The 55,751-nt window shown below is 59.6% G+C and carries 54 protein-coding genes (2 of these 54 running past the window's edge); 27 read left to right on the top strand and 27 right to left on the bottom strand.

All coding sequences use genetic code 11. From position 1 onward, the window contains the following. The 4 genes from odhB to F6X24_RS04345 form a co-directional block, all read right to left on the bottom strand. On the bottom strand, positions 1-555 hold the start of the coding sequence (odhB, locus tag F6X24_RS04360; protein WP_151086797.1) for a 2-oxoglutarate dehydrogenase complex dihydrolipoyllysine-residue succinyltransferase. It extends 1,104 nt beyond the left edge of the window; only the first 555 of its 1,659 coding nucleotides appear in the window; the start codon lies at positions 553-555; the stop codon falls past the left edge of the window. 37 nt (positions 556-592) lie between these two features. Continuing rightward, positions 593-1,000 carry a HEPN domain-containing protein gene (locus F6X24_RS04355; RefSeq protein WP_151086796.1) on the bottom strand — a complete coding sequence of 136 codons (408 nt, stop codon included), beginning with the start codon at positions 998-1,000 and terminating at the stop codon, positions 593-595. Then, positions 987-1,310, bottom strand: a complete 324-nt coding sequence (locus F6X24_RS04350; protein WP_151086795.1) for a nucleotidyltransferase domain-containing protein — start codon at positions 1,308-1,310, stop codon at positions 987-989. Before F6X24_RS04350 ends, F6X24_RS04355 begins: the two co-directional genes overlap by 14 nt. Before the next feature lie 71 nt (positions 1,311-1,381). Continuing rightward, positions 1,382-4,318 (bottom strand): 2-oxoglutarate dehydrogenase E1 component, encoded by a 2,937-nt coding sequence (locus F6X24_RS04345; RefSeq protein WP_151086794.1) that lies wholly within the window; start codon positions 4,316-4,318, stop codon positions 1,382-1,384. Positions 4,319-4,769: 451 nt separating this feature from the next. Between F6X24_RS04345 and F6X24_RS04340 the strand changes: the two genes are divergently transcribed. After that, positions 4,770-5,447, top strand: a complete 678-nt coding sequence (locus tag F6X24_RS04340; protein ID WP_151086793.1) for an RlpA-like double-psi beta-barrel domain-containing protein — start codon at positions 4,770-4,772, stop codon at positions 5,445-5,447. Here F6X24_RS04340 and F6X24_RS04335 read toward each other — a convergent pair. The 3 genes from F6X24_RS04335 to F6X24_RS04325 all read right to left on the bottom strand — a co-directional run bounded on the left by F6X24_RS04335 (position 5,423) and on the right by F6X24_RS04325 (position 8,278). Next, positions 5,423-6,613: an L-dopachrome tautomerase-related protein gene (locus tag F6X24_RS04335; RefSeq protein WP_191906456.1), complete on the bottom strand. Its 1,191-nt coding sequence runs from the start codon at positions 6,611-6,613 to the stop codon at positions 5,423-5,425. The genes F6X24_RS04340 and F6X24_RS04335 overlap by 25 nt on opposite strands. A 122-nt stretch (positions 6,614-6,735) precedes the next feature. Then, entirely contained in the window at positions 6,736-7,752 is a 1,017-nt protein-coding gene (locus tag F6X24_RS04330; RefSeq protein ID WP_151086791.1) for a hypothetical protein, read from the bottom strand. A gap of 124 nt (positions 7,753-7,876) precedes the next feature. Beyond that, the gene (locus tag F6X24_RS04325) at positions 7,877-8,278 is read right to left on the bottom strand and encodes a hypothetical protein (RefSeq protein WP_151086790.1); all 402 of its coding nucleotides are present in this window, start codon (positions 8,276-8,278) and stop codon (positions 7,877-7,879) included. 150 nt (positions 8,279-8,428) lie between these two features. Here F6X24_RS04325 and F6X24_RS04320 point away from each other — a divergent pair, with 150 nt between their 5' ends. The 3 genes from F6X24_RS04320 (at position 8,429) to F6X24_RS04310 (ending at position 10,666) form a co-directional block, all read left to right on the top strand. Further along, positions 8,429-8,788: a hypothetical protein gene (locus tag F6X24_RS04320; RefSeq protein ID WP_151086789.1), complete on the top strand. Its 360-nt coding sequence runs from the start codon at positions 8,429-8,431 to the stop codon at positions 8,786-8,788. Between the two features lie 107 nt (positions 8,789-8,895). Beyond that, positions 8,896-9,525 carry an RNA polymerase sigma factor gene (locus tag F6X24_RS04315; protein ID WP_191906455.1) on the top strand — a complete coding sequence of 210 codons (630 nt, stop codon included), beginning with the start codon at positions 8,896-8,898 and terminating at the stop codon, positions 9,523-9,525. Positions 9,526-9,589: 64 nt separating this feature from the next. Beyond that, a complete protein-coding gene (locus F6X24_RS04310; protein ID WP_151086787.1) occupies positions 9,590-10,666 on the top strand; it encodes an energy transducer TonB in 1,077 nt (358 codons plus the stop codon). Positions 10,667-10,753: 87 nt separating this feature from the next. Here F6X24_RS04310 and F6X24_RS04305 read toward each other — a convergent pair whose 3' ends face one another. After that, positions 10,754-11,821: a proline iminopeptidase-family hydrolase gene (locus tag F6X24_RS04305; protein ID WP_151089513.1), complete on the bottom strand. Its 1,068-nt coding sequence runs from the start codon at positions 11,819-11,821 to the stop codon at positions 10,754-10,756. Positions 11,822-12,093: 272 nt separating this feature from the next. On the opposite strand from F6X24_RS04305, the gene F6X24_RS04300 reads away from it, so the two are divergent. Continuing rightward, positions 12,094-13,551, top strand: coding sequence for an aldehyde dehydrogenase family protein (locus tag F6X24_RS04300; RefSeq protein ID WP_151086786.1), 1,458 nt, complete (start codon positions 12,094-12,096; stop codon positions 13,549-13,551). 53 nt (positions 13,552-13,604) lie between these two features. Here the strand turns inward: F6X24_RS04300 and F6X24_RS18865 are convergent, their stop codons facing one another. Then, positions 13,605-13,781 carry a hypothetical protein gene (locus F6X24_RS18865; protein WP_191906454.1) on the bottom strand — a complete coding sequence of 59 codons (177 nt, stop codon included), beginning with the start codon at positions 13,779-13,781 and terminating at the stop codon, positions 13,605-13,607. A 168-nt stretch (positions 13,782-13,949) separates the two neighbouring features. On the opposite strand from F6X24_RS18865, the gene fumC reads away from it, so the two are divergent. The 7 genes from fumC (at position 13,950) to F6X24_RS04265 (ending at position 19,003) form a co-directional block, all read left to right on the top strand. Then, positions 13,950-15,359, top strand: a complete 1,410-nt coding sequence (gene fumC, locus F6X24_RS04295) for a class II fumarate hydratase (protein ID WP_151086785.1) — start codon at positions 13,950-13,952, stop codon at positions 15,357-15,359. 141 nt (positions 15,360-15,500) lie between these two features. Beyond that, on the top strand, positions 15,501-16,112 hold the full coding sequence (locus tag F6X24_RS04290) for a hypothetical protein (RefSeq protein WP_151086784.1): 612 nt from the start codon (positions 15,501-15,503) through the stop codon (positions 16,110-16,112). Positions 16,113-16,186: 74 nt separating this feature from the next. After that, complete coding sequence (locus F6X24_RS04285) at positions 16,187-16,786, top strand: GNAT family N-acetyltransferase (protein ID WP_191906453.1); 600 nt, start codon at positions 16,187-16,189, stop codon at positions 16,784-16,786. Further along, on the top strand, positions 16,779-17,171 hold the full coding sequence (locus F6X24_RS04280; RefSeq protein WP_229725345.1) for a diacylglycerol kinase family protein: 393 nt from the start codon (positions 16,779-16,781) through the stop codon (positions 17,169-17,171). The genes F6X24_RS04285 and F6X24_RS04280 overlap by 8 nt, the downstream gene beginning before the upstream one ends. A gap of 62 nt (positions 17,172-17,233) precedes the next feature. Further along, complete coding sequence (locus F6X24_RS19070) at positions 17,234-17,695, top strand: DUF6970 domain-containing protein (protein WP_229725343.1); 462 nt, start codon at positions 17,234-17,236, stop codon at positions 17,693-17,695. Positions 17,696-17,740: 45 nt separating this feature from the next. Beyond that, positions 17,741-18,232, top strand: coding sequence for a DinB family protein (locus F6X24_RS04270; protein ID WP_151086782.1), 492 nt, complete (start codon positions 17,741-17,743; stop codon positions 18,230-18,232). Between the two features lie 159 nt (positions 18,233-18,391). Continuing rightward, complete coding sequence (locus F6X24_RS04265) at positions 18,392-19,003, top strand: thioredoxin family protein (RefSeq protein ID WP_151086781.1); 612 nt, start codon at positions 18,392-18,394, stop codon at positions 19,001-19,003. Between the two features lie 74 nt (positions 19,004-19,077). On the opposite strand, the gene F6X24_RS04260 is transcribed toward F6X24_RS04265, so the two are convergent. The 5 genes from F6X24_RS04260 to F6X24_RS04240 all read right to left on the bottom strand — a co-directional run bounded on the left by F6X24_RS04260 (position 19,078) and on the right by F6X24_RS04240 (position 27,104). Next, positions 19,078-22,104, bottom strand: coding sequence for an AsmA family protein (locus F6X24_RS04260; RefSeq protein WP_229725341.1), 3,027 nt, complete (start codon positions 22,102-22,104; stop codon positions 19,078-19,080). 203 nt (positions 22,105-22,307) lie between these two features. After that, complete coding sequence (locus F6X24_RS04255; RefSeq protein ID WP_151086780.1) at positions 22,308-23,948, bottom strand: carboxylesterase/lipase family protein; 1,641 nt, start codon at positions 23,946-23,948, stop codon at positions 22,308-22,310. A gap of 166 nt (positions 23,949-24,114) precedes the next feature. Continuing rightward, on the bottom strand, positions 24,115-25,944 hold the full coding sequence (gene htpG, locus F6X24_RS04250; RefSeq protein ID WP_151086779.1) for a molecular chaperone HtpG: 1,830 nt from the start codon (positions 25,942-25,944) through the stop codon (positions 24,115-24,117). A gap of 129 nt (positions 25,945-26,073) precedes the next feature. Next, positions 26,074-26,577: a hypothetical protein gene (locus tag F6X24_RS04245; protein ID WP_151086778.1), complete on the bottom strand. Its 504-nt coding sequence runs from the start codon at positions 26,575-26,577 to the stop codon at positions 26,074-26,076. A 125-nt stretch (positions 26,578-26,702) separates the two neighbouring features. Further along, positions 26,703-27,104 (bottom strand): hypothetical protein, encoded by a 402-nt coding sequence (locus F6X24_RS04240; RefSeq protein WP_151086777.1) that lies wholly within the window; start codon positions 27,102-27,104, stop codon positions 26,703-26,705. 360 nt (positions 27,105-27,464) lie between these two features. On the opposite strand from F6X24_RS04240, the gene F6X24_RS04235 reads away from it, so the two are divergent. The 7 genes from F6X24_RS04235 to F6X24_RS04205 all read left to right on the top strand — a co-directional run bounded on the left by F6X24_RS04235 (position 27,465) and on the right by F6X24_RS04205 (position 34,422). Beyond that, a complete protein-coding gene (locus F6X24_RS04235) occupies positions 27,465-27,803 on the top strand; it encodes a hypothetical protein (protein ID WP_151086776.1) in 339 nt (112 codons plus the stop codon). A gap of 230 nt (positions 27,804-28,033) precedes the next feature. Continuing rightward, positions 28,034-30,508, top strand: a complete 2,475-nt coding sequence (locus F6X24_RS04230) for a TonB-dependent receptor (RefSeq protein WP_151086775.1) — start codon at positions 28,034-28,036, stop codon at positions 30,506-30,508. 132 nt (positions 30,509-30,640) lie between these two features. Then, positions 30,641-31,609 carry a cation diffusion facilitator family transporter gene (locus F6X24_RS04225; RefSeq protein WP_151086774.1) on the top strand — a complete coding sequence of 323 codons (969 nt, stop codon included), beginning with the start codon at positions 30,641-30,643 and terminating at the stop codon, positions 31,607-31,609. A 79-nt stretch (positions 31,610-31,688) separates the two neighbouring features. Then, on the top strand, positions 31,689-32,990 hold the full coding sequence (locus F6X24_RS04220) for an MFS transporter (protein ID WP_151086773.1): 1,302 nt from the start codon (positions 31,689-31,691) through the stop codon (positions 32,988-32,990). Positions 32,991-33,095: 105 nt separating this feature from the next. Beyond that, entirely contained in the window at positions 33,096-33,464 is a 369-nt protein-coding gene (locus F6X24_RS04215; RefSeq protein WP_151086772.1) for a hypothetical protein, read from the top strand. 123 nt (positions 33,465-33,587) lie between these two features. Continuing rightward, on the top strand, positions 33,588-34,028 hold the full coding sequence (locus F6X24_RS04210; protein ID WP_151086771.1) for a DUF6526 family protein: 441 nt from the start codon (positions 33,588-33,590) through the stop codon (positions 34,026-34,028). Positions 34,029-34,119: 91 nt separating this feature from the next. Continuing rightward, complete coding sequence (locus F6X24_RS04205; RefSeq protein ID WP_151086770.1) at positions 34,120-34,422, top strand: DUF4286 family protein; 303 nt, start codon at positions 34,120-34,122, stop codon at positions 34,420-34,422. A gap of 117 nt (positions 34,423-34,539) precedes the next feature. Here the strand turns inward: F6X24_RS04205 and F6X24_RS04200 are convergent, their stop codons facing one another. The 3 genes from F6X24_RS04200 to F6X24_RS04190 all read right to left on the bottom strand — a co-directional run bounded on the left by F6X24_RS04200 (position 34,540) and on the right by F6X24_RS04190 (position 37,711). Beyond that, positions 34,540-36,588 (bottom strand): prolyl oligopeptidase family serine peptidase, encoded by a 2,049-nt coding sequence (locus F6X24_RS04200; RefSeq protein ID WP_229725339.1) that lies wholly within the window; start codon positions 36,586-36,588, stop codon positions 34,540-34,542. 79 nt (positions 36,589-36,667) lie between these two features. After that, positions 36,668-36,853: a hypothetical protein gene (locus F6X24_RS04195; RefSeq protein ID WP_151086768.1), complete on the bottom strand. Its 186-nt coding sequence runs from the start codon at positions 36,851-36,853 to the stop codon at positions 36,668-36,670. 42 nt (positions 36,854-36,895) lie between these two features. Then, a complete protein-coding gene (locus tag F6X24_RS04190) occupies positions 36,896-37,711 on the bottom strand; it encodes a hypothetical protein (RefSeq protein ID WP_151086767.1) in 816 nt (271 codons plus the stop codon). A 109-nt stretch (positions 37,712-37,820) separates the two neighbouring features. Between F6X24_RS04190 and panD the strand changes: the two genes are divergently transcribed. From panD to F6X24_RS04165, 5 genes are all read left to right on the top strand, one after another. Then, on the top strand, positions 37,821-38,168 hold the full coding sequence (gene panD / locus F6X24_RS04185) for an aspartate 1-decarboxylase (protein ID WP_151086766.1): 348 nt from the start codon (positions 37,821-37,823) through the stop codon (positions 38,166-38,168). Between the two features lie 64 nt (positions 38,169-38,232). Next, positions 38,233-39,279: a lysylphosphatidylglycerol synthase transmembrane domain-containing protein gene (locus F6X24_RS04180; protein WP_151086765.1), complete on the top strand. Its 1,047-nt coding sequence runs from the start codon at positions 38,233-38,235 to the stop codon at positions 39,277-39,279. A 104-nt stretch (positions 39,280-39,383) separates the two neighbouring features. After that, positions 39,384-39,869 carry a D-glycero-beta-D-manno-heptose 1-phosphate adenylyltransferase gene (gene rfaE2 / locus F6X24_RS04175; protein WP_151086764.1) on the top strand — a complete coding sequence of 162 codons (486 nt, stop codon included), beginning with the start codon at positions 39,384-39,386 and terminating at the stop codon, positions 39,867-39,869. A 106-nt stretch (positions 39,870-39,975) separates the two neighbouring features. Next, positions 39,976-41,139 (top strand): acyl-CoA dehydrogenase family protein, encoded by a 1,164-nt coding sequence (locus tag F6X24_RS04170; RefSeq protein WP_151086763.1) that lies wholly within the window; start codon positions 39,976-39,978, stop codon positions 41,137-41,139. Between the two features lie 166 nt (positions 41,140-41,305). Continuing rightward, entirely contained in the window at positions 41,306-42,232 is a 927-nt protein-coding gene (locus tag F6X24_RS04165; RefSeq protein ID WP_151086762.1) for an AraC family transcriptional regulator, read from the top strand. A 197-nt stretch (positions 42,233-42,429) separates the two neighbouring features. On the opposite strand, the gene F6X24_RS04160 is transcribed toward F6X24_RS04165, so the two are convergent. Genes F6X24_RS04160 through F6X24_RS04150 form a run of 3 tightly spaced genes read right to left on the bottom strand, consistent with a single transcriptional unit; the run spans position 42,430 to position 44,514 of the window. Further along, on the bottom strand, positions 42,430-43,170 hold the full coding sequence (locus tag F6X24_RS04160) for a geranylgeranylglyceryl/heptaprenylglyceryl phosphate synthase (RefSeq protein ID WP_229725337.1): 741 nt from the start codon (positions 43,168-43,170) through the stop codon (positions 42,430-42,432). Beyond that, entirely contained in the window at positions 43,163-44,098 is a 936-nt protein-coding gene (locus tag F6X24_RS04155) for a hypothetical protein (protein ID WP_151086760.1), read from the bottom strand. The genes F6X24_RS04160 and F6X24_RS04155 overlap by 8 nt, the downstream gene beginning before the upstream one ends. 44 nt (positions 44,099-44,142) lie before the next feature. Continuing rightward, complete coding sequence (locus F6X24_RS04150) at positions 44,143-44,514, bottom strand: phage holin family protein (RefSeq protein WP_151086759.1); 372 nt, start codon at positions 44,512-44,514, stop codon at positions 44,143-44,145. 140 nt (positions 44,515-44,654) lie between these two features. On the opposite strand from F6X24_RS04150, the gene F6X24_RS04145 reads away from it, so the two are divergent. Continuing rightward, on the top strand, positions 44,655-45,818 hold the full coding sequence (locus F6X24_RS04145; RefSeq protein WP_191906452.1) for a J domain-containing protein: 1,164 nt from the start codon (positions 44,655-44,657) through the stop codon (positions 45,816-45,818). 50 nt (positions 45,819-45,868) lie between these two features. Here F6X24_RS04145 and F6X24_RS04140 read toward each other — a convergent pair whose 3' ends face one another. Then, positions 45,869-46,867: a YpdA family putative bacillithiol disulfide reductase gene (locus F6X24_RS04140; RefSeq protein ID WP_151086757.1), complete on the bottom strand. Its 999-nt coding sequence runs from the start codon at positions 46,865-46,867 to the stop codon at positions 45,869-45,871. A 275-nt stretch (positions 46,868-47,142) separates the two neighbouring features. On the opposite strand from F6X24_RS04140, the gene F6X24_RS04135 reads away from it, so the two are divergent. After that, positions 47,143-48,057 (top strand): class I SAM-dependent methyltransferase, encoded by a 915-nt coding sequence (locus F6X24_RS04135; RefSeq protein WP_151086756.1) that lies wholly within the window; start codon positions 47,143-47,145, stop codon positions 48,055-48,057. A 73-nt stretch (positions 48,058-48,130) separates the two neighbouring features. On the opposite strand, the gene F6X24_RS04130 is transcribed toward F6X24_RS04135, so the two are convergent. Genes F6X24_RS04130 through F6X24_RS04120 form a run of 3 tightly spaced genes read right to left on the bottom strand, consistent with a single transcriptional unit; the run spans position 48,131 to position 50,159 of the window. Continuing rightward, complete coding sequence (locus F6X24_RS04130; RefSeq protein ID WP_151086755.1) at positions 48,131-48,577, bottom strand: DoxX family protein; 447 nt, start codon at positions 48,575-48,577, stop codon at positions 48,131-48,133. Between the two features lie 44 nt (positions 48,578-48,621). Further along, positions 48,622-49,074, bottom strand: a complete 453-nt coding sequence (locus F6X24_RS04125; protein WP_151086754.1) for a 3-oxoacyl-ACP synthase — start codon at positions 49,072-49,074, stop codon at positions 48,622-48,624. A 20-nt stretch (positions 49,075-49,094) separates the two neighbouring features. After that, positions 49,095-50,159 (bottom strand): serine hydrolase domain-containing protein, encoded by a 1,065-nt coding sequence (locus tag F6X24_RS04120; protein WP_151086753.1) that lies wholly within the window; start codon positions 50,157-50,159, stop codon positions 49,095-49,097. A gap of 203 nt (positions 50,160-50,362) precedes the next feature. Between F6X24_RS04120 and F6X24_RS04115 the strand changes: the two genes are divergently transcribed. Continuing rightward, positions 50,363-50,848 (top strand): DUF5004 domain-containing protein, encoded by a 486-nt coding sequence (locus tag F6X24_RS04115; RefSeq protein ID WP_151086752.1) that lies wholly within the window; start codon positions 50,363-50,365, stop codon positions 50,846-50,848. A gap of 6 nt (positions 50,849-50,854) precedes the next feature. On the opposite strand, the gene polA is transcribed toward F6X24_RS04115, so the two are convergent. From polA to F6X24_RS04100, 3 genes are all read right to left on the bottom strand, one after another. Next, positions 50,855-53,755, bottom strand: coding sequence for a DNA polymerase I (polA, locus tag F6X24_RS04110; RefSeq protein ID WP_151086751.1), 2,901 nt, complete (start codon positions 53,753-53,755; stop codon positions 50,855-50,857). Between the two features lie 110 nt (positions 53,756-53,865). After that, positions 53,866-54,732, bottom strand: a complete 867-nt coding sequence (locus tag F6X24_RS04105; protein ID WP_151086750.1) for an LOG family protein — start codon at positions 54,730-54,732, stop codon at positions 53,866-53,868. Positions 54,733-54,921: 189 nt separating this feature from the next. Then, positions 54,922-55,751, bottom strand: partial view of an ABC transporter permease gene (locus F6X24_RS04100; protein WP_151086749.1) — the 3' portion only. The gene runs 436 nt beyond the window's last position; only the last 830 of its 1,266 coding nucleotides appear in the window; the start codon falls outside the window, past its right edge; the stop codon is at positions 54,922-54,924.

Raw genomic sequence — 55,751 nt, 5'->3', positions numbered from 1 at the left:
GGTGGCTTTGTCCGATTCCAGCTCGGCAATTACCTCGTCGCGGCTAACCTGGGCGCCGTCGGGCTTCAGCCACTTAGCAACCGTTACTTCGGTGATGGACTCGCCCACGGCGGGGATTTTCATCTCTACCATACCGCCGCTGGGCGCGGGTGTGCCAGCTGGCGCACCGGGCGTAGCCGGGCTGCTGTCGGGGCGGTCGGCGGGGGTGCCGCCGTAGCCGGCCTGGTCGCTGGCCTGGGGGTTTTCCTCGCCTTTGTTCAGCGGGTCGGCCGCCGTAGCAGCGGGCGCGGCCGCAGTTGGAGGCGCCTGGCCATTGCCAGCCGCGCCGTCGAGCACGGCGATGACCGTGCCGATACCAATCGTTTCGCCTTCCGCCACGCGAATCTTCAGGGTGCCATCGGCCGCGGCGGGCAGCTCAAACGTGGCCTTGTCCGACTCCAGTTCGGCGATTACTTCGTCGCGCTTCACGGCCTCGCCGTCTTTCTTGAGCCACTTGGCAATGGTGACTTCGGTGATGGATTCGCCAACGGCGGGGATTTTGATTTCGGTGGGCATGGGCAACGGGTAGTAGATTGAGCGTCTGAAGTAATTCTTAAATTAAAAAGGCCTGGGCCAGCGGGCGCAGCTTCGTGCGAAAACGGTACATCATGGCTAGCAAGTCAGCCGTGGTAAAATCGGGTGTATCATCGTTTTCATAGCGCCACTTCACAGCGAAAGCATTGAGAATGGTAGCAGCCGAAACATCGTCGTGGTCAAACGCCACTTGCCCACCCAAATCAGTGGCTAAGCTCGTTAAATCATGAATGAACGGAGCCGGCAATCCGTGCAGGAGCAGTACGGCCTTCAAATATTTTTCTGCCGCCTGCTGGCAGCTGAATCCGATGCTTTCATAGAGGTGCGGCGCGTGCTGCGACAACGACTCAGCGACTGCTACGTCGCGGTCGGCCGCACGGAGCAGCGTATGCACGCGCTGCTGCGTAACTGTGTTAGGCTGCTGCATACAAAAGTCGGCCTTTGTGCACAGCTTCGGCTTCCACGGTAAAAACCCGCGCTACTGCCGCGCTCAATTCCTGCGGAGTGCGAACAAATATATCCATCGGTGGCATTGGCCCGCCCCATAGCAAGTGACGGATGGTCAAATCACGCTCAATGGAGCGTGTCTCCGCATCCTGCTTGATAATGAGCAAATCCAGGTCGCTGTCCTCCGTCGGCTCGCCGTAGGCATACGAGCCGAACAGAATTATCCTGTCCGGCGCGTAGCCTTCGACGATGCGGCGCACCACGGCCTGGATTTGCTCTTCGGTTATCATGACCGCAGATTTAACGGATTTAACGGATTTCGTGGATACGCCCGCGACGCGGGCTGACTATGCTGGCGGGGTTAGTCTTGCTTTTTAGCTACTGCGTTGGTTGCCTTGATTTGCTCGTCGGCCACCGCTTCCTTGGGCTTGTCGAAGGCGCGGGCCACGATTTCCTTCTGCTCTTTTACGTGCACCTTGTTGTAGCCGGTGGCGGGCGAAGCGGAGGGCTTGCGGGCCACCACGTCTTCCAGCTCGCGGCGCATAAAGCGCAGCAGGTAGTTCCAGTAGCCCATGTTCTCGGGCTCTTCCTGCGCCCAATATATCTTGGCTTTCGGATATTTGGCCAGCTCCGCGTCCAGCTGCTTTTTGGGGAAGGGGTGCAGCTGCTCCAGGCGCACGATGGCTACGTCCTTGCGGTCGGACTGCCGCTGCTCGTCGAGCAGGTCGTAGTAGACTTTGCCCGAGCACAGCAGCACTTTCTTCACCTTCTTGGCCTCGGCGAAGCTGTCGCCCAGCACTTCCTGGAAGCGACCACTGGTGAAATCATCCACCGGCGACACGCACAGCGGGTTGCGCAGCATCGACTTGGGCGACATCACCACCAGCGGCTTGCGGAAGCTCCACGTGAGCTGGCGGCGCAGGGCGTGGAAGAAGTTGGCCGGCGTGGTGATGTTGGCTACCACGATGTTGTTCTCGGCGGCCAGCTGCAGGAAGCGCTCGGGGCGGGCGTTGGAGTGCTCGGGGCCCTGGCCCTCGTAGCCGTGGGGCAGCTGCATCACAATGCCGTTCATGCGCTGCCACTTGCTTTCGCTGCTCACCACAAACTGGTCAATCATGGTTTGCGCGCCGTTGGCGAAGTCGCCGAACTGGGCTTCCCAAATCACGAGGGCCGTGGGGTTGGCCATAGCATAGCCAAACTCAAAGCCCAGCACCGCATACTCGCTCAGCAGCGAGTTGAAGATATTCAGCTGCTCGTGCTCACCACTCATATTATTGAGCGAGTTGTAAGGGGCCGACGTTTCGGCATCGTGCAGCACCGCGTGGCGGTGCGAGAACGTGCCGCGCTGCACGTCCTGGCCACTCACGCGTACCGTGTGGTTTTCGCTCATCAGTGAGCCATAGGCCAGCAGCTCGCCGGCCGCCCAGTTGAGCACGCGGGTTTCGTAGAACATCTTGCGGCGCTCCTTCAACAGGTTATCAATCTGCTTGATGGGCCGGAAATTCTCCGGAATCGTGGTCAGGGCCTGGGCTACGCGCTCCACGGTTTCGGCCGAAATCCCGGTTTCGGGCGACTGGTCAAAGTCTTCGTTCGTGGAGCGGCGCAGGGTGCGCCACTCGTTTTCGAGCGCCTGGTACTTATACGGCAGCGGCTGCTGCTTCACCTGGTCGAGGCGGGCTTGCAGGGTGTCGCGAAACTCGCGGTCCATCTGGTTGGCCAGTTCGGCATCCACGTCGCCGCGCTGCACGAGCGTGGCATTGTACACCTCGCGCGGGTTGGGATGCTTCGAGATGACGTTGTAGAGCGTGGGCTGGGTAAACTTGGGCTCGTCCGACTCGTTGTGACCGTGGCGGCGGTAGCACACCATGTCGATGAAGATATCGGCGTGAAACTGCTGGCGGTACTCGGTAGCCAGGCGCACCGCGAAAACTACCGCCTCGGGGTCGTCGCCGTTCACGTGAATCACCGGCGCGTCGATAATCTTGGCCAGGTCGGTACTGTAGATGGACGAACGGGCGTCCTCAAAATCAGTGGTAAAGCCGACCTGGTTGTTAATCACGAAGTGAATCGTGCCGCCCGTCTTGTAACCTTCGAGCTGCGACATCTGCGTCACTTCGTAGCCGATGCCCTGGCCGGCCAGCGCCGCGTCGCCGTGGATGAGAATGGGCAGAATCTGGTGGTAGTCGCCGCCGTACTGGTGCTCAATCTTGGCCCGCACGAAGCCTTCTACTACCGGGTTCACCGCCTCCAGGTGCGAGGGATTGGGTGCCAGCTTCAGATTCACTTTCTGGCCGTTCATGGCCTCCACTTCCGACGAGTAGCCCATGTGGTACTTCACGTCGCCGTCGCCCATCGTGAGGTCGGGCGTGGCGGTGCCCTCAAACTCCGAGAAAATCTGCTCATAGGTCTTGCCCATAATGTTGGCCAGCACGTTGAGGCGGCCGCGGTGGGCCATGCCAATCATCACTTCCTTCACGCCCAGCTCGGCGCCTCGGTTGATAATGGCATCAAGGGCCGGAATGGTCGTTTCACCACCCTCCAGCGAGAAGCGCTTCTGCCCCAGGAACTTGGTGTGCAGGAAGTTTTCGAAGACTACAGCTTCATTCAACTTCTTGAGAATGCGCTTCTTGTAGTCTACATCGGGGTTGAAGGCCAGCGCGCCGTGCTCGGCTTTCTGCTGAAACCAGTCGAGCACCTGCGGGTCGCGAATGTAGGTATACTCGAAGCCTACCGTGCCGGCGTAGATGCTCGTGAGCGCCGCCACAATCTCGCGCAGCGTGGCCTGAGTGCCCAGGCCCAGCTCCTCACCCTGGTGAAACTTGCTGTCCAGGTCGCTGTCGCTCAGCCCGAAGTCGGCCAGGTTGAGGCGGGCCTGGCGGTCTTTGCGCTCGCGCACCGGGTTGGTTTTGGCCCGCAGGTGGCCCCGGCTGCGGAAGGCGTGGATGAGGTTGCGCACCGCCGTTTCCTTGTCGCCGGCTGCTGCGCCCTGGGCCAGGCCCGGAGCATTATTGGTGGAGGCGCTGGTATTGAGCACGCCATAGTCGTCGGGCTGCGGCACGGGGCCGGGCGCGGGCGAAGCGGCGGTTTTGGGCGCGCTGCCGTTCGTCGCCGGCGCCGCGCCGTTGGTAGCCGCGCCGGGTATTACGGGCGCACCTTCCGGAAACTGCTGCGAGAAGTCGAACCCTTCAAAGAACTTCCGCCAGCCAAAATCGACGGACTCGGGGTTGTTTCGGTACGCCTGATAGAGCGTTTCGATGGCCGCCGCGTCAGCGTTGGCAATATAAGAGTAGGTATCCATGGCGGGAATCTGAAGGGACGACTGAGTTGATGCAAAAGTAAAGTAGCTGACAATAACCCTAAAACCTACATTCGACTACACAAATTTATTTGTCAGTCAAGCAGATAAAACAAACTGGGCTTCTCACTCCTCCACTTAAGTGGCCAATTTAGTCAACCCGGCCTGCATTCAGGCCTGCGGGCAGCTGGGTTGTCTGCTAAATACGCCCGCTTGAAATTGCTAAAAAGGCAGGCTTTTTTACTTAAACCCCTCAGGCTTTGCTGGCGGAAAGGTGGTATTATTTTGCCAAAGACCCGCGCCTACGGACGCTCACGGCGAGCCCGATTGGATAATTTATTTTTCTGTAACTATTGCATGTGGCTCATCGTTAATGCCTTTCTGCCCAATCGGCAGCGTTTATAGAATGCTCATCCCGCCCGGCTAAAGTGGCGGCAAAATCAATTGCTATTCGATGGATAATGCTAAAATTATAATCAACGTTTTGCTAGCGGCCGTGACGATACATGCCCATCATCACATTAAAACGAGTGCCGGGGCGCACCGGGTGGCCACCTTTCTCACTACCGAGGGCCATAAGCGCCTGCTCATGCCCCGAACCGCCCAAAAGCGGACTCGCCTGGCCCGGCCACTCACGTATACCGTAACGGCCACCGCGTATCAGGCCGAAGTGGGCCAGACTGACGACGAGCCGTTTATAACGGCCGACAACTCGCGCATTAAGCCCCGCTACAGCAGCAAAATGCGCTGGATGGCTCTCTCTCACGACTTGCTGGCGCGCTGGGGCGGCCAGTTTCAATACGGCGACAAGGTACAGGTGACGGGCATATCGCCCGAGCTCGACGGAATATATACTATTCACGATACGATGAACCGGCGGCACCGCCACTGTATGGATATCCTGACGCATCGCCGCGAAAAGCTGGACATCTTCACGAAAAACGTTAAAATTCAGCTTGCTTACCGGCCCCCGGCAGCAATGCCCGCTTCTACTGCCCCAGACCGGGTTGCCGACAAGCCAATGGCCGGCCTCAGGCTTGGGGGAAGCACAAGGCCGGCCAGACTTAGCTCGCGCCGCGGGCAGATTTTCAAGGGAAAACCCGATTACTATTTTGCCAGCGCCATCTTGTAGATGCGGAACGGCTCGCGGGGCTGCCCTACGCCTTTGTTCCAATGCGGCGTTTTGTGGATAGCCGACGTGGTAAAATACATCGTATTGCCGTCGGGGTCCCAGCTAAACGTATCGGGCCATTCGAGGCGGGCTTCTTTTACTACCGTTTCAATTTTGCCGGCGGGCGTGCGGCGCAAAATCTCCCCGTTTTCGAAGCCGGTCAGGTATAGATTATTCTTGCTGTCGATTTCCATGCCATCGCAGGCGGGCGCGTCGCCCAGCTTCTCAACCTGGCCCGACAGCTGCGCCTCGCTAAGCGCGGCATTGCGCAAAGCCGCCGTTTTGATGCGGTAGAGCGAGTGGCCCGACAGCGCCCGGTAGTAGAGATACTGGTTGTCGGTGCTTAAGGCAATGCCATCGGCCTTAAACTGGCCGGGCTTACCCTGCGGGTCGTACAGGGCCTTGCCCTTAGCCTTGGTAATAAAGCCTTTATCGGGCAGCGTGGAAGGCTGCTTAGCCAGCAGCTGCCGCGACTTTGTGGTTTTCAAATCGACCACTACCAGCGCGCCCGTGCCCGAATCGGTGAGGTAGGCGTAGCTATTTTGCAGGTCGATGCGCACGTCGTTGAGGTACGAGCGGCGCGGGGCCACACTTTCAGGGAAGAGAATAGTCTGAAGTACCTGGCCGGTTTTGGGGTCGGTTTTGACCAGCTTGGGGCCGCCGGGCACCGTAAACTTGAGGCCGGGCGCGGCGGGGTCCACTATCCACAGCATACCCTGCTTATCGACGTAGCCGGCCTGCGGGCAAATCCAGTGCTTCTGGGGCTCGGCTTTCACCGAGTCGTTCCACATGCACCAGCCGGCATCGGGGTAAGGCGCGAGCGTATTATTGGCCCCAACCAGCGCCACCGGAAACGTCGGGTTATAATCCCAGCGCGGCGAAATGGCGAAGACCTTGCCGCCCGGCGCTACCGCTACGCCCGTCACCTGCGGGTCGGTAAATTCGGCCACAACAGTAAGCGGTGAGCCGGCCGGCGCGGAAGCAGGCACATGGGTAGCCGTCGAGTCGGCGGGAATGGTGCCGCGCGGCCGGTCGGCGTGGGCCGTGCCGCCCGAGTTGCAGCCGCCCAGCAGCAAGCCCAGCGCCGCAACCGGCGCAGCGGCGAGCATAGAAATTCTCTTCTTCATATAGTAAAAAATTAATAAACAAACCCCCGGCTCCATGGGTGGGGCCGGGGTTAGCATACGGCCGGGCTGGGGCCGCTGTTTGGTTTGCAGAAAAGTTACCTCCTCCGCAGATGCCTCATTTTTCAGCTTTTGTAGGTCAGTACTACCAGCTGCTCGGCGGCTTCGGCGGCCGACTGCGGGGCGCCGGCGGCATTGTAGAGCAAGCTCAGCGGCTGGAACGGGTTACGCAGGATAATTTCTTCGGTGAGCCCCCAGCGGTGCCAGAGCCCGGTAAGCGTGTGGCCGTAGGCGAGGTTTTCCCAGGGGCTGAAAATAGTTGAGGTCACATCGTCGATTAGCGCGTCGAGCACCAGCTCGGCACCGGGCGCATCGGCGGGCGTGGGCCGGCGCGGATAAATATCGGGCACCACCCCCAGCAGGTAGGCCGCGTAATACGTCCGGGCCTTAAACTCCGCCAGCTGGGCCGGATGCAGGGGGCGCTGCGCATCGGCTGTTACCTGGCGCATGGCTTTGCCAATGAGGCCAATATCAATGAGCGTAGCCACGACCACCGCATTACCCATCTTTACACTGAAAACCAGCGTATTGAGGTCGTCGTCGTACTCGAACGCCGGCGCGTCGTAAGCAGCATCGGCCTCAAGCACAAAGACGGAGCCCGGCACGAAATCGGCGTAGTCGGTAGGAACGCGCAGCCCTTGCAGCAGCTGAAAAAACGTGCGAAAGCGCTGCACCAGCTGGGCATTTTCCGCCAGCGGGTACTGGGGCTTGATAAGTGGCTCCTGCTGCTGAAGCAGCTCCGTGACAAAGATGCCGTAGAATATTTTGCCGACCCACTGCCACAGCTGGGCGGGCGGCAGGGCCCGCAGCGCGGCCGGGCCGGCCTGGGCCGCGGCCTGCACCCTGGCCTCCAGCGCAGCGAGGCGCGGATGCAGCGCGGGCGCAAGCGGCAGGCGCAGGGCCGCGTAGGTAGTCTGGCTCTGGTCGAGCAAGTAAATGGGGCGGTCGGCCAGGTCATAAGCAGCTTGCAGCCACTCCGGAAATACCGCGATAGTATCGTGGGGCCCAACGGGCTGACCGGTAAGAAAGCAGCGACCAAGGCCGAACTGCATTCCCTCAAAAGGGTCGTAAAGGGTAATCATAGCGCATCTGCTTAGGCGCGCAAAGGTCGGGCACCAACGGCCGGAACGCACGACGGCCTACCCGGCCCCACTGGCAGAGTACCCGGCGTGCACTGCATCGGGGGCCGGATGGGCCGCCGCGCTACTACCGCGAAAGCAGGTTGCTGGCCTTGATAAGTACCTTGCTTAAGTTATGCAGCGCCGCCGAATAGCCATTGGCCGACTCGTCGGCTACCTTGGCAGCTTCGGCGCCGAGGCTGGCCAGGATTTCGGCAATTTCGTGGCCCTGGGTGTCAGAAGCACTCAGCGCTTCGCGTAACACCTTGATTTCCTGCTTAATCTTAGCCAGGCCGGGCCGGTCGCTTGCCGCCAGCACAGTTTCCCAGCGCTCCAGCTCCCGGAGCCCGGTGGCGCCATCGGCATTGGGCAGGCCGTGGCCAAGCAGGCTGAGGGTGTCGGTAAGCAAAGCCGTATTCTGCTCATCGCTGACGTGCAGCTGAACTTCGGGAGCGGGTGGGGTGTGCGGGGTCGAGGCAGTAGAGTCCATGAGCGAAATTTGTGCGGAAAAGAATAGATTAGCTGGCTATACTTGAGCCACTACAAAAAAGTTAGTTCATGGCCCAACGGCCACGGTTACTTTTAGTCGGCCAAGATGAAAAACCGCCTTATTTCTCATTTACTCCGTTTAAATTTTTCCATGCACCTTTTCCCAAAAGCCCTGCTGACGGTACTTATTGGCTTAGCAGCTACTGCCTGCACTTCAACTGACAGCCAGACTACAACCAAGGATGACGGCACGACCACCACTACTACCCGCCAGACTACCGACGGGCTCGATGCGGCGAGCGCGAAGCTGGACCAGGCCGCTGCCAGGCTGGACAAGGCGGGCGATAAGCTGGACGCCAAGCTGGAGAAGGCCGGCGACAAGCTCGATGCTGCCGGGGCTAAAGCGGAAGCTAAGCTGAAAGAAGCCGGCGCCAAGCTGGATGCCCAGCTAAGCGCGGCCGGCAACAACCTGGGCACTACCCACAAACGGGCGCAGCAGCGAGCTAAGTAAGCCTACCCCGCTAGCCCGCGAGCCAGCCCACTGCGCCTACGGCCTGCCCGCGAGGCCTGGGTTATTCTCTGAACGCCGGTCGGGCGCGGCAGGCGTACTTTGCCAGCGTGTTGTTTCGCCGCCGTGCCACCGTTGTTTCTGCTACCGCACTTTCCGACCAGGAAGTGCTGGCTCGCTACCGCCAGGGCGGCAACGTAGCCGAGCTGGGTATTTTGTACGAGCGCCACCTGCCCGAAGTATTTGCGGTGTGCCGCCGCTACCTGGCCCCGCCCGACGAAGATGCCCAGGATGCGGCCATGCAGCTATTTGAGCAGCTGGTCGGGAAGCTGCGCACGCATAGCCCCGACAACTTTCCGGCCTGGCTCTACGCCACGGCCCGCAATTTTTGCCTAATGGAGCTGCGCGCCCGGCAGCGCGGCACGGCCAGCGGCGGCCCCCTGCTGCTGTTGCCCGATGCCACCGATGTGGAAATGGCCGCCGCCCGGCATCTACCCAGTGCCGAGGCCGAGGCCGAAGAAGCCACCCTGCACGAAGCCGACCTGCAGGCCCTGGAGCTGGCCCTGAGCCAGCTACCTGCCGAACAGCGCCGCTGCCTGGAGCTGTTTTATTTGGAAGAAAAATCGTATCAGGAAATTGGGGCCGCGACTGGGCTGGCTCTCAACCTCGTCAAAAGCCACCTTCAGAACGGCCGCCGTATGCTCAGGCGCGAGCTGGAAAAAAAAGCTGCGCCTGAGTAGCGACAACGAAAGCATTACCTCCTGACCCCCACTTCCTGCTTTTTAACTTTTACTTACACTAAAAATGCTGCCTACCAACCCGCTGCTCAACGCTACTGCTCCGGCCGGTGCCCACCTGCCAGTGGCATTACTGCGGCAGTACGCGGCGGGTTCGCTGGCCCCGGCCGCGCAGCACCGGGTCGAAGCGCACACCCTGGCCTGCCAGCGCTGTGCCGATATCCTCGACGGCCTGCTGCAAACGCCGCCTGCCACCACCGACCAGGCGCTGCAGCAGCTGCAGCAGCGCCTGCGCAAGCGCGTGCTACAGCAGGCAGCCCCGGCCCGGCAGCAGCTGGGGTCGCGGCAGCACCGGTGGCTGGCTCCGCAGCTGGCAGCAGCGGCTACTCTGCTGCTGGGCCTGGTGGCCGGCGGCTGGTGGACCTGGCAGCAGCGCTACCTCACGCCGGGCCAACCGGTTACGGAACGGAACGGCCCGGTTGCGACAACTCCTGCGCCGGCAGCACGCGTCGCACCAACTGTTGCGACCGGGGTACCCCCGGCTGAGCCAATTAGCTCCACAGTGGCGACAGCAGTAGTCGCTGTACCTGCTGCCAGGCATCCAGCCGCACAAGGCAGGCACCGGGCAGGAATATATAAAAAAGAAGATGTTCTTGCTCGGCGCCAACCCGCTGAAAGCCAGCCCCTGGCAAGCGAGGCTGTAGCCGCCGCGCCTACGCAAGCACCGGCTTTGGCCGTGGCACCCGCGGATACCGCTACGCTCGCTATGCATACCCGCCGCCTGGCAGTCGCCAAAGCTAACCCCGCCTCCGAACCGGCACTGGTACACGACGCAGCTATGCCAGCCGGCCCCAGGGTACTGCCGGTGCCGGCCGGTGGCTACCCGGCCCTGCGCGAAAAGCTGCGGCACGATGCCGCCAGCTTTCAGCCGGAAACGCCCGAACCCAAACTAACCGGTACGGTAAAGCTGAGCCTGACCATCGGCGCTGATGGCAAAATACAGCAAGTCAGTGTGCTACATGGCCTGCGCGCCGACTACGACGCCGAAGCCCAGCGCCTGGTGTGCGAAGGCCCGGCCTGGATACCCGGCATTAGCAGCGGCCGGCGGGCCGCCCAGGTAGTGGAGGTAACAGTTCCTTTTTAACAGCACTAAAAAGCCGTGGTAACGCTCACTTTCTGTTCCGGCTTCCAGAACAGGATGAAGCATTACCCCGGCTTTTTACATTACTTTTTATAGCTTGGTGCCGGGCTTAAATGAGCCATCATCTACCGACTTGAGGAAGGTAATGAAGCCTTTCATGTAGGTCTGCTGGTCGTCGTACATGCTCATGTGGCTGCCCTGGGGGCATATGAGCGAGTTGCCATTTTTGACCTGGGTAGCAATCCAGGCCATGTGGGCCGGGTCCATGGTATCGTACTTGCCACCGATGCTGAGTACGGGCACCGTCAGCTTGGGCAGGTCCTTGGTACGGTCCCAATTGACAAGCTTGCCGGCTACGCCGAACTCGCTGGGGCCCTGCATGGTCACGTAGAGCGACTTGTTGAGCTTGCCCATTGAGCGGGTGATGGGCTCGGGGTTAGGCACGATACGGCACAGGTGCTGGGCGTAGAAATTGGGCTCCAGCAGGCCCATGTAGCGCGGGTTGTCGAAATCTTTTTTGGCTTCGATTTGCCGGATTTCGGCCAGCACCTCGGGCTTCATCTGCTTGGCCAGCACGTCTTCGGCATATTTGCCGTAGGCCGGGCAGCTCATCATCATATTGCTAATAATGAGACCTTTGAGATTTTGCTGGTACTTGAATGCGTACTCGGCGGCCAGGATGCCACCCCACGAATGCCCCAGCAGGTAGAAGTTATCCTTATTGAGATTCAGAGCCTGGCGTACCTGCTCTACTTCCTCTACGTAGCGCGGCAGGCTCCACATGGAGGTATCGTGGGGGTTGTCGGAGTTGCCGCAGCCGAGCTGGTCATAGTAGATAAACTCTATATTCTGCTGCGGCAGAAAGCTTTCCATGCACTCGAAATACTCGTGCGTGGCGCCCGGCCCGCCGTTGAGCAGCAGCACCTTGATTTTCGGGTTGTTGCCGAAGCGCTTGGTCCAGACGTTGAACTTACCCTTGGGTGTGGTTATGGGAATAACCTGGATGCCACCCGTTTTCACGCCCGCTTCGGGAGCCGGGAAATAGGCGACGCCGGTTGAGGTAGTGGCCGGGCTGCCGGCGGGGCCAGATTGGCAGGCGGTAAGTAAAGCGGTAGCGCACAGCGCTCCGCAGGCCCAGCGTAAAGTAGCAGAAAGCATCATGAGTAAAAAGCAGCCGCCTGAAAATGAACGGTGCGCCAAGCTAGCACGCATTTAGGAGAACGGCCGAAAAGCCGGGCCGCCAGCCCGCAGAAATTCTTGCTTTATAGCTGAACAAGTCGCCCTTTAAGCTGCAAACTCTCTGCGCTTCGGGCTGCGTTAGCCTTTCGATTTATAAACAAAAGCCTATTTAATCTGATTTACCTCCCACCATTTTAGTTAACTGGCGCGGCCCTCAGCTGTCCATCCTCACCTCTTCTTTTCCACAACTTATGCAACCTTATCAAGAGCTGAACAAGCAATTTATCGATGGCGTCTGGCGCGACGGCCAGGAGCAGGACGTTATTCAGGATATAAACCCCTACGACAACTCCGTGCTGCTCGACATCAAATGTGCGGGCCTCAATGAGCTGAACGAAGCCTATGAGGCCGCCCGGCGCGCCGGCGTGGCGTGGGCGGCGCTGCTACCTCAGGAGCGCCGCGATGTTCTGCTGAAAGCCGCCGACATTTTGCTTCAGCGCAAAGACGAGTTTGCTCACTGGATAGCGCAGGAAGCCGGCGGCGCCCACGCCAAAGGCGAGATTGAGGTGATGCTGGCCCGCGAGGTAATTCTCGAAGCTTCGTCCTTCCCAAGCCGGCTGCACGGGTTTATTCTGCCTTCCAGTACGCCCGGCAAGGAAAGCCGCGTGTACCGCAAGCCCCTGGGGGTCATTGGCATTATCAGCCCCTGGAATTTTCCGGTGCATTTGTCGATGCGCTCCATTGCGCCGGCGCTGGGCTGCGGCAACGCTATTGTGGTGAAGCCCGCTTCGCAAACCCCGGCTACGGGCGGCACCCTGCTGGCCAAGCTATTTGAGGAAGCCGGCCTGCCCAAAGGTGTGTTCAACGTGGTCATCGGCAAGTCGTCGACCATCGGCGATGCCTTCGTAACGCATCCTATTCCGAAGCTTATTTCCTTTACCGGCTCGACGCCGGTGGGCAAAGGCATTGTCAAGCTGGCTGGCGAAAGCCTGAAGAAAGTAGCGCTGGAACTGGGCGGCAACAACGTTTTTATCGTGCTCGAAGATGCGGATATCGACTTGGCCGTAGCCGCTGCCATGATGGGCAAGTTTATGCACCAAGGCCAGATTTGCATGGCCGTGAACCGCTTTCTGGTGCACGAGGCGGTATACGACGAATTTCGCGACAAGCTGGTGGCCCGCACGAAGGCGCTGAAAGTAGGCGACCCGCGCGACCAGGCTACTGACATCGGCCCGCTCATCGATGACAAGCAGGTGCAGCGCATTCAGAAGGATATGGCGGAAAGCGTAGCCCAGGGTGCCAAAATTGAGTGCGGCGGCCAGGCCGAAGGCGCGGTGCTGCACCCAACCGTAATGAGCGGCGTGCGCAACGATATGCCTATCGCACGCAACGAAATCTTTGGCCCGGTGGCCGTGCTCATTCCCTTTAAAGACGACCAAGAAATGCTGAAGCTGGCTAATGAGCTGGACTTTGGCCTGAGTGGGGCGCTGCACACCCGCAACGTAGACCGCGGCGTGCAGCTGGCCCGCCAGGTAGAAACCGGCATGATTCACGTCAACGACCAGAGTGTCAACGATGAGCCCAACGCCCCGTTTGGCGGCGAGCGCGAGTCGGGCCTGGGTCGCTTTGGCGGCGAATGGGTAATGGACGAGATGACCCGCGTGCAGTGGGTAACCGTGCAGCACGAGCCCCGGCAGTACCCCATTTAACGGCTTAACGGCAGTGTTGTAGCGCGAACTACAAAGTTCGCGCTACAACAAGGCTAGCCGCTGTAGCCACCGCCGCTTTCGGGCTCGGTGGCACTGCCGCCAGCCTTATCGGGGGCAGGCAGGTCTGGCTCGGTGTGGATTTCGAGGTGGCTATAGTCCGGAACACCATTGCCTTCGGTAGGTACTGGCGGCTCGGTAGGCGGGGCGGAGGTGGCAGGGGGCTGGTTCATACAGAAACTGATTACTGATTGGGGGTCTGGTCCCTACTCACCAGTCTGACAATGGTAGTAAGACGGAATAGCTCTACGGCTGCGCGCGGGCCATGGCCGCCCGCACCGGCCGGGCGGCGTACTTTTGCCCCGTTGTTAGCAGTAGTTTCCCATCCCTTTCTAGCTCAAATGACCCAGTTCCGCACCGAAAAAGATACTATGGGCCAGGTGCAAGTGCCCGCCGACGCCTATTGGGGCGCCCAAACCCAGCGTAGCATCGAGAATTTTCCGATTGCGCAGGACATCAATAAGATGCCCAAGGAGATTATCCGCGCGTTTGCCTATCTCAAAAAAGCGGCGGCCCTTACCAACGAGGAAGCCGGCATATTGCCCACCGATAAGGCCCAGCTTATTGGCCGGGTATGCGATGAAATCCTGGCTGGTCAGCTAGATAAGCAGTTTCCGCTGGTGGTGTGGCAAACCGGCTCGGGCACCCAGAGCAATATGAACGTGAACGAGGTGATTGCCTACCGCGGCCACGTGCTGCACGGCGGCCACCTGGCCGATGCCAAGAAGTTTCTGGCTCCCAACGACGACGTTAATAAGTCGCAAAGCTCTAACGACACCTTCCCGACGGCCATGCACATCGCGGCCTACAAGATACTGGCTGAGAATACAATACCAGGCATTGAGGAACTGCGCGACGCGCTCAAAGCCAAGTCGGAGCAGTTTATGCACGTCGTTAAAATCGGCCGGACCCACTTCATGGATGCCACGCCGCTGACCTTGGGCCAGGAGTTTTCGGGCTACGTTTCGCAGCTCGACCATGGCCTGCGCGCCATTAAGAATACCCTGCCGCACCTCAGCGAGCTGGCCCTGGGCGGCACGGCCGTAGGCACGGGCATCAACACACCTGCTGGCTACTCCGAGAACGTGGCCCGGCACATTGCCGAGCTGACGGGCCTGCCCTTCGTCACGGCCGAAAACAAGTTTGAGGCCCTGGCCGCGCACGACGCCATTGTGGAAGCCCACGGTGCGCTTAAGACTGTGGCCGTGAGCCTGCTGAAAATTGCCAACGACATTCGGATGCTCAGCAGCGGCCCCCGCGCGGGCATTGGTGAAATCTCGATTCCCGACAACGAACCCGGCTCCAGCATCATGCCCGGCAAGGTTAACCCTACGCAGTGCGAGGCCCTGACGATGGTCGCCGCCCAGGTAATGGGCAATGACGTGGCCATCACGGTAGGTGGCTCGATGGGTCACTTTGAGCTCAACGTGTTCAAGCCCATGATGATATATAACTTCCTGCACTCAGCCCGGCTTATCGGCGATGCGTGCTCGTCGTTTACAGATAAGTGCGCGGTGGGTATCGAGCCCATTTTGCCCAATATCAAGAAGCATGTCGATAGCAGCCTGATGCTCGTGACGGCCCTCAACCCGCACATCGGCTACTACAAAGCCGCCGAAATTGCCCAGACGGCCCACAAAAACAACTCGACACTGCGGGAAACCGCCATTAAGCTCGGCTACGTCACGGCCGAAGAGTTTGACCAGTGGCTGAAGCCCGAGGACATGGTGGGCGAGATTAACGTGGGCTAGCCTGCTCATCGGACAACTTTCTCTGAAGAAGAACGTCCTGCTGAGCCTGTCGAAACCTCTCTCCCGCGCCGCCAGGGTCGTTCGGGAGAGAGGCTTCGACAGGCTCAGCAGGACGTTCTTTATTTTGTTGATTAGCTAATCATGCGCTGCCACCTGTTTTTCAGCCTCTTTATAGCCGCCGCCCCGCTGCCTGGCCGGGCGCAGCTGGCCCAGGCGGTGCCCGTCGATTCGGCTACGGCCCGGACCGCCCTGGCGGGGGCAGCCCAGCGGTTTCCGAAATTTTACCAGACCTTGCGAGCTGTCCAGCAGCACGATACGTTGCTGCGGCGGTTTGTGGTAGTGCGCTCGGCACTGCCGCTGGCCACCCCGGCAATGGCTTTTCCCAACGGGGCCGTGCGCCTCGACCTGCGCTACCTGCAACACTCCCAGCCCGGCTTCGACGACAACCGGCTGGTGGTAGTGCTGTACCACGAAATCGGGCATTTACACTACTTCCGCACGGTGGCGCCGGCCAGCCGCACCCCGGAAGCCAGCGAGCGGGCTGCGTTTGATTACTCGCTGCTGAAAACGCGCGAGCTAGCTGACGCAGGCGACTGCAAGCCCTTGCAAACGGGGCTGTATTTTATGCGGCTGCGCAGCCAGTCGGCCGATATAGCCGACCCGCACGTGCAGGCGTTAAAAAGCCTGGTGCGCGAGCCTGCCTACGCCAACTACCAGCGCTACGTGGCCGAGCATTGCGCGGCGAGCCGCTAGACTGGGGGCAGACTGGTTAGCCAGCTACCGCTATTTTCGTTTCGTTTTTACGCTTCTTTCTCTACTTTACTGCCGTGCCTTTCGATTTCGAACAAACCCTCGTGCTGGAAAATAGCCGCGCCCGGCTGCGCCCACTCGAAGCCACAGACTTTGAAGAGCTGAAGGCGGTGGCGTTTACGCCTGAGCTGTGGGAGTACACGCTCAGCCGCGCCGACGACACCGTAAGTCTGGCGGCCTACATTACGGCGGCAGGCCAGGCGCGGCAGGCCGGGCTGCGCTACCCGTTTGTGATAATCGACCGGGCCACGGGGCGGCTGGCGGGCAGCACCAGCTACTACAACCTCGACCCCGACAATCAGAAGCTAAGCATTGGCTACACCTGGGTAGGCACTGATTTTCAGCGCACCGGCCTCAACCGGGCCGCGAAGCACCTGCTGCTGTGCCATGCTTTCGACCAGCTGGGCTGCGAGCGCGTGGAGCTGGAAACCGACAGCCGCAACCTGAAATCGCAGCAGGCCATGCGGCGCATGGGCGCCACCGAGGAAGGCACGCTGCGCAGCCACCGCCTCACGCAGGGCAACTTCCGGCGCGACACCAAGATTTTCAGCATCCTCCGGCCCGAGTGGAACCAGCTGCGCCACAGCGTTTTTGCCGAGTTCGACGCCCGTGGCTAGCCCTGCACCCCCACCCGGCCTGCTGCGCCGCCGCGCGGCCAGCTTTGGCCATGCCCTGCGGGGGATTGGCGCGGCCCTGCGCTCCGAGCTACACCTGCAGTTTCATGCCGTGGCAACGGCCGTTGTGCTCGGGCTGGGGCTATATTTTCGGCTGCGGCTAAGCGAATGGGCGCTGGTAGCGCTGGCGGTGGCCGGCGTGTGGGCAGCCGAGCTGTTTAATACCGCTATCGAAACCCTCACCAACCTGGTATCGCCCGACTACCACCCGCTGGCGGGGAAGGCCAAAGATGTGGCGGCGGGCGCCGTGCTGCTGGCCGCGCTGGGCGCGCTGGTGGTGGGCGCGCTGCTGTTCGGACCTAAAATCTGGCTTCTGCTGTCGCGCTAACTATTCGAAGCCATTGGCGTAAGGACACAGGATTTTACGTTAGCTTTTTACCCATTTTCGCTATGCGCCGTTTGCTTATCCCTTTTACCGCGCTGGCCTTGCTACTGAGCGCATGCCAATCAGACGTAGTCGTGAATACGCCCACTACGCCGCCCTCCGAAGGCTTTGTGAGTGAGCCCGATACGCCGGCGCCCACCAGCACCAACACCACCGACCCCGTAGCGGCCCGTGACATGCGCCTCGACAGCACGGCCCGGCCGCTGTGGCTGCGGCAGCGCATTGAAAGCATCCTGGCCACGCGCAAGCGCAATCCGATTATCCGCATCACGCGCTATGAGTATGAAGGCCAAACCGTTTACTATGAGTCGGCCCCCTGCTGCGACCAGTACTCGACCGTTTATGATGTAAAAGGCCAGATACTATGTCACCCCGAAGGCGGCATCACGGGTAAAGGCGATGGCAAGTGTGCCAACTTCGACAAGCGCAAAGCCAACGAGCAGCTGGTGTGGCAAGACCCCCGGTGAGCCGGCTACACTGCGAACAACCTCTCTCAATCTTCCTCTCTTCCAATGATTAATACGATTGCCAAGCTCGGCGCTTTCAACGTGTGGGCCAACGAAACGCTGCTGCGCCGCCTCGACTCTTCGGTAGCGGCCGGCAAGGAGGCCCCCCAGGCCGCGCTGCGCATTTTCAGCCACGTTATCAATGCCCAGGCTATCTGGATTGCCCGCCTCAGCGGCACTCAAAGCCCCCTAAAAGTGTGGCAGGAACACGACCTGGCCGGCCTGCACTACTGGCACGAGCAAACCTCGCGGCACTTTCAGCAGCTGTGTGAAACTGCCGACGATACGGAGCTGAACCGCCATATCCAGTATTCCAACTCGCAGGGCGATGCCTTCGACTCCCAGGTGAGCGACATCCTGACCCACTGCGTAGTGCACGCCAGCTACCACCGCGGCCAGGTAGCTACCAAGATGCGCGAAGCCGGCCTGGAGCCAGTTAACTCCGATTTTATTACTTACTGCCGCGAGATAAGCGGGCAGGTGCAGCCGCAGCTGTAAGCGGGCGCCGCTTCGCCTGCTTTCAGCTTACCGCTTCTACGACCGCCCTATCCTTTTAGTGGGTAGCTGGTTCTACCACTTGTTCCTTCGGAGGGCCACCCGCTTGGGTGGCCTTTTCGTTGGAGTTACTTACCGCTACTTTTCTGGTTTATCAAGTACATGCCTGCTTCCACCTCTCCCGTTCTTACTGCCGACCAGCTGGCCACCGGGCTCAGCTACCCTGCTTATCGCCAACAGATTGCCGAAGCGCTGGCTCAGGCAAACCCCGACCCGCAGCAGGCTAAAATGCTGCCGCACTACCGCGAAGGGGCCGACCGCATGGACCGCGTGGCGCCAACCGTGGCGGTGCTGCCCGAGCTGCAAGCCGCGGTAAACCGGCTTACGCAACACTACCTCTGGGCAATTATTACCGAAGGCTGGTGCGGCGACGCCTCCCAGACGGTTCCGGTTTTTGAGGCCATAGCCCAGGCCAGCGGCGGCCACCTCGAAACGCGGTACTTTTTGCGCGACTCGCATCCCGACCTCATCGACCGCTACCTTACCAACGGCGGCCGGGCCATCCCGATTGCCATTTTCCTGCGCGCCGACTCGCTCACCGAAGCGGGCGTGTGGGGCCCGCGCCCGGCTCCCCTGCAAACCATTATGCAGGAGCTGAAAGCCCGCGACACGCCTTTCAAAGAGATTGTTACCCAGGTGCATGCCTGGTACGACCAGGATGCGGCCCGCACCACCCAACACGAGCTGCTGCCGCTGATACAAAGGCTTTCATAACTCATTGTATTTTTAATATATATTAAAAATACAATGAGTTATCCGCTCTCCTTCGAGAGTGGGCGCTCTTCCGGTTATTTTTTTGCTGTATCGGCAGGAGCCGCAGCCTTTTTACGACCACCAAACAGACTATTCAGGCCCGCGCCGATGGCTTGCTTGGCTTTTTCCTGCGCTTCGAGCTTCTTTTTCTGAATTTCGAGCTGGAGCTGCTCCTGCGAGGTTTGCTGGGTGGTGGCGGTGGCCTTCTGGGTGCTGTCGGTTTTGGCCTTGTTCTTGGTCGCCAGGCTCAGCAGCGCGTCGGTGAGCTTGGTTTTAACTACATTCGTCACAATGGCCTTGCCCTGGTCTTTGAGGCTACCGCTGGTCAGCTTCACGCTGGGGCTGGCCACGGTCCCGCCGATGTTAAGGCCCAGCGTCACGCGGTCGGTGCCCTGAATGTTCGATACGCCGGTGAGCTGCGTGAGCTTGCTATTCAGGGCATTACCCAGCTTGCCGGTGGGGGCATTGATGGCCGTAACGTAGGAAAGCATACCGGCCAGGCTGTTGGAGCCGCCCACCGTCATCTTTACGTCGCCTACCGTCAGGTCGAAGGGCTTCACCACGAAGTTGCCATTCACAATCTCGGCGTTCACGATGCGATTAATCACCTCCAGGTTTTTCAGCTCGGGCAAGGTAGTGAGACTGGAAATCTGCGACATTACCGGCGACTGCAACACGCTGGCTTTCACGATGTCAAACAAGCCCTTGCCGCTCAGCGTGGCCAGCTTGGGCAGCATATCCTGGCCCATCTCGCCGCTCACGTTGAACGTGGTGCCAAAAATCCCTTGCACCTGCGAGGCCAGCGGCACCAGGGCCTTTACAGTGTTGAAGGCCCCGAACGCCTTCTGAAAATCCAGATTCTTGATATTCAGCCCCAGGTCGAACTTGGGGTGCGCCAGGTCTTGCGTGTTATAACTGCCCGTAGTGCCGAAGGCAGCGCCCAACGTGTTGAAGGTCATATTCTTCAGGGTAGCCACTTCGTTCTTTACCGCTACCGTGCCGGCGGCATTCGTCAGCTTCAGGTTGTCGTAGGTCACGTTATCGACCTTGCTGTTCACTACCAGGTCGAAGAATTTCGGAATGGGCACCACGCCGGTAGCCTTCGCCGGAGCCGCCTTGCCGGTGGCCGTCGACTTCTCGCTCACGGGGTCTACCATAAACTCATTTACGTTAAAGTTGTGCGAGGTCACGTTTAGCGTGCCGCGCAGCGGCTGGCCGGGCGTAAAGAGATAGCCCAGGTAGTTGCTCACCGTGCCGTTGGCCGCAAAGTCGGAGCTGCCGGCCGTGCCGTTAAGGCTCTGAATAACAATCTGATTATTGTTGAACGTGGCGGCAGCATTGCTGACAGCTACACCCTGCGGCAGGTCTTTGCTCTTGTATGTCACATTGTTGGCCTTCACAGTGCCGCTGGCTTTCACATTCTGGTAGCGGCCGGCTTCTACGTCGGCCATGTTGCCGGCAGCGGCGATGTTGCCGGCCACACGCCCCGTTACGGTCATGCCCTGAAGCGGGAAAATCTTCGTGATTTTGGTGAGGTCCACCGTGCCGTTCACATTCGCATCAAATACCGGTTTGGCTATATTGTGAGCCGTGAGGCGGCCATCGAGCGGCTCGCCTTCCAGCATCATATGAAACTGCGGCAGATTTACGTAGGTATCGTTCATCTGACCAGTAGTATTTACAACTGTACCGCTGAGGTTAATATCTTCAATCGGGGCCGGGAACTTGTCTGACTTCACGTAGCCATTTGCCATTTTAATGGCCGCGTTGACCACCGGCATCTGGGTTTTTGAATAGATGCCTCTGCCCGTCGCATCCACGAAGAACTGCCCGCGCATTGTGAGGCCGGGCACCGGGTACACCTTTAGCGCCTCGGCCAGGTTCACGTTGGCTTTTACGTGGCCGTCTACCTTCATGGGGGCGAGGCCATCGATGGCGACGCTGCCATCAACCGGGTCGTTGCCCAGGTCGAGGTGAAACTTCGACACGTTGACTTTCACGTTGTTGGTAAAGCCCGACGGGTTGTCTACCACCATCGCCACGTTGATATTTTTGGCCTCGCGCGGCAGGTCAGGGTACTTAAAGCGGCCGTTGGTCACGGCTAGGTTCAGGCCGTAGCCGGGCATTCGCAGCTTGTTTTGCACGCCTTTGTAATAGCCGTTGAAAGCCACCTGGCCGCCGGCTTCCACGTTCTTAAACTGGGCGTTGTACACGCCCGGCACCAGGCTCAGAATATTCTTGAAATCAGTTTGCAAAGCCTTGAACGTCACATCATAGGTGATATCCGTAGCATTCGGCAAGCCGATGGCACCGGCGAAGCTGAACGGAAAGTCATTCAGCTTTACCTGGTTTTCCTTAAACGTGTAGAGGTTCTTATTCAGGTCCATGCTCATGGCGATAGCGGCGGCTACCTGCTTGTTAGTCAGGTAGTCGATACCATTGTAGTTGGCCGTAAGCTGGCTGATAGTGGTGTTGGAAGTCAGGTCGAAGACGTTGTTGGCAAAATCGCCCTTGCCCTGGTGGTTGACACCCCGCGCATCGAGCCGCACCGGAATACTGAGGTCTTCGTAGCGCAGCCGCCCGTTGGTAATTTCCCAGCCCCGAATAGCCAGATTTACCTTGCTGGTATCCTGGCCCTTAGCCGCCGCAGTGGCGTTCGGAATCATGATATCCCAGTTGGGCCGCCCGCTTTTCAGCACCTTCACCGAAAACTCGGGCTGGTCGAGGGCCACGCTTTTTATATCAATCTGCTGGCCTTTTACTACCGACATCAGGTCGAGGCCCACCCGCAGGCGCGGCAGGTAAGCCAGCGTATCGCGGCTAAAAGAGTCGAGGCCAATTACGCGCAGGTTCTTGATATCCAGCCCCAAATCGGGAAACGTGCTGAGTAGTGTCACGCCAATATCGTCGGGGTTGTACTGCACCTTCGCTCGCACGCGCTGCGCTATCTGCTGGTGGGCCAGCGCCCGCAGCTTGTCTTTAAAGAGGAAGGGCGCGGCGGCCAGCGCCACCACCAGCAGCACGACCAAGGCCAGCAAACCAAGCAGAATTTTACGCATCATGAAGAAGTCATTAAGTCTATGTCAGACAAAAATACTTGCCGAATAGCTCCAGCTTAAAGCTAAAATGAAGCCGAAAGCCTCACCCAGCCCTTTTATCTTGCCAATGGGCCCGCTTTCCCCACCAAAAACCTGGCCGGAGCGCTCCAGCAGCCGGATTGGCTCCGGGGCGCTCCGGCCAGAGTAGCCCAATCGACTATTAAGGGCTACTTCGCCGTGACTTGCTCCAACAGTAGGTACCGGGCGCGGGTCTGGTCGCTTTCCGCTCTGGTTGTCACATCCAGCCGCAGCAGCTGCCCAGCGGCCCCTTTGCCAGCGGCCGGCCAGTTGGGCAGGACTGCCCCGTTGGGGTTGCCGGTTTTGATAAAGTTGGCAAAGTAAGCCTGCATGGTTTTGGACACCAGATAATCGTCAGGCGTCCAGGCATATACTTTGTTAGTAGCCAGGTTACCCAGTGCATATTCAATCTCGGCCGAATGCACGGCGCCCTTGGCCGGCGGCGCGGGGGCGGCGTTGCCGGTGCCCTTTACCACACCGCCGGCCAGGCCAGCGGTAGCGTTGCCCATCTCGGGCGTCATGGCCGGGCGGGGGCGGGCAAAGAGATAGCGGTACACGGGCTGGTCGCCGGTTTGGGCGTGCAGGTCGGCCCACTTCCAGGTGCTGTAGGCAATGAAGCGGTCGCTGGCCAGGTCGGTAGCCGCTTGCTCAACCTGCACGTCGGTGGTAGCGGGGTAAAGCTTCAGGATGGCCCCGGCTTGCGCGCCATACAGCTTCTGCACGGCAGCACGATAGCTTTCCAGGTTGGGCGCGGCGGCCCCAAGCAGCGCCTGATATCCCATTTCCTGCGAGTTCCAGCCCACCAGCAGGGGCACGTCGGCCTGAGCGCCACTGGCGTAAATCTCCGTTGGGGGCCGGGGCAGGAAGTACCCATCCACAATAGCAGAAAAGTGCGGCGCACCCTCTTTACCACTGGCCTCCAAAAGCTGCTGGGCCGGCAGCGCACGCAAGGCCGCCAGCGAGCCAGCGCCCAGGCTACTAGCGAAGGCTACTCCGGTTTGCTCGGCCTGCGTCAGGGTAGGCAGCGGCTGCAGGCCCAGCAGCGAGCCGCTTTCGCCGATGGCCCCCACCAGCAGCTTCTTAGCCAGCGGCGAAGCCATTTGGGCGCTTACCGAGAACGAGCCGGCCGACTCGCCCCCGATGGTAATACGCTGCGGGTCACCGCCAAAGGCGGCGATGTTGTTCTTCACCCACTGGATAGCGGCGGCCTGGTCGAGCAGGCCGTAGTTGCCCGAAGCGTGATGCGGCGATTCTTTGGTTAGCTCGGGGTGAGCCATAAAGCCGAACACGCCGAGCCGGTAATTAACTGTCACGGTTACGATGCCCCGCCGGGCCAGGGCTTCGCCGTCGTAGCGCGGTTCCGAGCCATCGCCGGCCACGAAGCCGCCGCCGTAGAAGTACACCAGCACCGGCCGCCGCTCCTTGCCAGACTGCGCACCCGTCCACACGTTCAGATACAGGCAATCTTCGCTCACACCATTCGAGCGGAAATTCATGTCGCCAAACAGCGGCAGTTGCATTGCGCGCGGGCCAAACTGCGTGGCCGTCCGCACGTCTTGCCACGGCTGTGAGGGCTGCGGAGCCTGCCAGCGCAGCGGCCCTACCGGCGGCGCGGCGTAGGGTACCCCACTAAAGCGATGGATGCCGCTGGGCAGCGTAGCACCAGCCAGCTGGCCGGTAGCCACCTGCACTTGGTTGGTAGCCAGGCTACCAGCTGTTGGGGAGGCAGACTGCGCGACGGACGTGGTAGTCAGTAGGCTAGCTAATGCTAGCGCAAGGAGGTTTCTCATAAGCGAATAGGAAAGAGTATGGCATCGAATATCTGCTTCCCGTTATAGTTTGGGCCGCGTCGTGGTAGTCGGCTGGCAGCGAGCTACAAAGATGCGCCACCGCCTTCCAACAAAAAGCCCCGCCGCCAATCTGGCAGCAGGGCTTTCTCAACTTAAAAGCTTACGCTTACAGCAGCTCGGTGCTGCGCTTCACGAAGGCCGTCAGGGCCTCGCCTTTCAGCAGGCCCTGCGCCAGCAGCGCCAGGTCGAAGGCTTGCTTGGCAATGGTTTCGCCGCCATCGGCCAGGGCTTTTTGCGCAATGGGGCTGTTGGCGTTCACCGTCACGTCGAACGAGTCGGGCAGTGAGCCGAACATCTGCATGCCGCCTCCGCCGCCGGTGCGCTGCATGTCTTTCATGCGGCGCATAAACTCGTTTTGGGTAATAACCACCGGCGCATCCTGCGGCGAGAGCGGGGCCACTTTGACGTGCATGCTGGGGTTGCTGATGGCGCTGGTAAAGAGCTCCTCCAGCTTCTTGTGGTCGTCTTCGCTGAGTACGCTGGCCGGTGCTTCTTCCTTCTCGATAAGCTGGCCCACGGTAGCCGAATCGACGCGCTTAAACGTGGTTTTTTCCAGTTTCTGCTCTAGCTGGCCAATGAAGTGCGCGTCGAGCACCTGGTCCATATTCAGCACGTCGTAGCCCCGCTCCTGGGCGGCGGCCACAAAGCCGTGCTGGGCCTCGGCATCGGTAGTGTAAAGCACCACCGTATTGTCCGTTTTGTCTTTCTGATTAGCCTGAATATGCTCGGTGTACTCGGTGAGCGTGTAAAGCTTGCCGCTTACGCTTTTGAGCAGCACGAAGTCCTTGGCGCGGTCGTAGAATTTCTCGTCCGAGAGCATGCCGTATTTCACAAATACGCCAATATCAGCCCATTTCTCCTCGTAGCCGGGGCGGTCCTTGCGGAACAGCTCAGCCAGCTTATCGGCTACTTTCTTGGTGATGTAGGTGTTGATTTTGCGCACCGCCGCGTCGGCCTGCAGGAAAGAGCGCGATACGTTCAGCGGAATATCGGGCGAGTCGATAACGCCGTGCAGCAGCATCAGAAACTCGGGCACTACGTCCTTCACCTCGTCGGTGATAAACACCTGGCGCGAATACAGCTGAATCTTGTTGCGCGAGAACTGCAGCTCGTCCTTCACCTTCGGGAAGTACAAAATACCCGTGAGGTGAAACGGATAGTCCACGTTCAGGTGAATCCAGAACAGCGGCTCGTCCATGCTCATCGGATAGAGCTCCTGGTAGAACTTCTTGTAGTCCTCGTCGGTCAGCTCCGAAGGCTGCTTGGTCCAGATGGGCGTCGTATCGTTAATCAGCTGGCCCTCAAACTCAATCGGGATGGGCAGAAACTTGCAGTACTTGCTCAGAATGGTGCGCAGCCGGGCTTCTTCCAGAAACTCATCCGAGTCTTCGGCGACGTGCAGCACCACGTCGGTGCCGCGCTCGGCCTTGGCGTGCTCGCCGGTAGGCTCGTCGATGGTGTACTGGGTGCTGCCGTCGCAGGTCCAGTGCGCCGTAACGCTGTCCTCTTTATAGGATTTTGACCATATCTCCACCTCGCTGGCCACCATGAAGGCCGAGTAGAAACCCAGGCCAAACTGCCCGATTATCTGGTCTTTAGCCTGCGCATCCTTCTCCTTGTACTTCTCCACAAACTCGGTGGCCCCGGAGAAGGCAATCTGGTTGATGTACTTCTTGATTTCGTCGGCCGTCATGCCCAGGCCGTGGTCCGAAATCGTGATTTTGCGGGCTTCTTTGTCTACCGTCACGCGCACTTTCAGCTCGCCCACTTCGCCCTTGTACTCGCCCAGCGCGGCCAGGCTCTTGAGCTTCTGGGTAGCATCGACGGCATTGCTGACCAATTCGCGCAAGAATATCTCATGGTCAGAATATAAGAACTTCTTAATAATAGGAAAGATGTTCTCGGTATGGATGGAAATGGAGCCGGTTTCGGACATCGGAATAGCTGACTTAGGGTTGGGTGAAATAACAAAAGGCTGACTAACAGGCCGGGGCCTGCCAGTCAGCCTGGCTTTTCAAAGGCTGTTCCAAGGTGCTGCCGGCTGTCAGGTTGGCAGCAAACGGGGTTATTGAGGCTCGTAGCCGGCCAGGGGCTCGGCCACCTCGTCGGAATAAGAGAAGAAATCACCGAAATAATCCACCCACTCGGCCCACAGGCCGGGCAGGCGGGGCGACTCGTCGGTGAGCCAGGCCAGCGCGGCTGCAGGATGCGTAAAAAAATGCGCTTCGAAAGGCAGCTGAGCATCAACAGCCATCAGCACGCCTTCCACTACCTGCTGATTGTACACGCGCTGCGCCGAAAGCACAATCACTACCTGCTCAAGCGGCACGGTAAAAAGAGCCGGCATAAACCGGGTGCTCAACCACAGCTGGTCGTACACCGGAATATCAGGCATTCTATTTAAATCCAATACTATACGCTTTACGCAAAGCTGCTTGACCAGCACGTGCAGCTGCGTAAAGGCCTGCTGAAAGCGCTCCATATTCCGCTCGGCCATCCAGGCCACCCGCATCAGGCTTGACGTCTCATCGTACTGAATACAAAACTCAGCTATTTGATTGATAATCATATGTTCATTTACCGTAAACAGTGTCCAGACCAGCGCCCGCCAATCCTTAACGTCTACAGGAAGCTGTACAAGTACGACAAGTAGTCGTTTTTGGATTTTTTTCGGTTACTTTTTTTAGACTTCTTTTAGGGAACCCGGCGGTACTCGATTTCCTCGCGTACGCCGGGCAAGGCGTCGCCCACCAGAAAATCTACTACCAGCTTCCGGCGGCTTACCTGTATCAGCTGCTGGTTATCGAATGAGGAGCCGCCTTCCGTAGCCGGGCTTTGGGCAAAGAGCGTTCCTTGCTTAACTGCGTAGCTACCAGTCTCGAGGCGAACGGGCTGGCCCGGCCGCGCTACCGTAAACTGATAGCTGCCATCGGGCCGGAACTCAACCAGCAGGTGCGCAAGCCCACTTACTACTTCTTGGTTTAGCGCAGCTACCTCCGGATTATTCATCTGCTCCAGCACTTCGGGAGGCACCGTTTGGGCCGCCGTAAAGCTGACCTGACGCAGTTCCCAACGGCCGGGCAGCAGCGCCGGCACCTGCGCCCACGCCCTGCGACCTCCTAACAGGAGCCCTGAAAATAAGATAAAACCAAGATTTAATTTCCCCAAACCGAAGCCAAAGGCGTAATGCTGCCTACCTCATGGCAAGTTAGCATCCCTTAAGCTTATTTCGGCCTGGCCCTGCTTATACTTACCCAGTAAGACGGCCTTTGAAGCAACGCTGCTCACAGCAGATTCTTCGGCAGCTACTCGCCCTAAACCGCCACCGACCCGCGCCCGCCCATGCAGCATTAGTACCTGCTGAGGTTAAGCGCCGGAAGCCTGGGGCGAATTTGCCTGCTCAATGCAACCATTGGCTACCACCGGGCTCTTTACAGAAGCTCACTCAGCATTATCGTGTTGCGGACCATTTTACGCCCCTACCTCGCCCTGCTCTTGCTGCTCTGCCTGCTGCGGACGCTGCTGCCCGAGGCGTGGGTACTGGCGTTGCACAGCCACGGCCACACCACGGAGCTAACGGCCAGCCAGCGCCCCAAAGGCAAGCTGCTGAGTCCGCGCCATAGCCACTGCCAGACTGAGCAGTTTTACAATGTGCCTTTTCAGGCGTCCAGCCGGCTGGCTTTGCCCCAGCCGCGCTTCTGCCGGTGCTACCAGCCGCTGGCGGCACCGGCGGTGCTGGCTTGCTCGGCGGTAGCCCTGCGCAGCACCGCGCTGCGGGGCCCACCCGTGGGCTAGAGGCTACCCGCGACTTTTTTAAAGAGCCACGACCTGTTAATCAGCGCTTTCGCTTGGCTTCTTACCTGCATGCTATGCGGCTTTCCCGGCCGGCTGCTCCGATTTTTCTCTGGTTTGGTTTTAGAGAAAATGCAAACAGGCCCTGACCTTTGGCTGGGGTTTGTTTGCGGAGCCAGCATGTGCATTGGCAGCGCACGGCGCTCCACCTCCTTCCTGCTCCGTTATTTCAAATGTTTCGCACTTACTCTCCTGCGCTGCTAGTCAGCGCGCTATCCTTTTCATTGCCAGTGCGGGGGCAGGTGGCCCCGGCAGCTGCCCCGGCCCGGTCCCGGGCGGCTGTCACCTTTGCCGGGCACCTTACCGATGCCGCCACCGGCGAAGCCATACCGGGGGCAAACATCGTTTTTCCCGACCTTAAGCAAGGCACTGCCTCCGATGCCACCGGCCGCTTCAGCTTTAGCAACCTGCCCAGGGGGCGGTTTTCGATGCAGGTAGTATCGCTAGGGTACAATACTATCACTCAAACGGTTGACACCAACAGCGGGCAGCTCTTGGAGCTGAAGCTGACGCCCGCTGCCACCGAAATCGGGCAGGTAGTGGTGACGGGCGTGTCGCAGGCTACGGAGTTGCGGCGCTCGCCGGTGCCCACCACGGTGATAGACCGCACCCGCCTCAATCAGACGTCCTCGACCAACGTGATTGATGCCATTGCGCACACGCCGGGCGTGAGCCAGATTACGACCGGCGCGGCCATCAGCAAGCCCGTGGTGCGGGGCCTGGGCTACAACCGCGTGGTGACCCTCAACAATGGCGCCAAGCAGGAAGGTCAGCAGTGGGGCGACGAGCACGGCATCGAGATTGACGAGTTCAGCATCGACCGGGCCGAGATTATTAAAGGGCCCGGCTCCTTGCTCTATGGCTCGGATGCGATGGCGGGAGTTATCAACTTTCTGGCTCCCGACCCCATCGCCGAAGGCCACATCACGGGCACGGCTACGGCCAACTACCAGACCAACAACCACCAACAGGGCTACTCGCTCGAAAACGCGGGCAATATCAACGGCCTGAACTGGCTGGTGCGCGGCACCCGCAAGGTGGCCGGCGACTACCAGAACCGCTACGATGGCCGGGTTTTCAACTCGGGCTTCAATGAGTGGGACGCCAACGGCTACCTGGGCCTGAACAAAGCCTGGGGCTACTCGCACCTCACCTTCAGCACCTTCAACCAGAATCTGGGCCTGATAGAAGGCGTGCGCGACAGCCTGAGCGGGCGCTTTGTACGCGATGTAGCGGTGGGCAACCAGGTGCAGTCGCGGGTGGTGAGCGACGACGAGCTCCGCGGCTATGGCCTGGCCGTGCCGCGCCAGCTCGTCAACCACCTGCGCCTGGGCACCGACAACAGCTTTATTATCGGCCAGAAAGGCGGCCGGCTGGCCTTGCAGGTAAATTACCAGCAGAACCTGCGCCGCGAGTACGGCAACGCGCTTGCGCCCGAGGCGGCGCAGCTTTACTTTCAGCTGCGCACCGTAGACTATGCTGTGCGCTATTTTCTGCCCGAGCTCAATGGCTGGAACCTGGCCGTGGGCACCACCGGCCTGCGCCAGCAAAACCGTAACCTGGGCACCGAATTTCTAATCCCGGCCTACGACATGACGGAGGGCGGCGTATTTGGGGTACTCAAAAAATCGTTTGGCAGCCTCGACCTCAGCGGCGGCCTGCGCTACGACGTGCGCCGCATCTCGGCCCAAAGCCTATACCTGGACGCCACTACCGAGCAGCCCACCGCGCCCACCATGCCGGGGGCCGAAACCAAGTTTCCGGGCTTCCTGAGCACGTTTCAAAACTATAGCGGCAGCCTGGGCGCGGCCTACAACCTGAGCGACCGCCTCACGGTGAAGGCCAACGTATCGCGGGGCTTTCGTGCGCCCAATATTGCCGAGCTGGGAGCCAACGGCGTGCACGAGGGCACCATTCGCTACGAAGTAGGCGCGCCCAGCCTTAAGGCCGAAACCAGCCTGCAGGTAGATGCGGGCGTGAGCTATACTTCCGACCACGTGCGCTTTACGATTGATGCCTTTGAGAACAGCATCAACAACTACATTTTTGAGCGCCGGGTGCTAAACCGGGCCGGCACCGACTCCCTGGTTTCGACCGGACCGAATATAGGACTTTTTAACTATGTACAGGGGCAGGCCCGGCTGCAGGGCGGCGAGGTTACGCTCGATTTTCACCCGCACCCACTCGATTGGCTGCACTTCGAAAACTCGTTTGCGATGGTACGCGCCCGCCAGCTCGACGTACCTGCCGACCAGCAATACCTGCCCTTCATCCCGGCCGACCGCCTGCAGTCGGAGCTGCGTGGCAACTTCCGGCGTCAGGGCAAGCGACTTACCAACGTGTACGCCCGGTTTCAGCTGGAGCAAACCTTTGCCCAGAACCGCTACTTTGCCGCCTACGACACCGAAACGGCTACGCCCGCCTACACGCTCTTTAACGCCGGGGCGGGCACCGATGTGGCCGATGCCAAGGGCAAAACCCTGTTCTCGCTCTATATCACGGCCAATAACCTGTTCGACGTGGCCTACCAGTCGCACCTGAGCCGCCTGAAGTACGAAGATTTCAACTACGTAACGGGCCGCCGGGGCGTGTTTAACATGGGCCGCACGGTGAGCTTGAAAGTGGTAGTGCCGCTGGCCTTCAAATAGCGCGTAAAAAGGGCGATTGCCGGCCCGCCCCGGCGATGCCCCTTTACCGGCTGGCATCCTTAGCTTGCGCCCTGCCTGAATCCAATGCCCCGGCTTTGCGTTTAGGCCCTGAGCCCAATCCCTTTTACTTACATGCCCCACCACCACGACCATGCCGGCCACAGCCACGCCGGCCACGTTCATGCTGCGCCACCGGCGGGCGGCCACTTCAGCGCCGCCTTTGCCATAGGCATTGGCCTGAACCTGGCTTTCGTCATTGCCGAAACGATTGGCGGCGTCTGGGCCCATTCGGCGGCGCTGCTCTCCGATGCCGGCCACAACCTGAGCGATGTGCTGAGCCTGGCGCTGGCCTGGGGTGCGGCCTGGCTGGCGGGCCGCCCGGCTACCGGCCGCTACACCTTTGGCTACCGCGGGGCTACCATTCAGGCCGCCTTGCTGAACGCGGCGCTGCTTTACGGGGCGCTGGGCTTTGTGCTGTGGGAAACCATTGACCACCTGCGCCATCCCGCGCCCGTAAACGGCGTGGCCGTGATGGCCCTGGCAGGGGCTGGTATCCTGGTGAATGGCTTCACTGCCTTCCTGTTTCGGGCGGGTCAGAAGGGCGATATAAACGTGCGCGGCGCTTACCTGCATATGCTCACCGATGCGGTGGTAAGCCTGGGCGTAGTGGTAGGCGGGGCCATCACCTACTTCACGCACTGGACCTGGCTCGACCCGCTGCTGAGCCTGGGGCTGCTCGCCGTGATTGCGGTGGGCTCCTGGGGCTTACTGCGCGACACCATCCGCCTGGGCCTGCAGGCAGTGCCCGAGGGAATTGATTTAGAACAGGTTCGGAAATTTATGCTGGGTCAGCCCGGCGTGCAGGGCCTGCACGACCTGCACATCTGGAGCATGAGTAGCGATGGCCACGACACGGCGCTGATGGCTCACCTGGTGCGGCCCGGCGGGGCCGATGCCACCTGGCTGGCCAACCTTTCGGCCGGATTACTGCATGAGTTTCATATTCACCACAGCACCGTGCAGGTAGAAGACGCCGAGCTGGAACACGGCTGCCAGAGCGGCTGCGTCACTGCCACCCACACCGCGCAGCTGTCAGCTTAGCCGGGGCCCGGATTGAGGAGCACTGCCCCAAAGCAGCTTGCCACCCCCGAAAAGTCGGGGCGGCATAGTACTTTTCAGCATGCAAAATCCCGCCCGCCCGCAATTGCCCCCGCAACTCGACGAGTCCGCTAAGTCTGCGGTGCAGACTACCCGGCTGTTTTCGGCCATCGTTATCGTAGCTTCGCTGGGCTACTTCGTTGATATTTACGACCTTATCTTATTCAGCATCGTGCGGGTAAAAAGCCTGAACGAGCTGGGCATCATTGACAAAGCGGCCATTAAAAGCCAGGGCGAATACCTGCTTTCGATGCAGATGGGCGGGATGCTGCTGGGCGGCATTCTGTGGGGTGTGCTGGGCGATAAAAAAGGCCGGCTGTCGGTGCTTTTCGGCTCCATTCTCATGTATTCGCTGGCCAACCTTGCCAATGCCTACGTGCATACTCTTGACCAGTACGCCTGGCTGCGCCTGATAGCCGGCATCGGCCTGGCCGGTGAGCTGGGCGCGGGCATTACGCTGGTGAGCGAAACGCTGCCTAAGGAAAAGCGCGGCCTGGGCACGATGGTAGTGGCAACGGTGGGCGTGAGCGGCGCTATGCTGGGTTACTGGGTGGGGCAGCGCCTTGGCTGGCGCAACGCCTACCTGGTGGGTGGCGCGCTGGGGCTGGCGCTGCTGGTGCTGCGCGTGAGTGTATTCGAATCGGGTATGTTTCAGAAAACCAAAGAAAGCACCGTGGCGCGGGGCAACTTCCTGAGCCTGTTTACCAATCCTACGCTGCTGGGGCGCTACCTGCGCTGCCTGCTCATTGGCATTCCGCTGTGGTTTGTGGTGGGCATTCTTATTACCTTCTCGCCCGAGTTTGCCGAGGCGCTGGGCGTGCGGGTGCCCGCCGGCGAGCCAGTTATCTCGGCCGGGCTCGCGGTGTTCTGGTGCTATTTCGGGCTGGTATTCGGCGATTTTTTCAGCGGCGGCCTCAGCCAGCTTTTAAAAAGCCGCAACCGGGCTTTGCAGCTTTTTCTGGGCTTTTGCACGGTTATGGTCGGCACGTATTTGTTTGGCCTGAAGAATGCCACGCCCACCGTTTTTTACATCGTGTGTTTTATTCTGGGTATCTCGGTGGGGTTCTGGGCGTTGTTTGTAACCGTAGCGGCCGAGCAGTTTGGCACCAACCTGCGCGCCACCGTAGCCACCACCGCGCCCAACTTTGCGCGGGGCGCGGTAGTGCTGCTGGTGCCGGCTTTCCGCTGGGCCGAGGCGCACCTGGGTGGGCGCATCAGTGGGGCGGCCGCCCTGGGCGGGCTGTCGCTGCTGGTGGCCTTCTGGGCTGTAAGCACCCTGCCCGAAAGCTTTGGGAAAGACCTGGACTACAGCGAGCCGGGCTAGTACCGGGGGTTACTTGCCGCGCCAAGGCTTCAGGGCCGCGAAAACCTGAACCATAACTTCGGCGGCGCGTTGAAGGGCTAGCCGCTTTAGTCGGCTATCATTTATATGAAAAATACCATATTTGGCGCCGCTTTCGCTCTCAGCACCTTCGCGGCGCTCGCCGGCCACGCCCAAACGGCTACCCCCGACCAGACCGCCCCGCTTCCGCAAAACGCCCAAAACACTTACGACCAGCAGCGTAGCCAGCGCAAAATGGCCGACCAGTCGGTAACCGACAGCCGCCGCCAGCTCAAGCAGCAGGAAAGCCAGACCCGCGACCTGAAGCATCAGATGCGCGAGCAGCGCCAGCAGGCCAAGCAGCAAAATGAGCAACTCAAGATGCAGCGTCAGGACGCCAAGGTGGCCCACGAGCAGGAAAAGCAGGCCAAAGCGCAGCTGAAAATGGAAAAGAAAGCTGAGAAAGCTGGCCAGTAACCCTAACAGCGACAGCCTTTTCCGGCAGCTCACTGCTGCTTATCTCAGAAAAAGCTCTGGCGGCGGCCGGAGCTTTTTTTATTTTGCCCGTATCCTTGTTTTTGCCCTTCTTGTACTCGCCACATGGCTGCCAAAAACCCTGCCCGCTACTATCCGCTGCACCACTTTATTCTGCTGCCGCTTACCCTGCTGATGGTTATCTATACCATTCGCCGCTATGCCAACCTGGCCGGTGACGATTCTGAGCTCTCCCGTCTGTGGTTTTCGCTGGCGGCCGTTACGCTGCTGTTTTTTGTTGCACTCGTGATGCTTCGCCAGCACTACGCACTCACGCTGCAAGACCGGCTGGCCCGTCTCGAAGTGCGCCAGCGCTACTTTGAGCTAAGCGGCCAACGCTTCGCAACCCTCGAAAAGGACCTTTCGCTAAAGCAAATCCTAACTTTGCGCCTCGCCGGCGACCAGGAGCTGCCCACGCTGGCCCAGGCCGCTACCCGCGAAAAACTCACGCCCAAGGATATTATGGCCCGTATCAACGACTTTCAGCTTGACACCATGCGGGTCTGATACAGGGCGGGAGAGAGTATTTTAACGGTATACTATTCGAATTATACCGTTAAAATACTCAACGATTATATATTTCATCAGCCGTAAAAATATGATTCTTTACAACGTTACTACCAGCCTGGAGCCCGGCATTGCCGAAGAGTGGGTGGCCTACATGCGCGACCACCACATGGCCGAAGTAGTGGGCACCGGCTGCTTCATTCGTAGCCAGTTGCTGCGCCTGCTCAACGAAGAAGACGATGGTGTAACCTATGCTGCCCAGTATTTCAGCATCAGCCTTGAGCAGCTGGAGGCTTATCAGCTGCATTTTGCCCCCGCCCTGCGCCAGGAAATGGACGATAAGTTTGCCGGTAAGTACCACTCATTCCGCACCGTGCTGGAAGTGGTGGAATAGTGCGCAATGGGTAGTGGGTAATAGGTAATGCCGTTCTCACATGGGAAGGCGAGCGCTACTTACCTGGCCTGTTTGCCCACAGGCAATATCGTTCTCTCACCCGAATAATATTACTCACTACCCACTACCCATATTAAACAGCGTGAAGCTCCACACGTCGGTCCATTCGGCTATTTGGAGCTGGGTGCTTTTGCCCGCGCCGTGGCCGGCATTTACATCGATGCGAATGAGCGTGGGGCTTGGGCCCGCCTGGCAAGCCTGGAGCTCGGCGGCAAACTTAAACGAGTGCGCTGGCACCACGCGGTCGTCGTGGTCGGCGGTGGTGATAAGCGTAGCGGGGTAAGCCGTGCCGGGCTTTAAGTTGTGCAAGGGCGAGTAGCTGAGCAGGTTGCGAAACTGCGCCTCGTCGTCGGACGTGCCATACTCGGGAGCCCAGTTCCAGCCGATGGTAAACTTCTGGTACTTCAGCATATCCATAACGCCCACGGCGGGCAGGGCCACGCGGCACAGATTGGGCTGCTGGGTCATGATGGCCCCCACGAGCAGGCCCCCGTTGGAGCCGCCCGCGATGGCCAGCTTTTGGGAGCAGGTGTAGCCGGCGCTTTTCAGGTAATCGGCGGCCGCCATAAAGTCGTCGAACACGTTTTGCTTGTGGGGCGTCATGCCGGCCTGGTGCCAGGCTTCGCCGTACTCGCCTCCGCCGCGCAGGCTAGGGATGGCCAGCACGCCCCCGCGCTCCAGCCACAGCAGCCGCGCCACCGAAAAAGCCGGCGTAAGCGACACGTTGAAGCCGCCGTAGGCATAGAGATAGGTTGGATTTTGCCCATTCAGCGCCACGCCTTTTTTGTGGATGATAAACATCGGGATTCTGGTCCCGTCCTTGCTTTCGTAAAAAACCTGCGTTGTTTCATAAGCAGCCGGCTGCACGTCTACCCGCGGGGCCTTCAATACGGTGCTCTCGTTGGCCGCCGGGTCGTAGCGATAGATGGTGGTAGGGTAGGTAAACGACGTGAAGGCGTAGTACAGCACCTTGTCGGTACGCCGCCCGCCAAAGCCCGCCGCCGTGCCAATTGCCGGCAGTGATACCACGTGCCGGAATTCCCCGCTCTCCGAGTATACGTTCACCTGCGAGCTGGCATCGTGCAAGTAAGTGGCCAGCAGGCAGCCCGCGGCGAGGCTGATAGTCTCGAGCTTTTCGGGTGCTTCGGCAATCACGTCGTGCCAATTGGCGGGCTGGCGTGGGTCGAGGCGCACTACCCGGTAGTTGGGCGCGTGGTCGTTGGTATACACCAGCAGCTCATCGCCCAGGCTGCCAATCACGCTTGTGTCAAACTCGTAGCTAGCCTGCACCAAGGTCCAGGTACTGGCCTGGTCGGGGGCGTGCAGGTCGCGCACCAGCAGGCGGTTGCCAGCCGAAAGGCCATCGGTAAGGCTCAGGCACAGCCAGCGCTCATCTTCCGTCACCTCGGCAATGCGGAAGCCAAGCGCCATATCGTTGTTTTCATATATTAGCTGGTCGTCGGCCTGCCCCGTACTCAGGCGGTGGTAATACACCCGGTGGTACTCATTTTTGCCGGCCAGGGCCGCCTCCCCGGCTTGGGGCGCGTCGTAAGCGCTGTAATAAAAGCCCGAGCCGGCCCAGGCCACGCCCGACACCTTGACCCAGTCGAGCACCTCGGGCAGCGGCTGGCGACTGGCCATATCGAGCAGCCTGATTTGCTGCCAGTCGGAGCCGCCACCGCTGGTAGTATACGCCAGGTAGCGATGGTCGGGGCTGAAATGCAGGCCCATAAGCGCCGTAGTTCCCTCTTCCGAAAACCGGTTCGGGTCGAGCAGCACGGTAGCGGTTTCGAGCGGGGCGCCCACGGGCACGGCGTACACCACGGCTTGGTTTTGCAGACCATCATTCTTGCTGAAAATCAATAGCTCTCCTTCCTGGCTCGGTACGCTGTAGCGCTCGTAGTTCCAGAGCTGGGTAAGGCGCTCGCGCAAACTATCCCGAAACGGAATCTGGGCGAGGTAGGCGAACGTCACCTCATTTTGGGCCCGAACCCAGGCCGTCGTCTCGGGTGAGTCGGCATCTTCGAGCCACTGGTACGGGTCGGGCACCAGGGTGCCAAAGTAAGAATCGGTATGCGGGTCGCGGCGGGTGGCAGGGTAGGTCAAGGCGGGGAAGCAACAAAGGATTATCTGCTGTTTATCAATACATTAAAAAACAAAAAGACAACCTATTAGTAGAAACAAGCTAAGGGCCGGGGGCCGGTTTAGGAGCCGGATGCTCCAGCGTCGGCGACTCGGTCAGGATGTGCTTATTGGAAATGATATTGGCACGCCCTGCCGCCTTACGCCCAGCCTGCTGCGGCCCGACCATGCGACAGCCCAGCAGCAACAGGCCGCCCAGAAAGCTGATTCGAAGGATAGAAGTACGCATGCTGCTTAAGAAATACGGCACCCGGCCGGTTGGTTTTAGCTATTATTCGGCCGGCGGGCCAGCCGGGGCAGCCGGCAGCGCTTCGGCCACGCGCCGGGCCACTACCTCCTCTACCTGCTGACGCTGAGCGGCGGTCAGCTCCTGGCTGGGGCTGCTGGCCGGGCGGCGCAATTCGCGTAGCGTACGATTCAGGCTCAGGCGCAGCATGCCATACAGCACCAGGCTCAGGATACTGAGAATCAGTGCCAGAGGGGCAAAGAACCGGTCGAGCAGCGGCTCGGCAGTTACTGGCGCCCGAGGCGACGGAGCCGGGACAGTGGCGCTGGCTTCGGCTGCTTCGGCCGGGCCGGCGCCACTGCCAGCGTCTGCGGCGGCCTGGGGAGCCGGCGCGGGGTCGGTCGGAGGCAAGCCGGTTTGCACGTAGTCGGTTAATTTTTTTTCCAGCGTTTGCAAGCCTGCCAGGCGGGCCGGGTCGCGCTGCCGGGCCGGCGATGCTTTCAGCTTGCCAATAATCGCCTTAACCAGCGCCGTCAGCCGCGCTGGGTTATCCTTTAAACCCTTGTAAATCCTGCCTTTAGCCTCGATAGGGGCGTATAGCACCGAGTAGATGCGCAGGCTGTCGGGCCGCAGACTGGCAGCCAGCGCCTGAAGGTTGCCGCCTTCGCAGCGGAGCGAGCGCTGAAGCTGCGGGCGGCCCGCGTCGGCATATACGTAGCGGGCCGTGGCACACCAGATTTGCACCTTGGCCTCGTCGAGCGAAGGCTGGCCCAGAGGCGTCTGGGCCGAAGCAGCCAGCGGAAGTAGAAGTGCGGCAGCCAGCAGAAGCGGCCAGCAGCGGCAGGCAAGTTGGGTTTTCATCTCAAAACAGGCAATAAGCAGATTGGGGCCGGAAAGTACAACCTACCCCGCGCTTGGCCCCGCCGGGCGGGCAGCAGATTATCTTTGTGGGCTTTTCTATCTCTTAGGTATGCATATCGAAGTTCTCAAATCCAAGATTCACCGGGTTAAGGTTACGCAGGCCGAGCTGCATTATGTGGGTAGCATCACTATTGACGAAGACCTGCTCGACGCAGCCAATATGGTTGAAAATGAAAAGGTAACGGTCGTGAACGTAAACAACGGTGAGCGGCTCGAAACTTATACCATTAAGGGCGAGCGCGGCACGGGCATGATTTGCCTCAACGGCCCGGCGGCCCGCAAGGCTGCCGTGGGCGACATCGTCATTATCATCTCCTACGGCCTGGTCGATTTTCAGGAGGCCCGGGCGCACCAGCCTACGGTCATTTTCCCCGACCATCATAACCGGCTTGGGTAATGAATGAATAACAGGTACTAGCCGCACTCATTCTTACCTACCAATTACCCACTACCCATTATCTATGAAGCACCTGCTCACCTTTCTAAAATACGCGCTGCTGCTGAGCATTTCCGGTGCCCTGATGTGGTATGCAGTACGTGGGCAGGATTTGTCGCGCATCGGCCACTATATCCGGACGGCCAATTATTTCTGGCTGGGTCTCACGCTCGTGCTTTCCGTACTGGGCTATTTCAGCCGGGCTTACCGCTGGCAGATGCAGCTCTCGGCCTCGGGTACTCCCGCTCCGTTCTGGCGTATCTACCACGCCATGATGGTCGGCTACCTTGCCAACCTCGTGTTGCCCAGGGCCGGCGAGGTCATTCGCTGCTCGGTGCTGCGGCGCACGGCGGGCGTGCCGGTGCAGGTAGCGCTAGGCACCGTGGTAACCGAGCGCGTGATAGACGTGCTGGTGCTGCTGGGGCTGCTGGGCGCCACGCTGCTGCTCGATTTTAACACCTTCTGGGCCTTCGTCACCGACAAGCTGTTTGGCGGCCAGTACGATACCCTGGCCCGCAACCGCACGCCGCTGCTGCTGGCGGCCCTGGGGGCGCTGGTGCTGCTGGCCGTGGCGGGCTACACGCTGGTGCGCAATCTCGAGCGCCTTCGCCAGCACGCGCTTTTCAACAAGGCCATTCTGTTTATAAAAGGGCTGCTGGCGGGGGCGTTCAGCGTTATCAGGCTGGAAAATAAAGGCATTTTTCTGCTGCATACCATTTTTACCTGGCTAGTCTATTATTTACTCGACTACCTGGCTTTTTTCTGCTTTCCCGAAACGTATGGCCTGGGCATGAAAGCGGGCTTGGCCGTGCTCACTTTCGGGGCTTTCGGCATGGCGGCCCCGGTGGCCGGGGGTATCGGACCGTTTCACGTGATGGTTCAGGGCATTCTGCTGGTGTACGGCGTCAGCAAGGAAGCCGGTATTGCTTACGCGTTGGTTGTGCACGGGGCCCAAACGCTGCTGGTAGTAGTAATGGGGGGCCTCAGCTTTGTAGCCGTAGCTGCCGCCGATAAAGGCAACGTAGTAGACGAAGCCGAAGCCCTGGCCGATGAGCCGCTTACGACGGAGTAGGGCATAAGGCATACCGGGCCACGACTGGTAAAGCGGGGCCACGGCTTGCCAAAGCAGAAACTTTATTGCTCTTTACGCTATTAGCTGGTACCCAGCTTACGCCCATGCCCACCGCCGATAAGATTTTGACTCGTGCCGAGCTATCCACCACGTTGGCGGCCTGGCGGGCAGCGGGCGAGCGCATTGTGTTCACCAACGGCTGCTTCGATTTGCTGCACCTGGGCCACGTCGACTACCTCGAAAAAGCCCGCGCCCTCGGCAGTCGCCTGGTGGTTGGGCTCAATACCGATGCCTCGGTAAGCGCGCTAAAGCCCGGCCGGCCGTTGCAGGACGAGAATTCGCGCGCCCGCATTCTGGCGGCGCTGGCTTTTGTTGATGCCGTGGTGCTGTTTGGCGAACCAACCCCACTACAGCTCATTGAGCTGGTGCAGCCGGATATTCTGGTGAAAGGCGACGACTACGCCGTTGCCGGAATTGTGGGCCACGAGCTGGTGCTGGAGCGAGGCGGGCAGGTGCTTACCGTGCCGCTCGTAGCGGGCTACAGCACTTCCAATATCGTAAAAAAGATAATAAGCGGCCTCGACGGTTAAGTACCCGGCACCGCAGCTTGCTGCCGCGCCGCTTCGCCACCACCGCCGTATTTTTGTAGCCACACTCTTCTCTCCCACCCTCCCCTCACCCTCTAGCATTTTGGACATGACAACTTCGACGGCCACCGCTTCCCCCTTTCAACTCACCGAAGAGCAGTTAGCTGTGCAGGCCGCCGCCCGCGACTTTGCCCAGAACGAGCTGTGGGAAGGCGTAATTGAGCGCGATGACCACCAGAAATTCCCTGCCGCGCAGATTAAGCGCATGGGGGAACTGGGTTTCCTGGGCATGATGGTAAGCCCTGAGTATGGCGGCTCGGGCCTCGATACGATTAGCTACGTGCTGGCCATGGAGGAAATTTCCAAGGTCGATGCCTCGTGCTCGGTTATCATGTCGGTGAATAACTCGCTGGTGTGCTGGGGCCTAGAGCAATACGGCACCGAGGAGCAGAAGCAAAAGTACCTGACCCGCTTGGCCAGCGGCGAAATAATCGGGGCCTTCGCCCTTTCGGAGCCCGAGGCGGGCTCCGATGCGACGAGCCAGCGCACCACCGCCGAAGATAAAGGCGACTACTACCTGCTGAATGGCACCAAAAACTGGATTACCAACGGCTCAACCGCCTCGGTGTATCTGGTAATCGCCCAGACCCATCCGGAGTTGAAGTCGCGGGGTATCAACGTGCTGATTGTAGAAAAAGACACCCCCGGCTTCGTAGTCGGGCCGAAGGAAAACAAGCTCGGTATTCGCGGCTCCGATACCTGCTCGCTGATGTTTACCGACGTGAAAGTGCCCAAGGAGAACCGCATCGGCAACGATGGCTTCGGCTTCAAGTTTGCCATGCAGGTGCTGGCCGGGGGCCGCATCGGCATCGCGGCGCAGGCGCTGGGCATTGCTTCGGGCTCGCTCGAGCTGAGCCTCAAATACGCCAAGGAGCGCAAAGCATTTGGCGTGGAAATAGCTAAGCACCAGGCTATTCAGTTTAAGTTGGCCGATATGGCCACCAACGTGGACGCCGCCCGCCTGCTGTGCCTGCAAGCCGCCGCTGATAAAGATAACCATGCTGACTACGCCAAAAGCGGAGCCATGGCCAAGCTTTTCGCCTCCAAAATAGCGATGGATGCCTCGGCCGAAGCCGTGCAGATTCACGGGGGCTATGGCTTTGTGAAAGAATACCACGTGGAGCGCTTTTACCGCGATGCCAAGATTACCCAGATTTATGAGGGTACTTCCGAGATTCAGAAAATTGTTATTTCCCGCGAGATTCTGAAATAGCCGGCTCGAGCCGGAATATTGCTTTAATTTGCACTAAGCCCAGGCCAATATGGCCTGGGTTTTTCTTTTACTGAACTTTTTTTAGAAAGCATTGTAGTAATTAGCTGTAACTTTAGGCGCGTTTGCAACGATAAAGGGGCGGCCCCTTAGAATAAAAAAAACATCAATGGAAGACTATAATAAAGTAATTGAATCACTGGGGGTACGCTACATTAAAGCCAAAAACCTGGTTTTGCGCCAGGCGTTTACCGTCCGCAACGCGTACGATGTGGGCAATAACCTTATTCTGCTACATAAGGGCACTTTGGTTTTTGGCGACGAGGAGCAGGTAGTAGAAGAAGGGGAATTGCTGTTTTTACCGGGTGGCCGCGCAACGCGCGTCGGCTACGGCCAGGGGGCAGCCAGCCGCGTGATTTCCAATGATGATTTAATTACGAATAAGGACCGTTTTTTTACTTCTAACGATAAGCTCGACTACATCGGCGACGCGGAGGAAAGCCACAGCTTTGTCTCCTTCGAGGCCAAAGTGTTTGACTCGGTCAACTTCTTTGCCTCGCTCGATGTGCCGGCGTTTATCATCAAGGGCAACTCGAAGCTGGCCAACCTGGTCATTAAAGTTATTGAGGAATCGTTGCAAGACCTGCCGGGCCGCGAGCGTCTGATTGGCATCTATACCGAGAATCTGGTGGTGGAGGTTGTACGCTACATCCTGCGTAACAACCTGTTTGTTGAGCAGTTAGCTACTAACAGCACGTACTTCAAAGACCCGCGCCTGATTGACTTGTTTAACTTCATCAAGGAAAACCTGAGCGGCGACTTATCCAACAAGGTGCTGGCGACGGTAGCCAATGTGAGCGAGGACTACGTGGGCCAGTACTTCAAGATGCTGACCAATATCAACCCGCAGGATTATATTGAGTATCAGCGCATGGAGCGGGCAGTTTCGCTATTGCGTACTACCAAGAAAAGCATCCGCGATATTGGCAAGGAAGTAGGCTACAAGGATACTGCTTACTTCTGCCGCCGCTTTAAGATGATGTTTGGTATCCCGGCCGGCAAAATGCGCCGCCGCGAAACCGCCACGAACATCTAAAACCACTGATTAGCGCGGATTTTAGCGGATTCCACGGATTTTGTGGACGGCGCTACGCTATTTTCATAGCAGAAAAGCCACCTTTTGGGTGGCTTTTCTTATTAAATGAACTACCTAACTACTCGCTTACTCCTGGCAAAAACGAGGGAAATGGTGTCGTCCACAAAATCCGTGGAATCCGCTAAAATCCGCGCTAATCAGTGGTCTGCGGAGCGAGTGGCGGCTACTGCCTCGGCCAGGAAGCCTGGGTCGCGCTCGATGTGGTTGCCGACCACCACCATATCGGCCCCGGCAGCCAGGGCGGCATGTACTTTCCCGGCCGTATTCAGGCCACCACCCACAATAATCGGCACCTCTACGGCTTCGCGCACAGCCCTAATCATGGCCGCCGACACCGGGTGCTGCGCCCCGCTGCCACCGTCCAGGTACATGAGGCGCAGGCCCAGCTGCTCGCCGGCCAGAGCAGTTGCCGCCGCGATGCCCGGCTTATCGTGCGGCAGCGGCGCGGTACCACTGATGTAGGAGGCCGTGGTAGGCCGGCCGCTATCGACCAGCATATAGCCCGTAGGCAATATTTGCAGACCACTCTGCCGCAGACGAGGCGCAGCCACTACGTGCTGGCCAATCAAAAAATCAGGATTGCGACCCGAGATAAGCGAAAGCAGCAGAATGCCGTCGGCGGCGGGGTCTACGTGCAGGGCATGGCTCGGGAACAGCAGCACCGGCACCTGCGGCGCTTCCGCTTTGAGCAACGCAATAAGGGCAGCCTGGTGCTCAGTAAGCACCAGGCTGCCCCCTACGAGGAAAAAATCAACGGGATGCTGCCGGGTTAGCAGCAGCAGATGCTGTAGACGCGCCGGCTCGAAGTCGTCGGGGTCGAGCAGCACCGCCAGCGCCTTGCGCCCGCGCAGCCGTAGTCCGGTCAGCTTATCAAGCAAGCGGTTCGCGATAGGGAAGATTGTCGTCGTGGCGGGCGGCGGCAGCGGCATCCTGAGCAGCAGAAGTAGCGGGCCAGGTAGCGGGCGGAGTGCCCATAGTGGCCGATGAAGCTGCAAGGTCGGCATTTTCGCCGGTTTCCGCTTCATGCCTGGGCATAATATCCTGCACAGCCTTCGTGACCAGCGCCAGGGCTACGGCAGCGGCCTGCGCCATAATAACGCGGCCAGTTTCGCTCTGGGCAAAGGCCATCAGGGTCGGGCCGAGCAGGCTGCGCTTAGGCGGAGCATCGGCAGCAGTTTCCTCGCCTTCGGTAAAGCTGTCGGAATGCGGCAGGCGCCGGCTATCGTCGTAGGGGCGAGCCTGGTATGAATTGCTGGAAGCATACGAGTGCGCCGGACCTTCCTCATCGCCGTGGTCTTCCCCAAAGTGATAGTCAACCGTATCGGAGCCGTGCTGCGCTGCCGAATGGGCCGGAAAATCGGCCTGGTGGCTCAAGCCGTTATCATCGTCTTCGCTGGCGTCGTCGGTGCTGAAGCGGCCTTGCTCGTAAAAGCCGTCTCCTTCAACCTCATCAGTTGCAAATTCCTGACCAGCAGGACGGCTGAATGCTGAAGTATGGAAATCGCTATCCAGCTCGTCCAGCTCCTGGTCATTCTCATCATAGCCGTCGAAGCCCGCGTAGTCTTCATAAGCCGAGCGATACCGGTCATGATGGTCATGCTTTTTACGCGAACTGCCTCCAAATGCCTTGCGCAACAGCCAGACGGTGCTGAATACGCCAGCCCCCACCAAAGCCAGCTTGCCGGCCTGAATGGTATGCTCCTTAATATCTTCTACGTCGCCGCGCAAAGCCCGCTCATATTCCAGCTTTTTGCGCTCCAGAAAATCTTTTTCTTCTTCAAACAACGGGTTAGTGGGCTCGGTCATGGTGAGGGGTGTTTTGCAAGATAGCTAGAATGGTGGGCCGCCGCCTACGCGCGCTTATCCGATTTATAGATGGTGTTGTTCAGCAGCTTATCGGCTACTCCCTGGAAGAGTTTTTTATCGACCCCGACAAAGAACAGGATGGCCAGCACCAGATACAGCGCCGCTACGATTCCAAAGCCGGCCGATGGGCTATGAAGCGCATCATTCAGCACCAGGCCCAGGTAAATGGAGCCGAATATGATGAATAGAAAACCCAGCAGCCCGAGCGCTACCCCGTGAACGGTGCCTACAAAGGCATTTTTCACTTTTTCCTGGGCTTCCAGGCGTACCAGGTCGATGCGGGTATCCAGGTAGCCGGTGAGGTTGCTGATGAGGCTATCGTTGCGCGGCGTTTTGTCGTCGGTCAGGGAGGCCATGTGGGCGGAATTGTTTAGCGGAGAAATGCGGTTAATAAGCTGGGCTGAAAGCAACAGCTTAACCAGCCAGGGCGTTCTTTACGCAAAACTTGGGGCCGGGGCTGCCTTTTACGACCGGCTTTCGTTTAATTTTTTGTGGCGTGAGTCAGAATCATTACCAGGTACTGGGCGTGCCGCCTACCGCTCCCAGTGCCGACATCAAGCGCGCCTACCGGCGCCTGGCCACCGAGCTGCACCCCGATAAGCACGGCGGCGACCGCCACTACGAAGAGCAGTTCAAGGCCGTAGCCGTGGCGTATGGCGTGCTTTCAGACCCCGACAGCCGGGCCCAGTACGACTACCAGCTGCAACAGGCTACCCGCCGGGCCGAGGAACAGCGGCGGACTACCGCCCAGGCTGCGGGCAGTGGCCCTTCGGTATATAAGATGCCGGGCACTCCCGCTGCGGGCCCGCCCCTGCGCACGCGCCCACCGGCCGGCAGCCGCGAGCGCCACTACCAGCAGCGGGTGCCCCGCCAGCAGGTGCGCTTCAATAAGCAGGATTTTTGGCTGGTAGCCGGGCTTGTCTGCCTTATTTTTCTATTTGGCATCTCGGCCAAGATAGTGATGGACCGCGTGCAGGCCAACCTGTATTATGCCGACGCCCGCACCGCCTTTGCCAAAGGCCAGTGGCTGGAAGCCGAACGCCAGCTCGACCAGGCGCTGAGCTTTCGCGACGACCACGCCGAGGCGCTGCGCCTGCGCGGCCAGCTCCGGCAAGATATCAACCACGACCTGCAAGCGGCCCGCGCCGACTACCAGGCCGCCCTGCTGGCCGATGCCGGACACGCCCTTGCCACGCCCGAAGCGGCTCGCTTGCTTTACCGGCTGGGCCGTTGCGAGGCGGGCCTGCACGAGCCCGCCGCCGCCGAGCTAAGCTATTGCCGCGCCCTGACCCTCGACACGACGCTGGCCGAAGCCTACCTGGCCCGCGGCGAAAACCGCCTGCTCGACCTGCGCCAGACCCGCCCGGCCCTGGCCGACCTGCGCCACGGCCGCGGCCAGCTTACCCGCGCCGGCCGCCCCGTACCGCTCGAATATCTCCAGACGGAAGGGGCCGCCCTGGCCCACCTGGCTCGCTACGCGGAGGCCCGCGCCACCTATAAGTTAGCGCTGGAAAGCCAGCCCGAGGATGGCCGCACGCTCTTTCTGTTAGGCCGCCTGGCCCAGCAGCAGGGAGACTCGGCTAGCGGCTGCGAGTTTTTTCGGCGCGGGGCTAAGGCCGGGTATTCCTATGCCGTAGCCGCCGCAGCTGCCTGCCAATGATGTTTTTTTATATAGCAAATATTTCATTTTATTCACCAGCTGCCTTAATTCTATTTTAAAGAGCCCGCTCGCACCGAATCAGCAGCCACAGCCTTAGCAATAAGCTGCGCGTGGTGGCGGCCATTCTCAATAAACCAGCGGCTGGTGGCCAGCCCACCGCACACCGTGCCGGCCACGAACACACCAGGGCGGGCCGTTTCGTGGGTTTCGGGGTCGAAAACCGGGGGCTTGACCGGGTCACTTTCGTCGAGCGGCAGGGCCAGCGCGTCGATGAGCAGCGAGTAGTCGGGCCGGTAGCCGGTGAGGGCGTACACGTAGTCGGCCGGGATGCTGCGTGGGCCGTCGGGCGTGGTCACCTCCACCGAGTGCGGCGTGATGGCATCGATGGTCGTGTTGAAATACGCCGTGATGCGGCCTTCGGCAATGCGGTTGATGAGGTCGGGGCGAATCCAGTATTTCACGGTATCGGCCACGGCGGCGCCCCGCACCACCAGCGTAACGCGGGCCCCGGCGCGGGTGAGCGCCAGCGCGGCTTTGGCCGAGGAGTTTTTGGCCCCGACAACTACTACCTCGCGCCCGGCGTGGGCATAAGGCTCTTTATAGTAGTGATTTACGTGCGGCAGCTCTTCCCCCGGAACCCCCATATAGTTGGGCACGTCGAAGAAGCCGGTGGCCACGACTACGGCACGCGTCGCCAGCTCGCCTTTGTCGGTTTCGACGCTAAAATCGCCGGCCTGCCCCCGCAAAGCAGTTACTTTTTCATATAGTCGCAAATCCAGCTTTTCAGCCGTGGCTACGCGCTGGTAGTAGTCGAGGGCATCTTCGCGGTGGGGCTTGTAGGAAGCCATCGGGAAAGGATGACCACCGATTTCGAGCAGCTCGGGCGTCGAAAAAAACTCCATTTGGGTGGGGTAGCCCACCAGTGAGTTGACAAGCGCGCCCTTATCGACCGTAGCCACCGAGAGGCCCCGCCGCTGAATTTCGATGGCGCAGGCCAGCCCCACGGGGCCGGCCCCGATTACAACAACGTCTAGTTTGGCAGCAGGCATGAAGAATAGTTGCTTGGTAAAAAACGTGGCGCGGACATGTACGGCATTTTAATTGGCAATCAGCTACTAACAAGTTAGGAAAGCAAGCTTACTATGCGCTTTGAGCACATAGTATTTTTACTATATTTAATAAATTTAAGCCTTGCCACATCCAGCCGGGCCAACAGATTTTGGCCTGGCAAAGCGAACTTTGTCCTACGCGCTGGCTTGTACGACAATCGGACGGGCAGTGCGGTTTCGACGCGGCCGCTAAAGTTGGCGCGCCGGCCCAGCTTATGCGCCACTGCGACCTGTGCGGAGCTACCAGCTTCGAGCCCCTCCCCTTCTATTATCTTTTTGATGGCCAGCGCCTGCAAGGCACCCGCTGCACCAACTGCGACCTGGCTTTTCTCGACCCGCAGCCCACGCCCGCGCAGCTCTCAACGCTGTATGGCAAGGAATATTTCACGGACCGCCCCAACTACGACCGCACCGAGAAAGAAAAAACCTTTATCGAAGAAGGTAAAACCCTGGACTTGAGCAAGGTGCAGGAAGATAAGTTCACGCGCTACATGCAGCAGCACTATCCGGGCCGGCGCTTTCGGTACCTGGATGTGGGCTGCGGCCCCGGCTACACGCTTAAAAGCCTGCAAAGCCTGGGCTGGGAAACCCACGGCCTCGAAATATCGGCCCACGCCGCTGAGTATGCGCGCCGGGAGCTGGGCCTGCCCGTGGTAACCGGCAACATCGAAACCACCGAGGACTTCCACGAAAACCAGTTCGACCTCGCCTACCTCGGCGACGTGCTCGAGCACTTGCTGTCGCCGGCGGCGGCCATCCGCAAGTTTGGCCGCATCCTGGAGCCCGGCGGGCTGCTGGTGCTGGCCTTGCCTAGCGTGACCAACCTGCCGAGCATGCGCCTGGGCTTTGCGGCCTATAAGGCGCTGGGCCGCCAGCGCCGCATGGATATTCCGCCCTACCATCTCTACGAGTTTACCCCCGCCACCATCCGCAAGATGCTGGCGAAGAATGGGTTTTCGGTGGTCGATTTGCAAAACCCCGTGAAAGCCCCGGCCAATATCCGACTGGGCGGCAACTTGCTAGAGCAGGCCGCCAAGCTCGGCACCCAGTACCCCACCTACTGGCTCAATAAGCTGACGGGCCGGTTTGGGGACAGAATGTTTGTGGTGGCTCGCAATGAGAAGGCATAGTAGCGCGGACGCTGTGAGTCCGCGCATGGTAGTATTGAACAACGCTCTGACGCGCGGACGCGCAGCGTCCACGCTACTTTTTGCGGAGCGCTTGTAGCGCGCCGGTAGCCCACAGCGCCACGCCCATCAGCACGGGCTGCATGAACAGCCGCCCCAGCCGCTTGCCGTCGGTATCGAGCCCGAAAGCCGACAGGTGATGGGTGTACTGGTGAATATTACCCGGAAAAACGGCGGCGTAGAACGCCGCCAGCCCCAGGCCCATGCGCACCCGACTTGGTCCTTTCGAGAAAATCAGGGCCAGGCCCAGGCCAATCTCGACTACGCCCGAGAGCAGCACTACCGTGTCTTTATCGAGCGGCACAAAATCGGGCACCTGGGCCTGGAAATCCTGGCGCACGAAAGTGAGGTGGCCCGTACCGGCCGTCACCATAAAGCTGCCGAGCAGGCAACGGGCCACATCTTGGAGCGGGGTAGTTTTGGGGGCGGGCAGCTGGGCGAGTGAGCGAAGAGTAGTTTCCATACCGCTGCATACGATGAGCGCGCGGCCAGGGTGCGCGCCGGCCGCTAGCTCACGGCCAGCACCCGCACCGGCCGGCCGTTAAAAACCACTTCCTCGCCGCCCCGCCGCCCGTGCAGCGCTGCCGCCAGCGGTGCCGCCGCCGACACGGCCATAAACTCCTGCCCTGCGGCCGTAGCCAGCCGCCCCGCGCTGATGCTGACGTAAAACAGCCCCAGGCTGGTACTGGCCAGCGCGCCCAGGCGCACGGTATCGCTGGCCAGGTCGGGGTTGATTTTTTGCAGGGCAGCCAGCAGTTGCTGGGCCTCATGCAGCTGGGCGGCGTGGCGGTCGCGCTCCTGCTGGGCCATGGCGCGGCCGGTTTCATACTTATCGCCGGCGCTGCTCTTGGTTTCGGAGTTTGAGGACTCCTGGGCGGCCGCCATGCCGGCGCGGGCCGCATCGAGGCGGGCTTGCACGTAGGCCAGGCAGGCAGCGTGGAGGGCGGGTTTGGAAGACATCAGCAGCAAATCAATTACTATTATTCGGTTAGCCACTGCGTGGCCCGGTACTGGCCGGGGCCAAAGAATAGCCGCAGTACCTCATCCACTAGCTGCGGGCCGTTGGCACTGTTGGTAAATAACAACAAGCTCTCCTGTTTGCCCGGCAAAGTCATAAAGAAGCCCTTGAAGTTGCCGTTATCGCCCCACTGCCATTGCGCCAGGCCCTGGCTGGTGCTGGCCAGCCCTACCCCGCAGGCCCAGTCTATGTACGGGTCGGCGGCCGAGGCGGCTTTGCCGCAGCGGTCAGCCGCCGTGGCGGGGATGCGCAGCAGCCGGGCGGTAGCGGGCTTCAGCCCCTGCCCGGTGCGCAGCGCCTGCAAAAAGCGGTTGTAATCGATAGCCGTTGAATACAAACTGAACCCCGCGTAAGGCTCCATAAAGTGGTCGATGGGCGAGGGCTTACCCGCCCCGTCGTGGCCGGCGCTGGCCGTGGCCGCGAAAGCTGGCTGCCAGATGAAGCTAGTGTTTTTCAGTCCCAACGGCGTAAATATCTCCTGCTGCGCTAGCTTCTCCCACGACTTACCAGTGAGGTGTTCCAGCGTTTTCTGCAAGAATGTGTAGCCCTCGCCCGAGTAGTTCCAGCAGCTGTCGGGGGCATATTTCAGCACCAGGGCCGAGGTTTTCCAGCTGGGCGTCGTCGGGTTTTCGGCCCAGTTGGGCAGGCCCGTGGTGTGTGCCAGCGCCATGCGCGCCGTGATGCGGGCCGCGCGCGGCTGGCCCTGCAGGCGCGGGTAGTCATAGTACTGGAGCAGTGGCTTATCGAGGTCGAGCAGGCCGCGGTCGTGCAGACGCAGGGCCACGTAGGCCAGCATTTCCTTGCCTAGCGACGCCGCCTCGAAGATAGTAGTAGCCGTAACGGGCTGGCTGGTGCCGGCTTCGCGCACGCCCAGGTTGTAGGCCTCCACGGCTTTGCCTTTGGTGTACACCACCTGCACACCGGGCACGTTGTGGCGCTGGAGCAGGGCGGTAAGCTCGTCTTTTCGGGATTGAGCCAAGGCCACCTGGCTCAGCAGAGCCAGCAGTAAAGTTATAATATTTTTCATTTTATATATAAGCTTCGCGCCCTGTCCAGGAATGAAGCTTAAAGGTCCGCCTATGATGAGCAGTGGGGCTTGGCGCAGCTTTAGTAAGTCCTTGTCGGTTTCTACTATCACTTTGAAGTGGTATGGCGAAGAGCAGGGCAAAATTAAAGAATATAGAACTGTCGGGCTATTTTTGTTTCTACTCACTTTTCGCGCAAAAGCTTATGCCCAGCTTCTCCCGCCGGCCTGCTATTCTTATCGGAACCGGCGCTCTGCTACTAGCCAGTGCCTGCCATAAGGATACACCTGCTCCTGACGCCAATACGAGCCTGCTAGCTGCCCACGCCTGGCGTATAGTAGCTTCGACCTCCACCGACAACATGGTCACTCCGGCTCAAACGACAAATTGGTATGCCACCTTCCCTGTTTACCGTAAGGATGACACCTATCAATTTAATACTGATGGCAGCCTGCTTTTCGATGAAGGCCAACTCAAAGAGAAAACGACTGACCCGCAGACGGCCACCGGCAAGTGGCAGTTTGATGCCGCCCAACAGGCAATTGCCATCACGCTCGGCAAAACCGTGCCGCTCGGCACTACCGGTATTACTTCAACTACCGGCTATACTATCCGCAAGCTGAGCGCCGACACGCTTCGCCTGACTACCGGCACACAGGCTCAGACTGTAGTTCAGACGCTGGCGCGGTAACTACCGCTAGTGCGCCTTCAGCCAGTTATCCCCCGTGCCGACCTCCACCTCCAGCGGCACGCCGTGGGGCAGCAGCAGGGCGGTGGTCATCAGCTCGCGGATTTTCGGGGTCACGTAGTCCACTTCTTCGCGCACGGCGTCGAACACGAGTTCGTCGTGTACTTGCAGTATCATCTTGGTGCCCAGCTGCTCGCGCTCCAGGAAGTCGTGGATGTTAATCATCGCCATCTTGATGATATCGGCGGCCGTGCCCTGGATGGGCGCGTTGATGGCGTTGCGCTCAGTGTAGCCGCGCAACGTGGCGTTGCGCGAGTTGATGTCGCGCAGGTAGCGGCGGCGCTTGAGCAGGGTTTCGGCGTATTCGAGCTCGCGGGCGCGGTTGATGCTGTCGTCCATAAACTGCTTTACCGACGGAAATTCCTGGAAATAGGTATCGATAATATCAGTGGCTTCCTTGCGGCTGATGCCGATGCGCTGGGCCAGGCCAAAGGCCGAGATGCCGTAAATAATACCGAAGTTCACGGTCTTGGCCTTGCGGCGCATTTCGCTATCAACTTCACTCAGTGGCACATGGAACACCTTGCTGGCGGTGCTGGCGTGCACATCCTGCCCCAGGCGGAAGGCCTCAATCATGGTTTTATCGCCCGAGAAGTCGGCCATGATGCGCAGCTCTACCTGCGAGTAGTCGGCGGCCAGCAATATATGGTTTTCATCGCGCGGCACGAAGGCCTTGCGGATTTCACGGCCCTTCTCGGTACGAATGGGAATATTCTGCAAATTCGGGTTAGTGGAGGAAAGGCGGCCGGTAGCCGTAACGGCCTGGTTGAACGTGGTATGCACGCGCCCATCTTCGCACACCAGCTGCGGCAGCGCCTCCACGTAGGTCGAGCGCAGCTTGGTAAGCTGGCGATATTCCAGGATAAGGCCGGCGATGGGGTTGTCGATAGCCAGCACGCTCAGGATTTCCTCGCCGGTTGCATACTGCCCGGTTTTGGTTTTCTTGATTTTGCCGCCGCCGAGCTGCATCTTATCAAACAGCACCTCGCCCAGCTGCTTGGGCGAGCCGATGTTGAACACCTCGCCGGCTTCTTTAAAAATCTGCGTTTCCAGCTCCTGCACGTAGCCTTGCAGCTCGGCCGAGTACTCGTTCATGGCGTTGGAGTCGATGCGCACGCCCTCGCGCTCGATGTCGGCCAGCACCGGCACCAGCGGGTTTTCCACGTCATTTAGCAAGCCCAGCAAACCCAGGTCTTTGAGCATGGGCTCGAATACGTGGCGCAGCTGCAAGGTCACGTCGGCGTCTTCACAGGCGTAGTCGCGCACGCGGGCCGGCTCGATGTCGGCCATTGTTTTCTGGCTTTTGCCCTTGGGCCCGATGAGGTCGGTGATGGGCACCGGCGTGTAGTGCAGATACGTCTCGGCCAGCACGTCCATGTTGTGGCGCATGTCGGGCTCGATGAGGTAATGCGCCAGCATAGTATCGAAGAACGGTCCGGCTACGCGCACGTCGTAGTTCTTGAGAATGAGCAGGTCGTACTTGATATTCTGGCCTACTTTCACAATGGCCCCGCTCTCAAAAAACGGCCGAAACTCGTCTACCAGCGCCTGCGCGGCCTCGGCGTCGTCCTGCGGCACGGGCACGTAGTACGCCTCACCCGGCACGTAGCTGAATGAGAGGCCCACCAGCCGCGCCGTCATGGTATTGAGCCCGGTGGTTTCGGTGTCGAAGCTCACTTCGGGCTGCTGCAACAAGAAGGCCAGCAATGAGGTGCGTAGCGCAGGCGTGTCTATCAGGTGGTAGTGATGCGGCACGTCTTCCAGCGTTTTGCGCGGGCCGGTGTAGTAAGCGCCCTCATCGCCGGGCGCAAACTCGCCGTTTTCGGCGGCGATTATTACGGCTTCGCTGCCCTCGCCAAAGAGCGAGCCCTGGGCGCTCGGCGCGGCTACTTTGGGCCGGCGCGCCCCGCGCCCTACCGGCGCGGCCGGGCCCCGACCAGCACTGGGCGCCGCCGCGCCGCCACTCAGCACCCGCGCGGCCAGCTGCCGAAACTCCAGCTCGTCGAACAGCCCGCGTAGCTGGGCTTCGTCGGGCGCATCAACCGTCAGTGATTCGGGCTCAAAATCGATGGGCACGTTGACGTGGATGGTCGCCAGCTCCTTGCTCAGCAGGCCCTGCTCGGCGAAGTTGCGCACGTTTTCCTGCTGCTTGCCTTTCAGCTCATCCACGTTAGCAATCAGGTTCTCTACCGAGCCGTACTTCTGAATCAGCGTCTTGGCCGTTTTCTCTCCGATACCCGGAATACCGGGAATATTGTCGCTCGCATCGCCCTGCAAGCCCAGAATATCAATTACTTGCTCGACGCGCTCAATCTCGAAGCGTTGCAGCACGTGCGCCACGTCGAGCACTTCGGCCGCGTTGCCCATAAAAGCCGGGCGGTATATTTTGATGTTTTCCGTTACCAGCTGGCAGTAGTCCTTGTCGGGCGTCATCATAAACACCTCGAAGCCGTGGGCCTCGGCCCGCTGGGCAATGGTGCCGATTACGTCGTCGGCCTCGTACCCATCCATCATCAGAACCGGGATATGAAAGGCCTTGATAATCTGCTTGATGTAGGGAATTGCCACCCCAATATCCTCGGGCATGGCCTGGCGCTGGGCCTTGTAGGCCGCGAACTGCTCGTGGCGAAAGGTCTTCTTCGGCCCATCAAAGCACACCCCGATATGGGTAGGCTTCTCCTTTTGCAGCACCTCCACCAAGGTATTCGTAAAACCTAATATTGCGCCCGTATTCACGCCCTTCGAGTTGATGCGCGGGTTTTTGGAAAAGGCGAAGTGCGAGCGGTAGATAAGGGCAAAAGCGTCGAGCAGGAAGAGCTTTTTGGCGGGAGCAGTGGGCTGGTCAGTCATGGTAGGGCAAAGTACGGGGCGGCAGAATTACGGGTGCTGCCGACCTTCTCAAAAAAGCAACAAAAAAGCCGGACGTTTCCGTCCGGCTTTCAACAAAAGGGGATTTTAGCCTAAAAATTCGGCGACAATGAGTACTTGTGGTAGAAATCGTCGATGATTTTAACGGCCTCGCTGGCGTCGTCCACTATCTGCACCAGGTGCATGTCTTCGGCCGAGATGTTGTGCTCTTCGTGGAGCATCACGTCTTCAATCCACTTAAACAAGCCGCTCCAGTAGGCCGTGCCTACCAGCACGATGGGGAAGCGTCCGATTTTCTTGGTTTGAATCAGGGTCAGGGCCTCAAACAGCTCGTCGATGGTGCCGAAGCCGCCGGGCATACCCACGAAGGCCTGGGCATACTTTACAAACATCACCTTGCGCACGAAGAAGTAATCGAAGTTGATGCACTTGTCTTGGTCGATGTAGATGTTGTGGGTTTGCTCGAAAGGCAGCTCAATGTTAAGGCCTACCGACTTGCCGCCTTCGGCGCGGGCGCCCTTGTTGCCGGCTTCCATAATGCCGGGGCCGCCCCCCGTGATAACGCCGTAGCCGTGGCGCACCAGCTTGGAGGCGATTTCCTCGGCCATCTGGTAGTACGGGTTGTCGGGCTTGGTACGCGCTGAGCCGAAAATGCTGACGCAGGGGCCGATTTTGGATAGCTTCTCGAAGCCTTCCACAAACTCGGCCATCACCTTGAAAATCTGCCAGCTATCGGCAATTTTAATCTCGTTCCAGTCTTTGTCTACGAAGGCTTTACGGATGCGCTGCTCGTCGGGGTCGGGCGTGGTTTTGGGCGTATTGCCGGTTTGCTGGCGCAGCTCCGTAATGGAAGTCAGCTTGTTATCATTTACGTTGGGCTGCACAATAGTCTTGCCCGAGCCTGCATTCAGGCTATCGTCGGAAGACTTGGTTTTGCTGGTTTTTTTAAGTTTGGACATACCTGCCAGGGTGGGGAAAAACGAAACCGCCCCAGCTCAGGGAGCGGGGCGGCCAACAGTAAAGCGCGAAGATAAGGAATTAATCGGATGATTTTTTAATGTGCTTTGGCAGTTCTGCAGCAGGCACTTAGGCCAAAGCAGCGTATATATTTCCGAAAATCAGCTACTTGCTAATTAAAAATTGCTCGCTCACTTAGCCCGGATAGCTATCACCGGGTCGAGGTTGGCGGCCAGCACCGCCGGAATAATACCCGCCAGAATGCCAATGCCCACCGAAACCAATAAGCCCAGCGAGATATTGCCCGCGCTCAGAAACAGCTCCATACTATCCTGCGGGATAAGCGTGATGAGCCAGACCAGAAAAATACCCGTCGCGCCACCCAGCAGACACAGGAACACGGCCTCAAACAGAAACTGGAACAGAATAAAGAAATTTTTAGCCCCCAGCGACTTCTGAATCCCGATGATGTTGGTGCGCTCGCGCACCGACACAAACATGATATTGGCAATGCCAAAGCCGCCTACCAGCATCGCAAACGAGCCAATAATGGCCCCGGCTATGCCAATAACGCTAAACAGCTTTCCAATAGCCGAGGCTATCATCTCGGGGCGATTGAGGGCAAAATTGTCTTCCTGCCGGGGCTTGAGCCCACGGATAATGCGCATAGCGCCCTGCATCTCGGCTTCGAGGTTGAGCAGACCGGGGTCGTCGTCGCGGCCTTTCACGCCGAGTGTGGGCGACGGGCCGCTCATGCCGGTGCTGCTCATGGCAAAAATGCTGGCGAAGCTGCCGTACGGAATCAGGCAGTTGGCGTCGTTGCTGGGCGTGCCGAGCAGGTTTTTTCCTTCTTTTTTCATCACCCCAATCACCGTGAAGTAGCGGCCCTGGGTTTTGAGCTGCTGGCCTAGCGGGTCGCCCTGCGGATATAGGTTTTCGGCTATGGTTGCACCGATGATGGCTACCGGCCGGCCGGCGTCCATCTCCTGCGGCGTAAAGTAGCGGCCTTTCTCAATCGGCA

The organism is Hymenobacter baengnokdamensis, from assembly GCF_008728635.1.
Taxonomy (GTDB): Bacteria; Bacteroidota; Bacteroidia; order Cytophagales; family Hymenobacteraceae; genus Hymenobacter; species Hymenobacter baengnokdamensis.
The sequence above is the reverse complement of the archived record's forward strand: the minus strand, read 5'-3'. Positions and strand labels throughout refer to the sequence as shown.

Bases quoted from the DNA above. Each gene is read 5' to 3' on its own strand.
- F6X24_RS04230 (WP_151086775.1), top strand. From the start codon at position 28,034: ATGTTTCGCACTTACTCTCCTGCGCTGCTAGTCAGCGCGCTATCCTTT.
- F6X24_RS04130 (WP_151086755.1), bottom strand. From the start codon at position 48,577: ATGGAAACTACTCTTCGCTCACTCGCCCAGCTGCCCGCCCCCAAAACT.
- F6X24_RS04115 (WP_151086752.1), top strand. From the start codon at position 50,363: ATGCCCAGCTTCTCCCGCCGGCCTGCTATTCTTATCGGAACCGGCGCT.
- F6X24_RS04310 (WP_151086787.1), top strand. From the start codon at position 9,590: ATGCTGCCTACCAACCCGCTGCTCAACGCTACTGCTCCGGCCGGTGCC.
- F6X24_RS04320 (WP_151086789.1), top strand. From the start codon at position 8,429: ATGCACCTTTTCCCAAAAGCCCTGCTGACGGTACTTATTGGCTTAGCA.
- F6X24_RS04305 (WP_151089513.1), bottom strand. From the start codon at position 11,821: ATGCTTTCTGCTACTTTACGCTGGGCCTGCGGAGCGCTGTGCGCTACC.
- F6X24_RS04245 (WP_151086778.1), bottom strand. From the start codon at position 26,577: ATGATTATCAATCAAATAGCTGAGTTTTGTATTCAGTACGATGAGACG.
- F6X24_RS04345 (WP_151086794.1), bottom strand. From the start codon at position 4,318: ATGGATACCTACTCTTATATTGCCAACGCTGACGCGGCGGCCATCGAA.
- htpG (WP_151086779.1), bottom strand. From the start codon at position 25,944: ATGTCCGAAACCGGCTCCATTTCCATCCATACCGAGAACATCTTTCCT.
- F6X24_RS04150 (WP_151086759.1), bottom strand. From the start codon at position 44,514: ATGGCCTCCCTGACCGACGACAAAACGCCGCGCAACGATAGCCTCATC.
- F6X24_RS04125 (WP_151086754.1), bottom strand. From the start codon at position 49,074: ATGTCTTCCAAACCCGCCCTCCACGCTGCCTGCCTGGCCTACGTGCAA.
- F6X24_RS04300 (WP_151086786.1), top strand. From the start codon at position 12,094: ATGCAACCTTATCAAGAGCTGAACAAGCAATTTATCGATGGCGTCTGG.
- F6X24_RS04135 (WP_151086756.1), top strand. From the start codon at position 47,143: ATGCGCCACTGCGACCTGTGCGGAGCTACCAGCTTCGAGCCCCTCCCC.
- F6X24_RS18865 (WP_191906454.1), bottom strand. From the start codon at position 13,781: ATGAACCAGCCCCCTGCCACCTCCGCCCCGCCTACCGAGCCGCCAGTA.
- F6X24_RS04325 (WP_151086790.1), bottom strand. From the start codon at position 8,278: ATGGACTCTACTGCCTCGACCCCGCACACCCCACCCGCTCCCGAAGTT.
- F6X24_RS04340 (WP_151086793.1), top strand. From the start codon at position 4,770: ATGGATAATGCTAAAATTATAATCAACGTTTTGCTAGCGGCCGTGACG.
- F6X24_RS04105 (WP_151086750.1), bottom strand. From the start codon at position 54,732: ATGTCCAAACTTAAAAAAACCAGCAAAACCAAGTCTTCCGACGATAGC.
- polA (WP_151086751.1), bottom strand. From the start codon at position 53,755: ATGACTGACCAGCCCACTGCTCCCGCCAAAAAGCTCTTCCTGCTCGAC.
- F6X24_RS04255 (WP_151086780.1), bottom strand. From the start codon at position 23,948: ATGAGAAACCTCCTTGCGCTAGCATTAGCTAGCCTACTGACTACCACG.
- F6X24_RS04210 (WP_151086771.1), top strand. From the start codon at position 33,588: ATGGCTGCCAAAAACCCTGCCCGCTACTATCCGCTGCACCACTTTATT.
- F6X24_RS04120 (WP_151086753.1), bottom strand. From the start codon at position 50,159: ATGAAAAATATTATAACTTTACTGCTGGCTCTGCTGAGCCAGGTGGCC.
- panD (WP_151086766.1), top strand. From the start codon at position 37,821: ATGCATATCGAAGTTCTCAAATCCAAGATTCACCGGGTTAAGGTTACG.
- F6X24_RS04205 (WP_151086770.1), top strand. From the start codon at position 34,120: ATGATTCTTTACAACGTTACTACCAGCCTGGAGCCCGGCATTGCCGAA.
- F6X24_RS19070 (WP_229725343.1), top strand. From the start codon at position 17,234: ATGCGCCGTTTGCTTATCCCTTTTACCGCGCTGGCCTTGCTACTGAGC.
- F6X24_RS04225 (WP_151086774.1), top strand. From the start codon at position 30,641: ATGCCCCACCACCACGACCATGCCGGCCACAGCCACGCCGGCCACGTT.
- F6X24_RS04180 (WP_151086765.1), top strand. From the start codon at position 38,233: ATGAAGCACCTGCTCACCTTTCTAAAATACGCGCTGCTGCTGAGCATT.
- rfaE2 (WP_151086764.1), top strand. From the start codon at position 39,384: ATGCCCACCGCCGATAAGATTTTGACTCGTGCCGAGCTATCCACCACG.
- F6X24_RS04350 (WP_151086795.1), bottom strand. From the start codon at position 1,310: ATGATAACCGAAGAGCAAATCCAGGCCGTGGTGCGCCGCATCGTCGAA.
- fumC (WP_151086785.1), top strand. From the start codon at position 13,950: ATGACCCAGTTCCGCACCGAAAAAGATACTATGGGCCAGGTGCAAGTG.
- F6X24_RS04220 (WP_151086773.1), top strand. From the start codon at position 31,689: ATGCAAAATCCCGCCCGCCCGCAATTGCCCCCGCAACTCGACGAGTCC.
- F6X24_RS04290 (WP_151086784.1), top strand. From the start codon at position 15,501: ATGCGCTGCCACCTGTTTTTCAGCCTCTTTATAGCCGCCGCCCCGCTG.
- F6X24_RS04335 (WP_191906456.1), bottom strand. From the start codon at position 6,613: ATGAAGAAGAGAATTTCTATGCTCGCCGCTGCGCCGGTTGCGGCGCTG.
- F6X24_RS04155 (WP_151086760.1), bottom strand. From the start codon at position 44,098: ATGACCGAGCCCACTAACCCGTTGTTTGAAGAAGAAAAAGATTTTCTG.
- F6X24_RS04140 (WP_151086757.1), bottom strand. From the start codon at position 46,867: ATGCCTGCTGCCAAACTAGACGTTGTTGTAATCGGGGCCGGCCCCGTG.
- F6X24_RS04265 (WP_151086781.1), top strand. From the start codon at position 18,392: ATGCCTGCTTCCACCTCTCCCGTTCTTACTGCCGACCAGCTGGCCACC.
- F6X24_RS04270 (WP_151086782.1), top strand. From the start codon at position 17,741: ATGATTAATACGATTGCCAAGCTCGGCGCTTTCAACGTGTGGGCCAAC.
- F6X24_RS04355 (WP_151086796.1), bottom strand. From the start codon at position 1,000: ATGCAGCAGCCTAACACAGTTACGCAGCAGCGCGTGCATACGCTGCTC.
- F6X24_RS04170 (WP_151086763.1), top strand. From the start codon at position 39,976: ATGACAACTTCGACGGCCACCGCTTCCCCCTTTCAACTCACCGAAGAG.
- F6X24_RS04260 (WP_229725341.1), bottom strand. From the start codon at position 22,104: ATGATGCGTAAAATTCTGCTTGGTTTGCTGGCCTTGGTCGTGCTGCTG.
- F6X24_RS04165 (WP_151086762.1), top strand. From the start codon at position 41,306: ATGGAAGACTATAATAAAGTAATTGAATCACTGGGGGTACGCTACATT.
- F6X24_RS04330 (WP_151086791.1), bottom strand. From the start codon at position 7,752: ATGATTACCCTTTACGACCCTTTTGAGGGAATGCAGTTCGGCCTTGGT.
- F6X24_RS04190 (WP_151086767.1), bottom strand. From the start codon at position 37,711: ATGAAAACCCAACTTGCCTGCCGCTGCTGGCCGCTTCTGCTGGCTGCC.
- F6X24_RS04215 (WP_151086772.1), top strand. From the start codon at position 33,096: ATGAAAAATACCATATTTGGCGCCGCTTTCGCTCTCAGCACCTTCGCG.
- F6X24_RS04195 (WP_151086768.1), bottom strand. From the start codon at position 36,853: ATGCGTACTTCTATCCTTCGAATCAGCTTTCTGGGCGGCCTGTTGCTG.